The following is a 44,087-nucleotide window of genomic DNA, read 5'->3' as shown; positions in this document are numbered from 1 at the left end:
AAGTTGTTCAACTCTTGATTTCTCATGCCCTTGTTGGTTTCCTTCACCAACAAGGCGTGGGATGTTTCCGTATGAAGGAAGCCCGCGGAATGAGATTGATATCGTGGTGTTATTGAAATTATACTTCATTCCCGTCAGTCAGACATGTTAGTTAATCACCACGTCACCAAAGGTCATGGAAGGCAGGCTTGTGCTTATAATCTTTAAAGTCTTTAGAGGATTAGAGACATTCGTGTTGGCTTGCTCTGTGGTATTAACATTCGGGAACAATACCAGCGAGCCTATAATGGCAGTCAGTATACCAATAACCGCGAGTAATGAACGAACCCGCGACTTGTTTTCTGTTGTGGTGTTGTTATGCATTTCCATTGCCGTGCGATTATGATGTAAAGAACGGTACACAAATGCACCCCGGCCATTGTAAAAAGGCCGTTTCAGGACACCGGTAGGTGAATGCCGGAAACCGGGCGGCGAATATTCAAAGCATCCTATTCATCCTCACAGAGTGCCTGGATATGTCGATTGCCATCCGGTAAATTTCAAGCTCCGCATTTTCGATTAACCTGTAACGATTAACAGATAACGGTTCATCATTTCATGAATTTCTTTATTTTACCTACTATTATGATGGATGAAAGTTCATCCCGTTTTAATCGCTTCACAATTTAGCATCAGGTAACGCTGTTCCGCATGGCAGACGTAATCAGGTTTCATATACTCGCACACATCATCATTTCGTTTACCGGTGCATTGCTGCTACTGGCCATCTGGTATAACATAAGCGATCGCTTCCGGCATATTCTGCAGGAAGACAATGCTCCCAGGCGTGTGGATAAAGGGTTACTGTATCTAAGCCTTGCCATCTTTGTATGGGTAGTGGCCGGTTGCTGGGCTTACCTCGGCCATGCGTATCATTTTTATGAAACGCTATATTTCAAAACGGGCAATAACCTGTTCTCCATCACCAACGATCTCTTTCTGTTTCTCGCGTTGTGTTATGCCGATCACGCCCCGCAGTTTATTCACAAGCATAAAAAGAACAGTATCCGTATCGTGGTGCTCATTCTGTTCATGGCACTGCTCACCGGTGCTATACCGTTGTTTGCCGGTGAGCATCATGAGCAACACAGTGTCAGCCTGCGTGCACTTCCCGACCTGATCCTGTCTGGCTTTTTAACGTTTTTGCTCATCGTTACCTTCTATAGAACATTCGCCAACCGAGGACTTCGGGTTGTTGCCATAATCTCTGTCATTGCCATTGTTTTTATATTCGTCTCTATCCTGCCCGATGCTTTTCCGGATTTGTATAATGACTTTACAAAAGACCTGATCAAGATAACAGCCAAAACTTCGTTCATTGCCATCACACTGGTGCTGGCAACCAGCTGGGTTATTCAATTGGCCAATACACCCCGGCCGAATGAGATGATGATCAGTTTCATGGACTGGTCGCTGATCAAAATTACCATCCCTTCCAAAAAAGTAACTGGCGCTACCATTGAATTTGGTTCCAGGACAACGCAATATGTGAACCTGTTCAAGTTTGCCATCCGGCGGAAATACGGCAGCGAGACCGCTCAAAGTATCCTCATCGGTCTGGGTGGCGAGATCAATAATCAAACCTACCTGAGCCGGATCATCGATAACATGAATGAAATACTGAAGCTGGAAGAAGATCAGAAGCTGGAACGCAAAGATCTTTTTACCTTCATCGGCCAGGGAAAGTACCGGCTCAGGATTATTCCCGAGAATATAAAAATTGATGAAACGCTGCTGCGCGAATTTGTTAATGCTCCTGAAAATCAAGAGTATAAATCCATTTGTAATTTAGTGTAACTGCCGTTACACATTCTTTCTCCCGATTACTTTTTGCTATTCTTTACAACAACACGCGGCCTCGCATGGGGTGCCCGCTAGCTTTGACTATTCACTAAAACCCCGCGACCTATGGCAAATCTCTGGCTTAAAAAGAACATCAGTCAACTGGTAAACGAGGCTTCTGATGAGGATAGAGGATTGAAACGAACCATTGGCACCTGGGGGCTTATTGCACTCGGCATCGGCGCCATTATCGGTGCCGGATTGTTCACCAGTACCGCTGAAGCCATTGCATTCCATACCGGCCCTGCAGTCTCCATCAGCTTTCTTATAGCAGGCATTGGCTGCGCGCTCGCGGGTTTATGTTATGCCGAGTTTGCTTCTATGATCCCGATTGCGGGCAGCGCCTATACCTATGCGTATGCAACCATGGGCGAATTTATAGCCTGGATCATTGGATGGGATCTGGTGCTGGAATATGGTGTTGCTTCGGCCAAGGTGGCCACATCGTGGTCTGAATATCTGAATAAGTTATTAAGCAATGTTTTTCATGTTCAGATTCCCTATGCGTTCTCACATTCACCTTTTCAATATTCAGCCGATGGCGTGAGAGGCATTATGAACCTGCCCGCCCTCTTTATCATCCTGTTATTATCGCTTGTGCTGATCAGAGGCATCAAAGGATCATCGCTGGTAAATGGCATCATTGTTATCATTAAAGTAGGCATCGTATTACTGTTTATTGGTTTTGGCTGGTCATATATCAATCCCGCTAATTATACTCCCTATATACCGTCCGGCGCAGCCGATCCATCAGGTGAATATGGCTGGACGGGTATATTTGCCGGCGCCAGCGTAGTGTTCTTTGCCTTTATCGGATTTGATGCGGTATCTACAGCAGCGCAGGAATCAAAAAATCCGCAACGCGACATGCCGAAAGGTATATTGCTGTCACTTTTGATTTGTGTAATCCTCTATATTCTGTTTGCCCATGTGCTTGCCGGTGTCGCTAACTATAGAGAGTTCAGAACCGTTGGCCAGGAGGCTTCCGTTACGTATGTAATCGACACCTATATGAAAGACTATCGATGGCTTTCTACATTGGTAACGGTTGCTATACTGGCCGGATTTTCTTCCGTGATACTCGTTATGCTGATGGGACAATCGCGCGTATTCTTCTCCATGTCGAAAGATGGATTGGTGCCGAAGGTATTTTCACAGCTTCATCCTAAATTTAAAACACCCTGGAAATCAAACCTGCTGTTCTTCGTTTTTGTAGGACTCATTGCCGCGTTTGTTCCTGCATCTGTTATCTCAAACATGACCGTGATCGGTACACTCTTCGCTTTTGTATTGGTGTGCCTGGGCATTATCATTTTACGTAAAAGCGATCCTGCTACACCTCGTCCCTTTCGCACACCGTGGGTGCCTATAGTTCCGGTTCTCGGTATTGCTGTTTGTACCGGTTTGATCTATTCACTCGGACCTGCTAACTGGCTGCGACTCATCATCTGGCTGATCATTGGCATTTTTATATACATAGGCTACGGAATCAGGCACAGCAAACTGCAAAAGGATGCAGCGGGCAAGTCTGACAGAGTACGTCATGCCAATTGGGATTTGAATCGTAGATAAAAATAAGTAAAGTTGCCGGTAACTTTACGATAGCATCATGAATGCCAAAGAAATTCTCAGGCAACACATCGCTAAAACTATTTCTATTTCTGACGATCAGTTCGATTATTTCTTTTCTCATTTCAAATTGCAGTCATTCAAAAAAGGTCAGGCTATCATTAGTAAAGGCGATACGGTTGACCGTGAATATTTCGTAATTGAAGGATGCCTGAAAACATTTTATATCAACAGCGATCTTAAAATGTTTATTCTCCAATTTGCCATGCCTACCTGGTGGGCGTCCGACTATGAGGCGCTGTATACCGGTATAAAAAGCAATGTAGGTGTTGATTGCATTACCGATGCCGAAGTACTTTGCCTGCACGCAGAAGATCGGGAGAAGCTTTGCCAGGAGATCCATGCCATTGAACATTTCTTCCGGTGGCGTACCAACAAAGGGTATGTTGCCTCACAGAAGCGCCTGCTTTCGCTTATGAACAATGATGCCAGGCATCGGTACGAAGAACTGCTGGCGCTATACCCGCAGCTATATAACCTGGTGCCTAAAAATCTGATTGCAGCCTACCTGGGAGTATCCCGCGAAACGCTAAGCCGCCTCTATAATTCCTGATTGATGTGATACAGATCACATAAGAATACGATAGCCAACAAATGTGATGTAGGTCACGCGCCCGCGTCAACTCCACCGGCGATGTTTGTGTTGTTCATGTAAACATAAAAAAATGGAAACACAAAAATTCAAGATCAGCACAGCACAAAGTACCATCGACTGGATTGGCCGTAAAGTTACGGGCGCACACAACGGTACGATCGCCATCAAAGAAGGAACGCTGTTCTTCAACACCGAACGACTTGCCGGCGGACGTTTCGTAATCGACATGAAGTCGATTAACATCCTCGATGTTACAGACCCTGCTACGAACGCTCAGTTCGCAGGACACCTGGCTTCGGATGACTTCTTCAACATCGAACAATATCCTGAAGCTTCATTCGAGATTACCAGTACAGAACCCCGCCATGATAATTCCTATCGCATCAGCGGTTTGCTTACCGTGAAGGGAATCATACATCCCGTGAGTTTCACAGCGCAGGTAAATCTGGCAAAAGAGTCTGTAACGGCTACGGGCACAATCACGATCGACCGCACGAAATTTGGCATCCGTTTTCGCTCGGGCAATTTCTTCAAAGATCTTGGCGACACATTGATCTATGACGATTTCGACTTGCACGTAAGCATCACCGCGGAACTCGTTCATCAACCTGCCATCTTCTAATCGATCATCGCCATGCCATACATTAAAATTGAAGTAACACGCGAAGGCGTTACCAGAGAACAGAAGCAACAGCTGATCAAGGGCGTAACCGAAGTGGTTACCAAGGTGCTCAACAAAGACCCTCATCTTACACACGTAGTCATACAAGAAATCGATCTCGACAACTGGGGTTATGCCGGTGAGCAAGTATCTGTATGGAGAGAACGAGGCATTACCGCTGATAAAAAGCAGTCATAAAAGGCAAAATATTATTGTTACCAGGTTGCGAAGCGGTAGCAATACCGACTTCGCGATGGTAGCTGAAATGTATGACGACACCACAGGCGATCGCCTTGTGAAAAACATAAAAGGATGAAAACAGATACAAACAAAACGAACGAGGCTGCTATCATACAGGTGATGGAAGCTTACTACTTTAAAGGAATATATACCGGCAATGTGGAGTTGCTAGGCCGGGCTTTTCATAAAGACACACTGCTTTTCGGCGACATCAAAGGTCAGCCGTATGCTAAAACGCTTGAACAATATTTGAATGGTGTTGCCGACCGTGTGAGCCCGAAAGATTCTGCAAAACCTTTTGATTGCGGGATCATCTCGATTGATGTTATCAACACCATTGCAATGGTAAAGGCACGCGTAAAGATGTATGAGTTTAATTATTATGATCTGCTCTCGTTTCATAAATTGGATAACCGGTGGGCAATTGTCAATAAAATGCTCACACATGTGGATCTGTAAAAACCGCTATCCGTTACAGGTTAATCGTTAATAATTTCGTGTAACAGATAACAATTAACTGATAACCTGTAACGATTAACGACATGTGGTATAAAACAAAAATAACAGACATCCTGAATATACGATACCCCATCCTGCAAGGGCCGTTTGGCGGTGGACTCTCTTCCGTAGAGCTCGTAGCAGCCGTGTCAAACCTGGGAGGCCTGGGTGGCTATGGGGCCTATACTATGAGTGTGCAGGATATATATGAGCTTGACAAGAAGCTCAAAGCGGTTACAAATAAACCCTATAATTTAAATCTGTGGGTATCTGATACCGATGCTATACAGGGCACGGTTAACGATGCACATTACGATCGTGTAAGAGCGCAGTTCAAGCCATACTTTGATGCAGCCGGTATTGAATTACCAGCCAAACCTGCTCCTTTCAAATCACGTTTCGAAGACCAGGTGCAGGTAATGCTGGATATACGACCCCAGGTACTGAGCTTTGTATTCGGTATACCTTCTGCCGATATTATCGAAGCATGCCACAAACGTGGAATGAAACTTATCGGTGCGGCCACTACGCTCGATGAGGCCATTGCTTTGGAAAATGCAGACATTGATATGATCATTGCTTCGGGGTTTGAGGCGGGTGGGCATCGACCATCGTTCCTGGCATCAGCGGAGCAATCTACTACCGGTACATTTGTTTTGCTGCAACTTATCAAAGAGAAAGTTCACGTACCGGTAATCGCCGCAGGTGGCATTGCTAATGGCCGGGGTATAGCAGCAGCCCTCACGTTGGGAGCTGACGCTGTACAAATCGGCACCGCCTTCCTGGCATGTGATGAGTCGGCAGCAGTGCCGGCACACAAAGCAGCATTATTTTCTGACAGAGCGAAATATACCATGCTCTCAAGGGCTCATACAGGTCGCCTGGGACGAGGGTTAAGCACCGCACTTGCCAAAGACATGATCGGTAAAGAAAACAACATACTTCCGTTTCCATTACAAACTACCTTTATGAGCACCCTTCGCAAAGCTGCGCTGGAACAGCAAAAAGAGGAGATGGTATTTTTCTGGGGTGGACAGATTGCACCGCTTGTAAAACATAAAAAGGCCGCAGATCTGATGCAATCGTTGATTGCTGAAACCAGCGCTGTCCTTAGCAAAAAATGAAATAAGATAATCGCGATGTGGGCTAATTTTTCAGTATAATCGCGCTGAATTTGTTTCAAAGTAAAGCACGCAGTGAGCTAATGGGAAAGATTATACGACCAACCTATCCGAAAGAATTTAGCATAGGACTTTTAATTCTGATCTTCTTTTTATCATTCTTTTTATCGTCTCAGATTTTTAACGTTACCTGGCGTCAGCTTCTGGATGGCACCGATGCATACCTGGGCATGTTTCTCATCAGCAGTGCTGTGATCATAATGGTGTTGATTCTATGGGAAGAGTTCCTGTTTCCGCTGCGGATAAAAGAATCTGCAAACGGAGTGATCTTCAGAAACCACAGAACAAAATTGAAAACACAGTTGCTCATCTACTGCATTATACCGGCAATCTTCGCTTTTGTTTATCTCGAATTTGAAATCAGGACAGTTCGTTTTTTCATCTGGGCTGCAGTCTGCTGCATTTTGCCAGTGGTTATTAAACTCGTCTCTGGCATCAACAACTACAACGACTTTTTGAAACTTACCGATGATGCCATCGAGTATAAGAACAATCAGAAAACGGGGATATTCGCATTGAAAGATATACAGCATATTGCACTTACCCGTGATGAGAGAAAAGTGTTGCACAAGATTCAGGTGGTGATGACTAATGGCAACGATGTAATTATCGATCTGGATGAAATGGAGCTTGAAGCGTTCATGAGTGCTATCGATAAATTCGTTACCGGTCACTATAAAAATCTTGTGAAAGAGAACAGAGTTGTTGCTTAAGGCAGTGTAAATATCCGTCAGTGTCAGGTATTCCACCTGACACTGCATAAAATCTATACTCCGTATTTCAATCTTCTTCAGTCAGATGAAAAACACCTGGCTGTCTTTTACTTCGGCAGCACCGTAACAATAACCCGCTTATAGCTTACCAGTGCCGGTGTTCCTTTGTCTTTTACCTGCAAGATGAAATGAATGGTTTGAGGCTTCTCTACTTTCGGAGCCGTTACCGGAAGATCGTACAGGTTGGATGCATACGGACTAAAGCTCACTATACCGGGATAGGTGCCTGCTTCTCTGTATTGAAACCACAGGTAACTCATCGAATCACCATCGGGATCGTATGTGCCATCGGCATTCAAATGAAATTGCTCTCCTGACTTTACACTAAAGGAAGCAGGATGCGCCAATGCTGCTACAGGCGCATGGTTCGCTTCATGGTAAGCTTTGGTGCACCAGGCGATGCGTGCAGCAAAATCATTTTGATAGGCTTCGCGCCAGCGCCATATCGTGGCCAGATTACTTACATAACTTTTGTTATCAACAAGAGATACCAGCGAGTCATTGGCATTCGTCCAGATGGCCCGGGTTTCGGGTTCATCGCTCGGCCAGTGATCACGCTTAAACATCCCGGTGTTTGAGTCTCGAAATTCGGGAAGGTAAAATTCATAACGGCCGCCCCATCCGCCATAGTTGGGATGTTCCGGGTCGTTCAATCCATTGTTGACCAGATTCATAAATGTAGGTGTATCTCCTTCCATACCGTAGGCTACATCAGGATACGCTGCTCCCAACGGGCCATGACCTTGCTGTATATTTTTGGCAAGCCAGTCGTTCGATGTTACTTCCAGGTTGGAGCCTGGTACCGGCATCGCGATGCCGAGCCAGGTAGCATTCACGTAATTGTAGCCGGGTGTAACGATATAAAATATACCAGGGAAGTTTTTCCTGATCCACGGGCCACTGTCGTCCTGATCGGATATAGTATATATTCTTATTTTCCTGTATATCTTTTCTGCCTCCGCTGCTGACTTTGTAGCACGTATTTTCCACAACGCCTGTGCCAGCACGTTGGGGCCTCCCCAAACACAGATCCATACCGGACGATCATCAGATTTATTCAATACCTGCACAACCCAATCGGAGCCTTGTGAATCTTTTCCCTCTCCTACTCCTGCCATACCATATACCGGCAGCCCTTTCTTTACTTTATCCCGAAGCTGCTCATACGATGGATAGCCTTTTTCGTGCAGCAGTAAATTAGGCTGCACTTTACTATAGGCGCGTAATACTTTATCTATACTCTCCGGAGCTACTCTCGTTTTCTGATGGATAGACGTTGTAGCCACAAGTCCTTCTATATCCCACTGATTGGCATAGGTAAGAAACCTCACCAACGACTGTGTGTCATCCGGATCAGCCTCTATATCCGTCAATATCATCACCCGGAGTTTTTGAGCTTGCTGGGCAGGCAACATCTGCGCATACAGACTCAACGCAAAAGTGAATAGTGTGGCCAGTAATTTCATAGCGGGTATCTTTAGACTAAACATCGAACAAGCATCTAAAAATACTCCTTTTCATCAACTCACCATGCTCTAAAACAAAAGCCCGCTGATCAATGACCAGCGGGCTCTGTTATTCGTTATGCCTGCGTGCTTAGTTCCAGCCGCCACCCAGTGCGCGGTAAACGTTTACCACGGCATTCATCTGTTGCATTTTGGTTTCTACTAACTCAAATCGTGATTCGAGTGCATCGCGCTGCGTCAGCAATACTTCCATATAGTCTGCCCGCGCTGATTTAAACAAACGGGTAGATATATCAATCGACTGCACAAGTGCTTCCACCTGTTTCGTCTTCAGATCATAGCTGTTCTGCAGGTTGTTGATGTTCGAGAGCTGATTGATCACTTCGATGTGCGCATTCAGAATAGCACGCTCATAGTTGTATACATTCTGAATCTGCCTCGAAGTTGCCGAATAGTAATATGCTTTGATTGCATTCCGGTTAATCAGCGGTGCAATTAACTCACCCGCTGCCGAGTAAATCAACGACTCGGGTGTTCTTATCAGGAACTGTGAGTTAAAGGCATTATACCCTATACCGGCTGTGATCCTTAAGTTTGGATAGAAGTTAGCGCGAGCCGACTTTACATCCAGCTTGGACGCTGCCAGATCCTGTTCAGCCTGTCTGATGTCAGGACGATTGCGCAGCAACTGAGAAGGTATACCGGCATGAATCGATGCAGGCACCAGGTCAACAAAACCTTGTGAGTTGCGCTCCACACGTTGCGGGAATCTACCCACCAGGAAGTTGATACGGTTCTCAGTCTCAACGATCTGCTGCGAAATATAGAACAAGCGGCTTTGGTTTTTGAGCACTTCTGCTTCAAACCTGCGCACAGCGAGTTCGGTAACTTTTGCGGCCTGCTTCTCGAGCTTTACAATCTCCAATGCATTCTGCTGGATTTCGATGTTTCGCTTCAATATCTCCAACTGGTTATCGAGGGCCATCAACTCATAATACGATGTGGCGATCTCGGCAATCAGGTTGGTCACCATGAAGTTCCGTCCTTCTATCGAAGACAAGTATCTGTGTACAGCAGCCTTTTTAGAGTTGCGTAACTTCTTCCAGATATCGACTTCCCACGATGCATTTACACCCAACATCAGGTCGGTAAGCGGGTCGGGGAATCTTCTTCCGGGAGCGATGTCATCTGTTTCTTCAACAGCGCCCGAGCGTGTATATCGTCCAACCTTATCAACACCGGCAGCGGCCCCTACATTCACGAAAGGCAAATACTCCCCTTTCCGTGCACGTATCTCATTTTGCGAGATGTTAATCTCCTGCATGATGATATTGTACTCCTGGTTATTCGCCAGTGCCATATCGATCAGGCTTGTCAGGTTAGGATCTGTAAAAAACTCCTTCCACTTGATGGTAGCTGTATTGGTAGTATCCTTTAAACTGTCGCTGAAGTTTCCAGGTACCGTTTTATTCTCTGATCGATGAACCAAAGAAGGCGGTAAACTACAAGCTGCAGCCAATACGAGCATACAGCTTATGGCCAGGCCACTTACTATTCTTTTAGTGCGCATTGTCATCACTGTCATTAGATTGAGGAAATTTATCCATTTGATGTACCAGATTTTCGGTCAGAGAGTCTTCGTCTTCATCTCTGATCAACTTCCGTCCTTCTGCAATTCTTCCGAAGATATAGTATAGACCGGGTACTATAATTACCCCGAATACTGTACCGAACAACATACCTCCCAGTGCAGACGAACCAATGGTACGGTTTCCGATGGCACCCGCACCATGCGCCATTACCAACGGAATCAAACCGGCAATAAAAGCGAATGAAGTCATGAGGATAGGACGGAAACGAACTTTGGCACCTTCAATGGCAGCTTCCAATACAGTAGCTCCCTGGTGATGTTTCTGCATGGCAAACTCCACGATCAACACCGCGTTCTTACCCAACAGACCGACAAGCATGACTAACCCCACCTGCGCATATATATCATTGGCGAGTCCCATCGACTTGATCAACATAAATGATCCGAACACCCCGGCTGGCAATGAAAGCACAACCGCCAGTGGAATGATAAAGCTTTCATACTGTGCGGCAAGTACGAGGTATACGAATGCCAACACGATGAGGAATATAACAAGCGCTTCATTACCACGTCTCACTTCGTCATACGAAAGTGCAGCCCAGTCAATATCATAACCGCGGGGTAATGTTTTTGCAGCTACTTCTTTTACTGCAGCAATCGCTTCACCCGAGCTGTAGCCTGGTGCCGGACCTCCCCTGATGGCGGCCGTGTTATACATGTTAAAGCGGTTGATCTCGTTGGCACCCTGCTTCTTCTTGATTTTCATGAAGGCAGAGAAAGGCACCATTTCACCTTTATCGTTCTTCACCCAAAGGTTCAGTACATCTTTAGGAAGTTGTCTGAACTCAGGAGCAGCCTGCACAAACACTTTGAAGAAACGCTGGTACTTGATAAAACCAAGTTCGTATGTACTACCCACAAAAATGGAGAGTGTGTTCATGGCATTACCAATCGATACGCCTTTTTGCATCGCCAACTGGTTGTCGATCTCAATTTCATACTGAGGATAGTTGGCACTGAAGAAGGTGAACAAACCGGTGAGCTCTTTGCGCTTCTCGAGCTGCTCCATAAATTCGTTCTTCACTCTTTCAAGATCATCGTAAGTACCATCCGGATTTTTATCCAAAAGCTGCAAGGCAAAACCACCCGCTGCACCGAAACCCGGTACTGCCGGAGGATCGAAGAATTCGATCGTAGCACCCGGAAGTTCTTTGGATATTTCTTCCAGTTCCTGGGTAATCTCCTGTACGGTATGTTCACGCTCCGACCATGGTTTTAAGTTGATCAAACACGTAGCCGCATTCGATCCGCGACCTTCGGTAAGTACTTCATATCCGGCAATGGATGATACCGACTTCACACCTTCTACTTTCTGAATCAGTTTCTGAAGTTGCAGTGAAACATCGTTGGTACGTTCCAGTGTAGATCCGGGAGGTGTCTGCACAATGGCATACAGCATGCCCTGGTCTTCACTTGGAATGAAACCCGAAGGCAGGTTGCTGGCAATGGCAATAATACCGGCACTGAAAGCAAGCCAAAGTAAAATGGTTACCCATCTGCGGTGTGCTATCTTTCGCAGCACCCATACATACTTATCTGTTACCTTTTCAAATCCGCTGTTGAAGCTGTCAATGAATCGGTTGAATATATTTCTGGATCGTGGCTGACCATGTGTGTTCTTTAAGATCATGGCGCAGAGCACTGGTGTCAATGTCAACGCAACGAGACCGGAAAGAATGATCGAGCTCGCCATGGTAATGGAGAACTGACGATAGAATACACCAACAGGGCCCGACATAAAAGCGATCGGCACGAACACCGCTGTCATCAATAACGTGATGGCGATAACGGCACCACTGATTTCGCCCAATACTTTTTGTACGGCTTTATAGGGGGTAAGATGTTCTTCGTGCATTTTGGCATGCACCGCTTCCACCACCACAATCGCGTCATCCACCACAATACCAATGGCCAACACAATAGCAAACAATGTGATCATGTTCATCGTGAGCCCGAACACCTGCATGAAGATGAAGGCACCAATAAGCGAAATAGGTACCGCCAGTGTTGGAATCAATGTCGATCTCCAGTCGCCCAGGAAGACGAACACCACCAATGCTACGAGAATAAATGCATCTCTCAATGTATGGATTACGTTTTCGGTTGATGCATCAAGAAACTGCGATACATCGTAGCTCACTTCGATCTTCATCCCCGGAGGGAAATCCTTCTCCAACGCTTCCAGTTTCTTCTTCACGTTTTCAATTACCTGGCTGGCATTACTACCATAGGTTTGCTTGAGCACGATAGCCGCTGACGGATAGCCGTTGATGTTGGAATAGATATCATAATACTCGCTACCCAGATTAACAGTGGCTACGTCTTTCAGGCGAAGCAATTCTCCTTTGGAGTTTGCTTTGATGATGACGTTCTCATACTGTTTGGGATCGCTGTAACGGTCGGAATAAGCCAATACATATTCCAATGCTTCGGCACGCTTGGAGTCACCACGACCGATACGACCGGGCTTACCAATGATACTCTGATCGGCCAATGCTTCCATCACTTCATCAGGCGATATAGCATAGGCACGCATACGCTCCGGATTCAACCACACACGCATGGCATACTGACGGCTACCGAGGATACGGGCCTGACCAATACCGTTGATACGTTGCAATTCAGGAATCATCGTTACCCCTGCATAGTTGAACAAGAACTTCATGTTGGCATTCTTGTCTGTACTGTACAAGTTCACGTACATCAACATACTGGGGATAACCGGTGTGATGATTACCCCTTCACGTTGTACGAGTTCAGGCAATCGGTTTCGCACCTGCTCCACGCGGTTGGATACCTGCACCAGTGCCTGGTTGATATCCGTGCCCGGTTCGAAGATCACCTGTACGTTAGCTTCACCCGCGCTGGTAGCATCAGATGACATATAGCGCATACCCCACGCACCGTTGATAGCCTGCTCGATCGGGATAATAACAGACTCTGTAAGTGTTTTAGCGCTCGCTCCCGGATAGGATGCAGACACCATTACCACTGGCGGTGCAATAGACGGGAACTGCGAAGTAGGCAGTGTATTGATGGCCAGCACCCCCATGAAAATAATCACGAGCGAAAGTACGATCGCGAGTACCGGCCTCTTTAGAAATGCATTAAACATTGTATTTCCTTATTTAATGAAAGTGGAATTATTCGACATAAACTTTCAAGCGAGGAAGCACGGTCTTCATGTCCTCAAACTTGTACTCTCCAATCTTCTCTTCGTTTCTCACTTTGCGAATACCTTCCAGCATGATTTTATCATTTTCTGTCAAGCCTGACGAAATAATGTATAAATCAGGAATCTCGGCAGCAATAGCAATTTCCCTTTGACGGATGGTGTTGTCTTTATCCACAACGAAAACGTATTTCTTTTCCAATACTTCAAAAGTTGCCTTTTGAGGAATGATCAATGCATTTTTCAGTGGAGCAGTAGCAATCACATTACCGGTTTCGCCGTGTCTCAGCAATCCTTTAGGATTAGGGAATGTAGCCCTGAAAGCGATGTTACCAGTTTCGTTATTAAAGTCGGCTTCAATGGTTTTTACAGTACCAGGATATGGGAACATTTCACCATTTGCCATCTGAAGATTTACTCTCATCAGACTGTCTTTCTTTTGTGCTGCTTTGTAGGTGAGGTATTCAGCTTCCGGTACATTGAAGTATACCCACATCTCACTGTTATCCGACAGTGTGGAGAGTAAGTCGCCTTCATCTACCAAACTTCCAAGTCGAACCTGGAAACGGTCCATGATACCATCGAAAGGAGCTTTGATCTCTGTGAAGCCCAGGTGAACCTGAGCCAGCGCCATCTCTGCTTTTGCTTTATCATATTTTGCTTTGGCCAATGCCAGTTCGTTGGGCGATACTACGTTGCTGTCGGCCAGTTGCTTGGTATTTTTATATTCAATCTCGGCAAACTTGGCTTCCGCTTCCGCTTTCTGCAATTCTGCTTTATAAAGTAACGGCATGATCTGAAACATCAGCTGACCTTTCTTCACGCTCTTACCTTCATCTACATAAATATTCTGCAGATAACCCTTTTCCAGCGCCCGCAGCTCTATATGCTGTATGGCGCGGATTTGACATACGTACGAACGGTTAACCAGTGTATCCTTCCTCATCGGACTGGTCACCAAAAATTTGTACTCTTCTTCCTTTTCTTCTTTTTTAGACCCACAGCCTGTATAAACCAGTAAGGCACACAAGCTCATGAGCATTACAATTTTCCTCATGGTAGTTTTACGTTAAAAGCGATTTATAATCTTGATTTATTAAGAGCTATAAGTATTTATACCTGGCACCCTTCTTTGCTAGGCAATCAGGATGCTTAGCAGTTAAAAATCACAACCGGAAGGTTAGGGCAAATTCAATTGCCTGCTTGAGTTCTTTGATCATATCCTGAATACCTGGAATAACAGATATTGATATGATGACGAATAAGAGAAACTCGATTGAAAAGATAGGATTTTTTTACTGTAGTTAAAAAAATACCCTAATGTATAAGTTGAAAAAATAGCAGTAGAGTAACTACCGCTCTCGATACGTTTTCTCAGCGAAACAGATTCATCGTCTTCTTCTTCATTTTCGCGATTCTCAATGAAGGGTACGCTTAACTCAAATCTCCGTTTATCTGTACCGAGTGATATAAATCGTAAACCGGACGCGTCATTGTCTGCTGTACACAACACGACCTGTTCTGACTTCTGATCATTTACTATGGAAAGGATGGCACATTCGGACGTGCGCGCATGCAGGTGACTATATCCGTTCAGGAGAACATACAGGAATAGGATGTATTGTAAAAGAGCCTTCATCACCTGGGTCGCAAAAGTATACGAAGTATGGTATACTGGCAAGCATTGATTCTTAAATATTAATACCTGCAGGTGACATCTTACAGCCGCTACATGAACACTTGTTACTTCCGTACATTTCAAACGTTATAGTAATTTATTTATCATGAATGTAATGAAAGCTACCCACCCTCATCCTGTTTATGATAACTTTGCAGCCTTCAGGTCACATGAAGTACGCTAACTTTCAATATTTTTTTCAGCTCGCTTTAGGAGATGCACCATTCGGGTGCGTAAATGGTAAGAAGTATCCATTATGCGTACTCCTCACAATAAACAATTTACCTGACTGTTGTTCACCCGATCGATGCAGTACAGGCTTGGTTTCATTAAATTCTGCCTTGTCCCTTCTTCCGGATACGGCTTAATGTTTCAGGCGTCATGCCCAACATGGAAGCCAGGTATTGCAGTGGTACTTGGTTGAACAAAGATGGTGCTTTACTGAACAACCAGTCATAACGTTCTTCCATGTTCATGGACAGTAATGAGAACAGGCGTTCTTCCATGAATATAAAACACTTGCCCAGGAACAACTTCTCCAACCGGTGCCATGCAGGAATTACGTTGCCAAGATTGTTATAGTCGTCTGCAGAAATGGTGAATAACTCACAATCGGTGAGTGCCTGGATATTGAATCTGACCGGTGTCTGGAACATGAGTGCAGCAAGGTCGGTAATAAAGCTGTCGGGTGCTGCAATCCATTGCGTAATCTCCTCTTCCGGGCTTTCGATAAAGAAACGCGAATAGCCAGACCGTTGAAAATGAAGGGAGCAACGTGTAGCACCGGTCCGGAGGATGAAATCGTTCTTCTTGCATAGTTCGGGCTGAAAGTAAGAAGCGATCTTCCGCGTGTCTTCTTCATTTACACCAAAGAATACAGAAATATACTGTTCCAGTTCATTCATAAGTAAGCCTTTAAAGCGAACCGGATCTTGACAGACCTGAGTTCATAAGCAAATCAAATGAATCTGGAAGAAATATACCAGTGAACCGGCTTCCTTCAGATGAACTGTATACATGACGTTTACCGCGGTGATTGCCCGTATTCGTGATGTAGCTTCTCCCCTGCCGTACGTGTATTATAATCTACGGCATACGCAAGTGCCACCAGGATCCACTGCAGGTTTGCCGACCAGGCCAACACTTCTACACTGGAAGGTGGCGGCCCCACAAGGTTAGAAACCTCTATCAGTGATAGCAGCCCGATCAATAGCCAGAACAACACTTTGCCGGTTGTATTCTTTATTTGTACTGACTTTAAGTATAAAGCAATTCCACCAACAAACAGTATCAGCTCCAGCGTAACGGTTAATGCCGTGGAAGCCCAGCCTCCCAAACCAAAATATACCGTAGCACCCGGGTATAGCGGCAGATCAGGAAAGTGTACTATGAGGTCGAGAAACCAGTGGCTCACCACACCGAGTGCCAGCAGTGCCGCGCTCTTCAGATTTCTCTTTATCAACCAGTAAATTCCTCCGAAGCCAATAGCCCAACCACTGGCTCCCAGCAGGCTATGCGTAAACGGATAATGCACAAATTCCAGTTTTATAGCACCGGTATATTCCGGGTGAATCGCTACCTGCTCTGCTCCCGACAGCAACATTACCGGCCACACCAGATCCAGGAATTGAAACGCCATAAAGAGCGTACCTAAAGAGATTTGGCTGTTGACTTTCTTTGCACCCATGGCAAGTCCGAAGTGTCCGATAAACATATAGGAGGTATTTTGGTTCGTTATAATTCTAATGCACACAAAGATGCCGAGGTGCTGAAGACTACCGCTTGATAAAAATCAAGAAAACCATAATTAGCTATATATTACTATATACCCAGGAAATAACGGTCTATCCACCCTGCTGTCTTCCTGAATTTTTCGTTCATCGCGAATAAAGGAAGAGGAACGCTACTTCGCCCGGAAGTTATTCGTGAAACTATCGGTCGCTACCGAGAGGCTTTAATCGGAAAAGAAAAAACAACTACCTTCCTGCAATGGCTTGAAAGAAGATAGTTGCTCCTATACAAAGACTATATTACTTCGTGGCTGTTACTTTATGGGTAAAGCCACGCTCTTCCATCAGTTCATCAATCTTCGGATCGCGACCGCGGAACAATCTATATGCTTCTGCAGGGTCTATCGTATTGCCTACGGAAAGAATATCGGTATAGTATTTTTTGCTTACGGTGCGATCATACGGACCACCTGCTTCTATAAATGCCTTGTAAGCATCGGCAGAAATTACCTCAGACCATAAGTAACTATAGTATCCTGCGGAGTAACCATCATCGCTAAAGATGTGCAGGAACTGTGGCAGCCGGTGGCGCATCGCAATAGCAGAAGGCATACCGAGCGCTTTTAGCGTTTCCCGTTCATAAGTATCAGCATCGATAGGCTTATCTCCTTCCAGGTGCAGCTTCATATCTACAATGGCCGCAGAAAGATATTCAACCGTGGCATAGCCTGAGTTGAATGTTTTTGCCTGGTATATTTTATCGATCAGTGTATTGGGAATCGGTTTGCCCGTCTGATAGTGCAGTGCATAGACGTTTAATACTTCGGGCGTTGTAAACCAATGTTCCATCAACTGTGAAGGAAACTCGACAAAATCGCTTGCTACGTTAGGCGACTGTAACGAAGGATACGTGACATTCGAAGAGAGTCCGTGCAAGGCATGCCCAAATTCGTGGAATAATGTAGTGGCATCATCATACGAGATCAGCACCGGTTCGCCCGGTTTACCTTTCATGAAATTACTATTGTTAGAAACGATGGGAATAACCGGTCCATCCATTTTTTGTTGCCCGCGGTAATTATTCATCCAGGCACCCGAACGCTTCCCTGCGCGCGCATACGGATCGAAGTACCAAAGCCCGATCACCTGGTCGCTCGTTTTGGTTTTCACTTTCCACACCCTGACATCCGGATGATATACCGGTACATCCTGCGAGGGTTCAAAAGTGAAACCAAACAATTCGCCTGCTACCCAAAACATACCTTCGCGAAGTTTATCGAGTTGCATATAGGGCTTCAGTTCATTCTGATCCAGGTTATACCGTTGCTTGCGGACTTTCTCTGCATAGTATAAATAGTCCCACGGTTCGATTGTAATGGCAGCATCCTCCTTCTTTGCAGTGGCCTGCATGTCGGCTACTTCTTCCTTTACCCGTTGCACGGCAGGCTTCCATACTTCTTCCATCAGCTGCATAGCCCGCCCGGGTGTTCGGGCCATTTTATCATCGAGCATAAGATCTGCATGCGTTTTGAATCCCAGCAACCTGGCACGTTCGGCACGCAACCGAAGAATGTCTGCTATAACAGCATTGTTATCATTTTCATTACCATTGTCACCACGGTTCTTGAACATCTTCCACGCTTTCTCGCGAAGGGATCGGTTGCTGGCAAATGTCAGAAGCGGATCAATAGAAGAACGCGTGTTGGCAATCGCCCAACCCTCTTTTATGTTTTTGGAAACAGCATACTCTTTGGCAGCATCAATCATACTTTGCGGCAGCCCGTGCAGTTCTTCCTTCTTCGTTACTGTAATATATATAGTGTTCTCATCCGCCAGCACATGCTGACTGAATTTGGTAAACAGTTGAGCAAGCTCCTGGTTGATTGCAGTCAGCCGAGATTTGGCCGTTGCATCGAGTTGCGCACCCGAATGAACAAACCGCGTGTAATGAAACCACGCCAGGCGTTGCTGCTCTGGAGTAAGTTTCCGGAGCTCCGGTGATTCATATACTGCTTTTATACGTGCAAATAACTTTTCGTTCTGAACAATTTTATCGTTGAGTGCTGCCAGTTTAGGATTGACTTCGCTTTCAATCTTTTGAAAAGCAGTATCGCTCATGTTGTTTGACCATATATAAAATACAGTGAGCACACGATCCAGACTCCTTCCACACCGCTCAAATGCTGCCAGGGTATTTTCAAAATCGGGAGCTTCCGCGTTTGTCGCTATCAGATTTACCTCTTCGAGTTTTTCGTTGATCGACCATTCAATGGCCGGGCTGAATTGCTCCAGCGTCACTTTGTCGAACGGGGGAACACCACCATAGGCTCCCTCCCAGGGTCTTATCAATACATTGGTCTCTTTGTGTTCTACAGTTTCCATTTTCGTATTTGTACAGGCACTTATACCGGTTACCAGCGCCAAGATAAGGATACAGTTTAATAGTCGCATACACATAAGGATAAGAGGGATATTAGCTAAATATACTTTTTTTGATAGCAACTTCATGATGGAGCAACGACTTTCTTTACATGCCCATACTTGCTACAATTCCCAAAAGGCGGTAATTTTCATTTTCTCTCGTACAGAATGCGCATACAGGAATTTAATCATACCATCGACTTTTGGATTGACGAGTTGAAAAAATATACCCTGTCTCAACTTCATGCAAAGCCTGCCCCAGGCAGTTGGTCACTCGGGCAACTCTATATGCACCTGCTGGCCGACACACAGTATTACCTGGAGCAAATACATGCCTGTCTTGCATCCGGCAACAACATAGATGGAGATTCAACGCCACATGCCAAGGTTATGTTACGCAACAATGAGTTCCCGGATATATTGATTGAAGGATCACCAGATAACATCCATGTTCCTCAACCGGCCAGCATCGAGCAGGTAATGACTGACTTGCTTGCATTAAAGGCAGAAATGAATCGCACGGCAGCATGGATAACAACAACACCTGTACAAGGTAAATCACAACATCCCGGATTCAATTATCTCACCGCCGAAGAATGGCTCCAGTTTGCCGACATGCACTGGCGGCATCACTTGCGACAAAAGAAAAGGATTGATACTTTTCTGAACACCGTGAGGCTTTAAATATATATACCGGTATCAAACTACTTTCAGCATAAAATAAAAGGTGTGCTGATCGCAACACACCTTTATTCGTCAATGATTGTGGCAATACCTATTTCGCAGGACTTAAAACATCCTTGTAGCTTACCAATACAATTCCCTTCCGGAGAATGGCTTCTTTTACCTTTTCGCTGGTAAACAGGGTAGTGACGTCTTGCCTTTGCTGCGCCACATCTTCATACCCGATATGATGAATGGCCCGCAGCTCATCGTTATCGATACCCGGATGTTCTACATATACATACGTCTTGCCGGCTTCCAGTGTATTGAGCATATCAATGAAAGCCTGTATCCGCTGTTCCGTAGTTTTATTCTGACTATCAAAACCGGTATACGATACCGCTATATTTTTCTCTGGATCTACATCTACCGTTGTCAGGTTATATTCTTTGGCAACGCGCATCACCATTGCTTTTACCTCCGGGATAAACGCAGTGCTCATCATGTGACCCGATATGTGGCTAAGGCGTGGTATATATTTTCTGGCCATCACAATCTGCGCCCGCAGCTCTTTCTCGATGTCTTCAATCTTCCAGGGATTCTCAACGATAGCCTGTCCCGGATAATTTTTATTCTTGAAGATCATGGGATAAAAATAACCGTCTTCATTGCGCAGGCTTGGACAATCCGTAAGCGGACGCCACTTGATGTTATCCCACTCACTCGTAATGGCAAAATGTAACCCTACATCTACGCGTGGATTCTGACGAAGCATCCTGGCTGTCTCCGGAAACCACGGGGACGGCACGATCACCTCTATCGAAGTTTCAATACCCTGCCTATAGGATTTCAGCAACGCTTCATCCGCGGAGTGCGAAAAGCCCATATCATCGCCCCGCACGATCAATCGCGGTGCATTCGGCACTACTTTCTTCTCTATACCTTTAAAGTGGATCGTTCCATTCTTGTTAAGCCGGTTCTCAAAATCAATGGAGGCATATTCTCCGTCAAATATACATCGGATTGTTTCGGTGTGCGGGCTCTCAATATAGCGAAGCTCAAGTTCGAGCGTTTTATCATCTACCCAGTGATAATGTTCAGCCACTTTAAACGGTGATAAACCTACTCGATTGTTTTTTGCCCGTGCTCCCAGGTATATACCATACTTCGAAGTCTCCTCTTTATTCCAGGTATTCGCGGCAAATAAAAAAGGATACGATGCAGAGTCCGTATTCAATGTGAGCTTGCAATTTCCATTGATGAAGTCAAGACGAAAGCTTTCCAATCGTCTGTCGCTGGTAATAACACCATACGTCTTGCCATTGATGGCGGCTTCCCGTGCTGCATTACTTTTACTAGTCTGCAACGGCAGGGCTAATACCGCCAGGCGCGCTTTCAGCTGCCTGGCTACTTTGGTATTGGCTGGTAATTTTTCCTTGCTGAAGCCCGGCAGTATATATTTCCATACCAGGTTCAGTTCTCCCTGCATATTCGATGTTTCAGAGGTAATGGCGATTACGGCATCGTGCTCCGGCAACACCAGTATATACTGGCCAAACGCACCGTCAGCGCGATAGGAGTTGTTACGGCTTCGCCACATCTGGTAGCAATATCCCTGCAGCCAATCGCTGGAGTCTCGCGTGGCTTGTGGTGCTGCAGGGTCCTGATCGATCTTCTTGGTAGATGCTTCTTCTACCCACGATGCCGGCAGTATCTGCTTGCCTTGCCACTGCCCTTTCTGCAAGAACAGTTGACCAAATTTTGCCATGTCTTCAGTCTTCAAACGCAGACCCCAGCCACCGGTATTTATACCCTGGCCATCGGTTTCCCAATCCATACCGGTTATACCCAGCGGATCAAACAATCGTGGCTTTAAATAATCTATTACCTTCTGTCCGGTAACTTTCTGCACAATAGCCGACAACATATAGGTGGCTACAGTATTATAGAGAAACTTTGTGCCGGGCTCGTACGTGATCGGTACACTAAAAAATGCTTTCGCCCAATTATCTTTCCGGTTAACATCACCCGTTGGATCAGTAGCCTGCCCAACACTCATGGAGAGCAGATGCTTTACGCGAAGCGCTGCAAGATTAGGACTGATCTCTGCCGGCACATCTTCCGGAAAGAAGGAAATAACTTTGTCTTCCACACTCAACTTTTTCTCTGCTACAGCAAAGCCAACGGCAGTGGCGGTAAAACTTTTACTAACCGAATAAAGGGTATGCTTGAGGTCTGCGCGGTAAGGATTCCACCAGCCTTCGGCAATCACTTTGCCGTGGCGCACAATCATAATGCTGTGAAACTCATGATCAGTCTTGGCGGCCGCATCCAGGAAATTAAGGACAGCCTGTGATGAAAAGCCTTCTGCTTCCGGCATACTTCTGGGAAGAGAAGTTTGGGCAAACAACGGTGCTGTTAGTAACAACAGCAACAGTACATTTCTGAAATGGATCATAGGATTGTATCAATCTGTTCAACATTTCAAGTAACAAAATTCGGCAATAAGTTCCATCTACTATTTTATGAATGCGCTGCACTTTCATTGATGCAAAATGTCTTATGGGAATAAATAAGTGACAGTATGCGCATTGCCAACCCCGCATCCTTTGCTGGCATATGTTAATTAGAAATTGTAACAGTGCGCCCATATATCACCAGCTTTACAATAAGTATTTCCGGAAGGTGTCCGGCAACTAAGCCAGTCTGTTCGAACGCAAGGTAAGTCTGATCGCGTTCACCAAGACAGGACGCATTCTGGCGGATCACATACAACGCTATTGAAAAGTAACTGAAATAGAGAGCAACACCTATCGCGATAACTATCATTCAAAAGACGGGCTTACGTTAGACGTCAGCCACAGGAAATTTATGCGCACGAAAAAGTGCTGCCGCTCAATCGACCAACGAATGTTGAAATTACCGGACACACCCTGATTACACTCCCACTCCTCTGGCAGCCAGAAGCTCACGGCTATTTTCAAGAACATGATCTGATAGAACAAGACCGTTACGCACGTATCTGCCCTATATGCATCTGCATTACCTGGAAAGTATTCAGACCTGTTTTTACAGCAGGATCTTCCCGGCATATATTTTCGGCAGCCTCGAGTGAATCCGTCTCCAGAATACCGAGTCCCCATACACCCCCGGGGTCAAAGACAGGGCCGAACAATACTCCGGTTCTCGCATTTATAAGATTCGTCCAGTAAACAATGTGTTCCTGCATAATGGTCCGCTCCTGATCTGTCATATCCTGGGCAAAGGTGGGGCGAGGTGGAATAAGTTTGTACAAAAAGAACATAAGGGTAAATATAGTGTTAAAGTATACAATTATCATCAGGACATTTTACCATCATTCCCTCTTACTTGCCCATCATCACATGATGTTCTTATTTTTAAAGATCGCAGCATTTTGAGATGAAACCAAACCGGCACCGGCGGTTTCGGGCATACTATTTTCCGTTTCAGGAGCGAATGGTGAAGGTTTTGGAATTATATTTTAATCAAATGATTAAAATATTTGATTAAAAACAAAACCCGGCTATCTTTGTATCGTTATACTCACACCAGAAACCTATGGTTAAAAAGAAAGCCGCGGAAACCGATGCTTCTGCAGAAGAGAAGATCAAGGAGGCAGCACGTAAAGTATTTATGATGAAGGGATATGCTGCTACGCGAACACGTGATATAGCAGAAGAAGCCGGATTGAATCTTGCCCTGCTCAATTATTATTTCCGCAGCAAAGAAAAACTCTTTGAGATCGTAATGATGGAAAAAGTAGAAAAACTCTTTGGCATTATTGCTCCTGTCATTAACGATGCGAGCACAACGCTGGAACAAAAAATAGAACAAGTGGCGATAAACTATATGGATATGCTTTCCGTAAATCCCGATCTGCCCCTCTTCGTGATGAGCGAAATCCGGAACAACCCCGATCGGTTTGTGAGCAAGATACAGGCTGGTAAGCTCATCCAGGAATCATACCTGGTAAAGCAATTGAAAGAGAAAAGGCCGGATGTAAATCCTTTGCACTTCATTGTAAGTTTGTTGGGTATGATCCTCTTTCCATTCATTGCCCGCCCGGTGCTGCAGGCAGCCGCGAATATTAGTTCGAAGGGATTTCAGGCTATGATGGAAGAGCGAAAAGCATATATACCCCGGTGGGTAAAAGCAATCCTCAAAGCCCGGTAATTTTTTTTTGACCACAAGTTAATCAAATGATTAAAACAAATAATTAAAAAATGATTATGCGTACTATTCCCGTCATTCTTACCTGTTGCTGGTACCTGGTTTTGATACAACCTGTACGGGCGCAGACAGAAGGTTCGCTTACGCTGGAGACATGCTATACCCTGGCAGAGCAAAACTATCCGCTCACCAAGCAGCGCGAGCTTATCCGGCAAAGTCGTGAGTACTCTGTGGACAATGTTTTAAAAGGCTATCTGCCGCAGTTCACCATCAACGGACAAGCCTCCTATCAATCGGATGTTACACAGCTCCCCATTAAAGTACCCGGCACTGATGTTCACGTACTGAGTAAAGATCAGTATAAATTATATGCCGAGGTGAGCCAGGTGGTATATGATGGTGGTGTGATCCGCCAGCAGCAACATGCCCAGGAGGTAAACGCACAAGTAGAGGAACAGAAGCTTGAAGTGGAATTGTATAAACTCAGGGAACGCATCAACCAGTTATACTTTGGTATATTACTTACCGATGAACAGTTGCTGCAAAACGAACTGCTGAAGAAAGATATACAGATTGGTATTACCAAAACCCAGGCTGCTATTGACAACGGAACAGCCTTTAAAAGCAAAGCCGATGCGCTGAAAGCAGAACTGCTCAAAGCCAGTCAACGCACCACAGAGCTTCAGGCCATGCGCACAGCCTACCTCGATGTGCTGGGTATGTTTCTGAATGAACCTTTACCGGCGCAGACTACGTTAGCCCGGCCAGCTATACTTATACCCTCCGAAGAAATACACCGGCCGGAGTTGAAGCTATACGATTTTCAGAATACAACACTCGATGTGCAGCGTGAATTACTCAGTGCGAAGAACCGACCGCGTCTCAGTTTATTTCTGCAAGGCGGCTACGGCCGACCCGCATTGAATATGCTGAGTAATAGTTTTGAAGCTTATTATATAGGAGGTGCGCGGCTAAGCTGGACATTGTCGGGATGGTATACCATTAAAAAAGAAAAAGCAATTCTGAATAATTCGAGCCGTTCGATACAGGCACAACGCGAAACATTTCTGTTCAACACCAATGCATCAAGCCGGCAACAGCATGCGGAGATCGTAAAGCTGCAACAGCTTCTTCAATCGGATGACGCGATCATTGCGCTGCGCGAAAGCGTGAAGACTGCAGCCGCAGCACAACTCGACAATGGTGTGATTGACACGAACGATTACCTGCGTGAAGTAAATGCCGAAGATCAATCGCGTCAAACCAAGATACTGCACGAGATACAATTACTCCTGGCACAATACAATCAACAAACTATAACCGGTCATGAATCTGCTCATCCATAACACTATGAAAACAATATCAACGCTGGTTGCAACGGCACTGCTGCTGGCCGCCTGCAACGGAAACAAAAATCCTTACGATGCCTCGGGCACATTTGAAGCTGTGGAAACGATTATTGCAGCCGAGGCGACTGGTACCATTAAGACGCTATCGATAGAAGAAGGCCTAACTCTACAGGCCGGGCAGCAGGTCGGCAGTATAGACAGTGTGCAACTATATCTCAGAAAGAAACAACTGCAGGCGCAGATTCTTGCTGTGCTCAGCAAGAAACCTAATATAGCTTCGCAGGTATCATCGCTGCGCGAGCAGTTGAAACAGGCTGAACGCGAACAACAGCGTATAACACGTTTGTTAAAAGCTGATGCTGCCACTCAAAAGCAACTGGATGATGCCAACGCACAGATTGCCATTGTGCAGAAACAGATCGAGGCCTTGCAGTCATCTCTCGGCATAACATCTTCCAGTTTGAACGAGGAGACACTGCCGTTGCAAGTGCAGATCGAACAACTGAACGATCAGCTAAGCAAATGTAAAGTTATCAACCCGGTAAAAGGCACCGTACTCACCAAGTATGCAGAAGCGAACGAGATGGCTACCACGGGAAAACCACTCTATAAAATTGCAGATCTTTCTACAATAATCCTGCGGGCCTATATTACCGGCGATCAGTTCGCACAGGCAAAGATTAATCAACCTGTAAAAGTATTGGTTGATACTGATCACGAAAATTACAAAACCTACGAAGGAACCATTGAATGGATCAGCGACAAAGCTGAGTTTACACCGAAAACCATTCAGACGAAAGATGAACGTGCTAACCTTGTATATGCCATCAAGATTCGTGTAAAGAACGATGGCTTTCTGAAGATCGGTATGTATGGAGAAGTAAAGCTGTGAGATGATGCAAACACAAATACCAGCGATCGTTACGAAAGACCTTACGAAAACGTATGGTAAAGAAAAATCCGTAGCGGTTGATCAGGTTTCCTTTACGGTAAACAAAGGCGAACTCTTCGGATTGATCGGTCCTGATGGCGCAGGCAAGACGAGTATATTTCGCATGCTCACCACACTCCTGCTCCCGGATGGAGGAAACGCTTCTGTAGATGGCTACGACATTGTAAAGGAATACCAGCAGATACGCCATACGGTTGGCTATATGCCAGGCAAGTTCTCGCTATACCAGGACCTGACGATTGCCGAGAACCTGAACTTCTTTGCTACGGTATTCAACACAACCGTAGACGAGAACTACGCACTGATTAAAGATATATATATACAACTGGAACGCTTCCGCGACCGCAGGGCCGGTAAGCTTTCCGGAGGTATGAAACAAAAGCTGGCGCTGTGTTGCGCGCTGATTCACAAACCAACCGTGTTGTTTCTCGATGAACCTACTACGGGTGTAGACCCGGTATCGCGAAAAGAATTTTGGGAGATGCTAAAGCGGTTACAAGCGCAAAATATTACCATCCTGGTATCAACACCCTATATGGATGAAGCCACACTTTGCGATCGCATCGCGCTGATCCAGGAAGGCCGGATACTCTCCATCGATACACCGGGAAATATAGTGTCGGCTTATCCCAATCGGCTCTATGCGATACGTGCCGGCAATATGGCAACCCTGCTGAAAGTTTTGAAAGATGCTCCGGGTATATTGAACAGCTACGCATTTGGCGAATATGCACACGCATCGTTTCACAACGCACCCGATATGCGTTTGCTTGAAAATTATTTGTGGTCGAAAGGTCTGGAAGATACTGAGATCAAACCCGTAACACCTGCGATCGAAGATTGCTTCATCAAATTACTCCGAAAATGAACGAGCCTGTGATTAAAACTGATAAGCTCACCAAACGCTTTGGCGACTTTATTGCTACCAACGAGATTACGCTGGAAGTATATCCCGGTGAAATATTTGGTTTTCTAGGAGCCAATGGTGCCGGTAAAACAACGGCCATGCGCATGCTGTGCGGATTGTCAAGACCATCGTCTGGCCGTGCTACTATTGCAGGGTTTGATGTATACCGGCAAACGGAGCAGATTAAAAAACACATCGGCTATATGAGTCAGCGCTTTTCGCTGTACGAAGATCTCACTGTGTTGGAGAACATCCGTTTTTTCGGAGGTATATATGGATTGAGTGATACCACACTGAAACAAAAAAGCGATGAGCTTATTACACAACTCGGTTTGCAAAGCGAAGCGAAGAAACTGGTAGCCGGTTTACCACTGGGATGGAAACAAAAGTTATCGTTCTCGGTCGCGGTAATTCATCAACCTAAAATTGTATTTCTCGATGAGCCCACGGGCGGTGTTGACCCGGTAACACGCAGGCAATTCTGGGAACTGATTTACGATGCCGCCAGCAAGGGTGTTACCATCTTTGTTACTACGCACTATATGGACGAAGCTGAATATTGCAACCGCATTTCTATTATGGTGGATGGAAAAATTGAAGCACTGGATACACCGCGTAACCTGAAACAACGCTTTCATGCAGCTTCGATGGACGAAGTATTTTATCAACTGGCGCGAGGCGCCAAACGCAGTGATTAATTGCTATAGCTATGAAACAACTTCTTGTTTTTATACGAAAAGAATTTGCCCACGTACTGCGCGACCGCAAAACGTTGCTGATCCTCTTTGGCATGCCGGTAGTACAAATTCTGATCTTCGGTTTTGCCCTGACCAACGAAGTAAAGAATTCTAAGATATTAATTGTGGATCACGCGCGCGATGAGGCTTCACAACAACTCATCAGTCAGATCGATGCCAGCCGCTACTTCGAGATTGAGAATGCGCCATTGAATTACCGCCAGATCGAAAGCGGATTCAAAGAAGGTAAAATAAAAATGGCGGTTATATTTCCTGCCAATTTTCAATCAGACCTGCTGCACCAGCACCGGGCGCAGTTACAAGTCATCGCCGATGCCTCTGATCCCAATAACGCCACCACGCTTATAAACTACGTATCATCCATTATACAGGATTACCAATCACATATAACACCGCCGGCAGCTATACCGTATAGAATTATACCAGAAACGCGCATGCTTTATAATCCACAGTTAAAAGGCGTACACAATTTTGTTCCGGGTGTGATGGCACTTGTGCTCATGCTGGTGTGCGTGATGATGACCGCAGTATCGATTGTACGCGAAAAAGAAACCGGCACCATGGAGATATTATTGGTATCACCCTTCAAACCTATATTGGTTATACTTTCCAAAGCTATACCCTACCTCCTGCTCTCACTCATCAACGTAATATCCATACTGCTGCTCAGTATATTCCTGCTCGATCTGCCCATTGCCGGAAGTATACCACTGTTGTTTGCGGAGAGTACGCTGTTCATCATTACCTGCCTTACACTCGGTATATTTATTTCAGTGAAGACGAGTTCGCAACAAACGGCCATGCTTATTTCACTCATGGGTATGTTATTGCCCACCATACTTTTCAGCGGCTTCATGTTTCCTATTGAGAACATGCCGTTGCCGCTGCAGATTATCTCCAACGCAGTTCCGGCCAAGTGGTACTATATCATTGTCAAATCCATTATGATCAAAGGCCTGGGCATCAGCGCCATCTGGAAAGAAACATTGATCTTAACCGGTATCACGATAATCCTGCTGATCATCAGCCTTAAAAGTTTTAAAATCCGACTGACATGAGAACGATACGATTTTTATTGCAGAAAGAATTTCGCCAGATATTCCGTAACCGGTCTATCCTGACCATGATCATGGTAATGCCGGTGATGCAACTGATTATATTACCGCTGGCTGCCAACTATGAAGTAAAGAATATAAATCTCGCTGTGGTTGATCATGATCACTCCTCCTATTCGCAAAAGCTTGTTTCAAAAATTACTTCCTCCGGTTACTTCCGGTTAACCGGTTATCATCCTTCCTATAATGAGAGCATGCATCAGATCGAATCAGATGATGCCGATCTTATACTGGAGATACCTGCTAATTTTGAACGCAACCTGATCCGCGAAGACCAGGAAAAATTACTGGTAGCGGTCAACGCCATCAACGGTGTAAAAGCAAATTTGGGAGGCGCCTATCTGGGTAACATTATCCGCAATTTCAATGCAGACGTTCGCTTTCAATTTTTCCCTGCAGCAAAATTTGCAGCAGAGCCTGTTATTGAGATTACTTCTTCCAATTGGTTCAATTCCTATTTAAACTACCGTGTGTTTATGGTGCCGGGTATACTGGCAATACTCGTTACCATGATCGGCGGTTTTCTCAGCGCATTGAACATTGTGAAGGAAAAAGAAGTTGGCACAATCGAGCAAGTCAACGTAACACCTATACGGAAACATCATTTTATACTGGGCAAGCTCATTCCGTTCTGGTTGCTCGGCAATGTTGTATTCTCGCTCGGGCTGCTGGTATCGTGGCTGGTCTATGGTATTGTACCCGTTGGCAGCCTGGCATTGTTGTACGGATTTATATCGGTATACCTGCTGGCGGTGCTGGGCCTTGGACTGCTCGTGTCTACTTTCTGCGAAACACAACAGCAAGCCATGTTTATCATGTTCTTTTTCATGATGATCTTCGTGCTCATGGGCGGTCTCTTTACTTCCATTGACAGTATGCCGGAGTGGGCACAGACAGTAACACGATTTAACCCGGTGAGCTACCTCATTACCGTTATGCGTATGGTGATACTGAAGGGAAGCGCCTTTCGTGATATAGCTCCTCACCTGGGCATCGTAGCCATCTTTGCCGTGGTGCTGAATAGCTGGGCGGTGTTAAACTATAAAAAATCTTCCTGATGTAGTATATTATTTCTTAACCTAGTTCAAGTACTTCTGCTATGGTATAATCTATTTTTGTTACGGTATCAGCATATGTTGTACTAAAATTTAACCCCACGAATGATGATGTTCCAGGTATATAAAGCCAATGAACGCGGTGTGAAAGATCAGGGCTGGCTGCTCAGTAATTTTACTTTCAGTTTCTCCAGTTATGCGAATCCCGTGCGCAGCGGTTTCGGATTGCTACGTGTATTGAATGATGATTATGTAAAGCCCGGAAATGGTTTCGGTATACATCCGCACATGAATATGGAAATTATCTCTATCATGCTGGCCGGTTCTATGAATCACATCGATACGCTGGGCTATAAAGAAGTAGTAACGAAAGACTGGGTGCAGATCATGAGCGCAGGAAGTGGCCTTCGCCACGAAGAACACAACGTAGGCAATGATGACGTGAACTTCCTGCAGATATGGATAGAGCCGAAAGTACAGAATATATCACCACGCTATCAGCGCAGATATTTTCCGGAAGAAAAACGTCTTAATATACTTACCACTATAGTAAGCAACGAAGAAGGCCAGCACCATTGCTGGATCAATCAGAATGCAAAATTATCGCTGGGACATTTTGAAAAAGGCAAAAAACATCGCTATACGCTAAACCCGGTGAACAAAGGTATATTTGTGTTCAGCATCAATGGGGATATCGTGGTAAATGGAGAGAATATCGGCACACGCGATGCTATTGGTCTTTGGAATACAGACACAGCAGAACTCAGCTTTCAGAGCGAAAGCCGTGTATTAATTATCGAAACGCCTATCAATCCCTGAGTGTTTATTCGCTTAGCGCGAAACAATCACATCCTGCGTGCTGACCGGAAGCGCTTCGGTAATTTTCAGTTTATATGCCGGGCGATCGACAACACACGCCTGGAACAGGTGTTCCCAGTTTTTCATGTCTTCATACAGCCAGGCAAACAATTCATCCGTTTCAGTTTCGGATGCCATGTGCCGTGCATACTTCCGGCAAAGAATTAAATAATATGTTTCGTTCACGGGGAAGGTTTTTAGTATCAGTCAAAGTCGCACACGTTTTGATGATGCCGTACAGCCTGATCAGCCATGTTCCGGTATACCTTACGAAGGTCTGATACATTTGTGAAACCGTGATTACGGCCACATTAAGAATATAAAAAAACTCACGCCAACCGTACCTGTTATCGTATGATCAGCGTGAGCATTTGGTTGTAAGACCAGAGATGTCAGCCGTGCATTACAAGGTGCATGCAGCCGGTGACACGGAACGGTTATTAATCCAGTACAACTTTATCTTTCTTTCTCGCTTTAGCAGTTGCTGCGCCTGGCGTAGCAACTTTCTTTGCCTGCTTCTTCACTTCACTGCGAATGCGACTTGAAAATTTACGTGCTACTTTATCGAGCAACTTTTTCGTTTTTTTAGAAGGCGATGCAATAGCATATTTACTCAGCGCCTGGTTCATTGCTTCTTCAACCGTCAATAAAATCTCTTTCTTCAATACTTTTTCCATGATGCAGGTATGGGTTTCGTTTTTCGGCCTCAAAAGTACTCTATGTTATTTGAATGTTAAATGAGTTAACAAAAACTTAATATTTACTATTTGTAAACTAAATTGCCGCTTAGTAAACACATAGCCTCTGTATGCTCTTATTACAGGATTCTAAAACACCAGTTGATCAATCACTTGGGGAAAAATGCTTTTGAAAATCGTGTTGAAGCATGCATACAGTAAGGAGAAACTATAAAACAACGCGCTTGCCGTGTTGGATTAGTGTTTACTTGCAGACTTGTTGAGCTGGAATAATTTTATACACCCCGAACCGGTATTCTACCTGTTACAATACCGTGGCTTAATTATACTGTTATTGCATGAAAGACCGCTATACCACCGTACGGACGCTTACTGAAAAAATCTGTGCCCCGCTTCAGACGGAAGATTATGTTGTGCAGCCCATGCCCGATGCCAGCCCTCCGAAATGGCACCTGGCCCATACAACCTGGTTCTGGGAAGAATTTATACTATCAAAGTATATACCTTCCTATCAGCGCTTTCATCCGCGTTATGCCTTTTTGTTCAACAGTTATTACGAGAGTGTAGGCGAACGCGTGCTGCGGCTTCATCGTGGAAATATGTCGCGGCCTACCGTTGAGGAAATACTGGCCTATAGAGCTTACGTTGACAAACACATGCTCCTGTTTTTAGACGCTATGCCAACAGAAGCGGCAAGCCTCGTGGAACTGGGACTTCACCACGAGCAACAGCACCAGGAATTACTCTACACCGATATCAAATATATACTGGGCCACAATCCGCTGTTTCCCTCCTACCGCGATGATTTTCATGAGACGGCTTCTATGGAAAACGATCACCGTTTTACTACGCTCCCGGATGGGCAGTATGCGATTGGCTACAACGGAAGCGATTTCTCTTTTGATAATGAACATGCATATCATACCGTTCATCTTTCATCCTTCAGCATCCGTAAGAGCCTTGTAACCAATGGCGAGTACATGGAGTTTATGCGTGATGGCGGCTACAACAATCCATTGCTCTGGTATAGTGATGGCTGGAGCTGGCTGAAGGAAAAAGCAATAGACAGTCCGTTGTATTGGCATCCGTCCGGCGATCGGTGGCAACGCTACGCACTCTCCGGACTTGAGCCTGTAAACCCGGATGAACCGGTTACACACATCAGCTTTTACGAAGCCGCTGCTTTTGCCGAATGGAAGGGCATGCGTTTACCCACAGAGTTTGAATGGGAAGCAGCAGCCGGTACATTTACCTGGGGCCAGCGATGGGAGCATGTAAACAGCGCCTACTTGCCATACCCGGGGTATAAAAGGCCTGCTGGTGCTGTGGGTGAATACAACGGCAAGTTTATGATCAACCAAATGGTATTGCGTGGCGCTTCGGTGGCAACACCTCCCGGCCATGCGCGTGTAACGTATCGTAATTTCTTTTATCCGCAGCAGCGCTGGCAGTTCAACGGCATCAGGCTGTGTAAAAAATAATACATGACTATAACTGATTCAAAATATACAGAGGTTATGCACGCCGTGGAAGCGGGGTTTGCCAAACATCCCAAAAGGCTGCCAAGCTGGCTTTTTTATGATGAAGCCGGTGATAAAATTTTTCAGGCTATTATGCACATGCCTGAATACTACCTCACATCGTGCGAATACGAAATACTGCAATCGAACAAAGACAAGCTATACCAGTATTTTTCGAAGCATGATGATGCCTTTGATCTCATTGAACTGGGTGCCGGCGATGGATTAAAAACGGAAATTATACTCCGCCACTTTCAAGATCGCAAAGCAGCCTTTCGCTATATGCCAATTGATGTTTCTGCTACCGTGTTGAGTTCGCTCACACATCGGCTCGCAGATATATTACCCAAGCTTGTCGTGCACCCGGTAAACAATCGCTATGACGCAGCACTCCGCACGTTATACAATGACGATGTTAACCGGAAGGTATTTTTATTTCTCGGGGCAAACATCGGTAACTTTGATCCGCACGAAGCTGAGAATTTTGTTTCCATGATTGCATCGCGCATGCGCCAGGGTGATCAACTGCTGATCGGCTTCGACCTGAAGAAAGATCCTCGACTCATACAGGCGGCTTACGATGATCCGCACGGCATTACACGGCAGTTCAATATGAATTTGTTGATACGCCTTAATCGCGAACTGGGTGCCACATTTATACCCGATCAGTTCCGGCATTATCCCTGTTACGATCCGGAAACGGGCATGACCAAGAGTTACCTGGTGAGCCTCCGCGCACAGGATGTATACATTGCTGCGCTGCAAACTTCTGTACACTTCGATCGCTGGGAAGTGATTCACACCGAAGTATCACAGAAATACGATATACCGATGATTGAAACGATAGCGGCCGCCTCGGAACTGGAGATTGTAGATTTTCTGTATGATTGCAAGCATTACTTTTGTGATGTGTTGTTCAAAAAGAAAAACTGAACATCGCACAGGCTTCTTCTTATAATGTAGTATATTTTCTTATGGATATTGTCGCCGCGCTCAAAAGCGTTCCCGAATTTAAAGACCTGGATGAAAGCCACTTGCAATGGCTGGCCGAGAAAGGCTCAGTAACAACGTGGAAAGATGGTGATTATCTTTTCCGCAAAGGCGATACGATCGATGCCATGCGCATTCTCTTCGCGGGCGAAGTGGATATTTACCGCGAGCAGGCCGGCAATGTACGCTACCTCGGCACGGTAGAGAAAGGCGAGATCACGGGCCTTCTGCCCTACTCGCGTATGAAATCGGCAATGGCCGATGGCATTGTTTCGGGCGATGCTGTGGTTTATAGTTTGCATCGCGAGTGTTTTCCAGAGTTGCTGCGCGACCACGGTGCCCTTGCCGAGATACTGGTACATGCCATGATGGACCGTGTACGCGACTTTACTCAACAGCAACAGCAAGACGACAAAATGATGGCGTTGGGTAAACTTTCAGCCGGACTCGCGCATGAGTTGAACAATCCTTCGGCTGCCATTGTGCGGAGTGCACATGAGCTGAAGCGACACCTTGGCAATCTTCCTGAAAAATTCAAACGCGTTATCAAGATACAAGCCACCGAAGAAATGGTGGATCAGGTAAATCATTTTGTATTCTCGCGCATAGCTTCCAACAACGGGCACTCCACGTTGTCGTTGATGGAGAAGAATGAAAAGGAAGAAGAACTGATCGAATGGCTTGAAAGCAATAACCTTGACGATGTATACGAGATGGCCGAGATCTTTGTGGAGTTCGGCATCACCCTACAGGATCTCGATTCGCTCAATACCATTCTGCGCCCGCAGGATCGTGCGGCAGTCTTCAACTGGATTGTGCAGACTTTTACAACGGAAAGGCTGGTGAACGAAATTGAAGAAGCCTCCAAGCGCATCAATGTGCTGGTAACATCGGTAAAAAGCTACACGCACATGGATCGCGCCCCGGAGAAAGAACGTGCCGACATCAGCACGGGTATACGCAACACACTCACCATGCTCAATCACAAGATCAGGAAGAACCAGGTAAAGGTGATTGAAAATATACCGGCCGATCTGCCGCGCGCCTGCCTCTATATCAGCTCGATGAACCAGGTATGGACGAACCTGATCGACAACGCACTCGATGCTTTGGAAGGAAGACCTGATCCCGTATTGGAGATCACGGCCGAGAAAGATCGCGAGTTCTTACTCGTACACATTATCGATAATGGCCCGGGTATACCGGAAGAGATACAAGACAAAATATTCGATTCGTTCTTTACGACTAAACCCGTAGGCAAAGGTACAGGCCTCGGCCTGGAAGTAGTACGCCAGATTGTGCTGCAACATGCCGGCCGGGTAACCGTAAAATCAAAACCCGGGCGTACCGATTTCTCTGTATGTATACCCATTGAAGAACGTAATAGAAAAGAAGTGAAGTAAGTAAAGATGAAGAAACCGATACTTTTTACATTAGATGACGACCCCCAAGTGTTGCGGGCTGTAGTTCGCGACCTGCGCAATGCGTTTGGAAAAGATTTCAGAATCATGAGCACTACGTCAGCAAAAGAAGCACTGTCTTCGCTAACGGAGTTGAAGAATAAAAATGAGTCTATCGCGCTGTTCCTCTCCGACCAGCGTATGCCCGAAATGCTGGGCGTTGATTTTCTGCAGCAGGCTAAAGAAATTTTTCCGGAAGCAAAACGCATACTACTCACCGCCTATTCTGATACAGAAGCTGCCATCAAGGCAATCAACGAAGTGCAGCTGGATTATTACCTGATGAAACCGTGGGACCCGCCGGAAGAAAGATTATTCCCTGCACTCTCGGATCAACTGGATGAATGGCAAAGCAGTCATGTTCCGGATTTTAATGGTATACGCATTGTAGGATACCAGTTCTCGCCTCGTTCACACCAGATTAAAGATTTTCTCTCGGGAAATCTTATACCTTACCAATGGTTCGATTACGAATCGAATACAGCAGGGCAGGATCTCGTTGCTCTGAACAACATTGAAGCAAAAGATTTACCGGCTGTCTTTTTTGAAGACGGATCGTTTTTACTCAACCCTGAGATACAACAGGTCGGAGAAAAAACCGGTATGCGCTCGAAAGCATCGAAGACCATGTACGATGTTACCATTATCGGTGCCGGTCCTTCGGGACTTGCTGCTGCGGTATATGGCGGCTCCGAAGGATTGACAACGGCTGTAATCGAGAAACGTGCTCCGGGTGGACAAGCAGGCACAAGCTCACGCATTGAAAATTACCTGGGCTTCCCCAACGGGCTCAGCGGTTCCGATCTTTCAAGACGTGCTTTTTCTCAGGCTACCCGATTCGGTGTCGAATTTCTGTCACCACAGGAAGTGGTGAGTATATCCATTCAGGATCACTATAAAATTGTTCAACTTGCCGATGGCAGCACGCTGAACACAAAAAGCGTGATCATTACCACCGGTGTTGATTACCGCACGCTTGAAGCAGTCGATATAGAACGCTTTACCGGTGCTGGAGTATATTACGGCGCAGCTACTACAGAAGCACATGCCTGTCGCCATAATGATGTATACGTTGTGGGAGGTGGTAACTCTGCAGGCCAGGCTGCCATGTATCTCGCCAATTTTGCGAATCGCGTGTTCATCGTAATCCGCAAGAAAGATCTCACGGCAACAATGTCCAAATACCTGATCGACCAGATCGCAGCAACAAAAAATATACATATACTGCCTGAAACAGAAGTACGACAGGTATATGGAGACGATCGTCTTTCTGCCATCGACATTGAAAATATAGCGACTGGTAAAAAAGAAAAAGTAAATGCTGCAGCGTTGTTCATCTTTATTGGTGCACGTCCGGTTACCGACTGGATCACGCTCGATATCATTAAGGATGAAAAAGGATTTATTGAAACCGGTCGCGATCTCCTGAAATATGAGTCGTTCAAAAAAGCCTGGAAGCTTAACCGCGAACCCTACTTACTGGAGACGTGCAGCCCCGGTATATTTGTAGCTGGCGATGTTCGTGCCGGTGCCATGAACCGTGTAGCATCGGCAGTAGGTGAAGGCGCCATGGCAATCAAGTTTGTACATCAATACCTGGCCGAAAATTAACCTCCTGTATATGCTGAAAGAAGAATTATGTCCGCACCTTGAAAATCTTCACAGCCTGAAGAGAGAAAAAGAACATGTATGCGAAGAGTGTATCAAGACCGGTGATGCGTGGGTGCACCTCCGCACCTGCCAGACTTGTGGTGTAACGCTGTGCTGCGATGCCTCTCCCAACCAGCACGCCTCCCGCCACGCTCACACTGCGGGCCACCCGGTAGCGATCTCTGCCGAGCCGGGAGAACAATGGGCATACTGCTATGTGGATGAGCAGATGGCATTTTATTGAAATAGCTGCGAGCTGTTAGTTATGAGCTGCCAGAAGTGTAAAGGTTGAGAGTGTTTTACTTCGCCATTCATTAATCGGTGTTCCTTGTTCAATATTCTTGAAATAGCTGCTGGCGGCTGCAGTGTTTGACTTCGTCATTCGTTACACGTAATTGTTATCAGGGAAGCTTTCAGGAGAGTCCATTAACAGTTAACCTGTAAACAATCTGTCGGAAATAATTTGGTTTCCACGAGTTCCAGATTAACGAATGATGAAGTAGCGTACACCACCCTCATGCAAGTCCAGTAGCCAGAAGCCTGCAGCCTTTTAACATTGAACAAGGAATATCGATCAACGAATGCAAGAGCAACCTGTACTTACTCGTGCTCACCTCTTCCAGTGGCTGGAAGCTCGAAGCTGGCAGCTATTTTTTCTTCACCCGATCTTCTGCCGAAGATGCTTCGGTATTACGATTAGTTCTATAGCTTCAAATACAAGTTCAAATACAATAGCAAGCAATGCTGCGGGCATAGCACCGGTCAGGATCATGGATGTGTTGTTCAGGGCAAGGCCGGTAACTATATATTCGCCAAGACCGCCGGCACCAATGAAAGCTGCCAGCGTTGCCGTGCCTATATTGATTACGGCTGCCGTTCGTATACCAGCCAGAATCATGGGCATGGCCAGCGGTATCTCTACATATCGCAACCTGTTCCGGGTATTCATTCCCATAGCGACCGCCACTTTTTTTAACATCGGGTCTACCGTAAATAATCCAATCATTGTATTGCGAAGGATTGGCAACAGTGCATAAAGAAACAATGCAATCACCGCCGGCATCATACCAATACCGGCCAGCGGAATCATCAACGCCAACAGGGCAATGGAGGGAATCGTCTGCAATATACCGGTGATGTATAGCACTGCTTTCGCCAGCCACGCGTATCGGTACAGATATATACCCAATGGCAACGCCACCACAATGGCAGCGATCAGCGCCAGCAACGTAAGCTTAATGTGCACGCCCGCTTTTTGCAACACCTGCCAATCATTTCGAGCGTCAATGGGAGAATTATTGATCAGTTTCGCTGCAATCAAAAACTGCTGCGCGATTTCGCGATGACTTTTATGATTGAACAGCGCCTGCGCATTCATCCGTTGCATCGCAGTATCGGTTATAGTACCGGTAAGTTTTGCCAAAAGTGATTTTGCCTTTGCCGGTAAAGATGCCCGGTAAAAAGAGACTGCTTTATACTCCGGAAAGAAATGCTCATCGTCATCCAGCACTTTTAAATCATACCGCGCTATCTCACCATCGGTGGAGTAAGCATCGGTAATGTGTATGGTCTGCTCGCGAAGAGCCTGGTATGCCAGACCGTGTTCAAGACCCACCGGCTCCTGGTGAAGATGATAATGCGCTGCCAAATGCTTCCAGCCATCGTTCCGCTCCAAAAATTCGTAACTGATGCCGGCTTTCAGCTGTGGATAATTTACAAGGTCAGATATAGCATTCATCTGCAACTTGTTCGCCATGGCTTTTGTCATAACCAAAGCGTATGTATTGTTAAAACCATACGGCTCCGAGATGGCGAGCTTAAACTTCTCCTGCAGCATTTCCTGTATCTGGCCCATCGTGAGTGAGCGGTCTTGCTTCAGTATCTCCATGGCAAGTGTTCCGGTATATTCCGGGTACACATCAATAGCCTCTGTGCGAAGGGCTTCAAAACTCACGGCCGTTCCGCCAAGATTGAATTTGCGTTCTACGGTATAGCCTCCGTCTTCCAGTATCAGGGCAATCATCTCACTCAAGATATACCCTTCGTTGAAATGCTTCGCTCCTACCCGTATCGGCTTGTCTTGTGCATAAGCAGGTATAGCAATTGAATTGCAAACGAGCCACAACGGGAATATATACCGGCACATCATGCGGGATTGAAAGTAGCCGTTAATACTTTGTTCAATGCCTGTTTGTCACCGGACACTTTTATACTGCCTTCTTCCAGCCAGAGAAAATAATCGGCGAGTATACGTGCCTCCTCCCAATCGTGCGATACCAGTACAAGGGTGCGCGGTTCGCTGCGTTGTATGGCGAGCAGGTGACTGTATATACCATGCTTCGTCTCCGTATCGAGAGAAGCGAACGGTTCATCCATGAGCAAAACCGGAGGCTCCAATACCATCGCGCGACAAAGACCTGCACGCTGTTGTTCTCCACCCGAAAGTTGATATGGATATTTATCCAGATGTGCTGCAGAGAGCTGCACCATTTCCAGCAGATGCAGCACGCGCCTGCGAATACTATCGCCTGGCCGGTGTGCGATCTTGCCGGGCAACGCTATGTTTTCGTAGATCGTGAGGTGGGGAAATAAACCCGTATGCTGCACAACGTATCCCAGCTTCAGTCGCAATGCTTCGATGGTGCTATAGCTGATCGGCTCACCAAAAAGTGCAATGCTTCCGCGATCCGGTCGCACCATACCGTTAATAACTTGCAGCAAGGTAGATTTACCGCTGCCGCTTCGCCCCATAATTACCGTTACTTTATTGCGGGAAAACGACCATGATATACCGGCGAGAACAGGCTTCGCGGAAAAGCTATGGGCAATGTCGGTAAGTACAATAGGATCGGCTGTCATCCGCTCGAATTAGTTTTCCCTAAAGATATACAGCCATCATCAGAAAGCTATTGTCTGCAGGCGATTCTTCTAGGCGCTTGCAGGTGTTTTGCGCATTGCGCCACGTGTATCGAGTCGGTTAATGAACTCGTCCAGCGATTCATTTTCCGAAAGGTTTAATCGCTTCTTGAGCCTGTAGCGCGATTGCTTCACACTATCGGGAGAAACTCCAAGCATCTTGGCGGATTCTTTTAATGATAAATTCATACGTAACAATGCCGCAAGTCGCAGCTCGGCAGCTGTAATGTCCTGATATTTATATCGCAGCATGGCAAAGAAATTTGGATATACTTCTTCGAACGCGTGTTTGAAGTTCTCCCAGTCTTCCTGCGTAAGGATGTTGGATTCGAGTATACGATTGAACTTCTCGATCTGAACCTGCTCATCGGGCTGCACATTGGCAGCCTCCATCTCCTTCGTCATCTTTTCCAGAAGCTCGGATTTTTCAATCAGACTTTGTTTCAGAAAATCGAGTTGTTGTTCTTTTTTCTGCAGCTGGTACTCATTTCGCTCAAGCTGCCTTTTGCTTTTCAGCTTCTGGCGGTTGTACACCAGCAAACCGATGATCAGCAATAATATACCGGCAACCAGAAAGGTATTTCTTCTGAACAGATCAGCCTGGTGCTGCTGCTGCAATAATGTGATCTCGGCCTGCTTCCGGTCAAGCACGTGCAAATGATTCAGCCGCTGCATCTCGCTTATGTTCTCGGAATTTTCAAGGCTGTCTTTCAACGCGTGATACAGTGTCTGGTAGGTGTAGGCTTGCTGATAATCCTTCTTCATATCGCTCGCCTTCATCGCCTTCTCATAATTGTCAGCCAATGCCACTTTGTAATCGATGCTGCGCGCAATTGCAATTCCTTTTAATGCAGCCTCCAGGGCTTTATCAGGCTGTTGCCTCCCTATATATACATGGCTGATGTTTACATACGTTTCGGCCTGGGTAGCTTTATCATCCAGCTCCGATGCTATTTTGAGCGCCTGATCATGATACTGCAAAGCCTTGTCGTACTCCTTCTCGCTAAAGTAAAATTCACCGGTAAGATTGAGCACGGTACCACTAAAACGTTTATCGTCAATCTCCCGGCAGATGGCAAGAGCACGCTGGTAATTTTCCAACGCGAGCTTACGCTTCCCTTGCCGTTGGTATATCTCTCCTATATTTGTAAGCGCACGCGCTATACCTCCTGTATAGTTTCTTCGTGTCCAGATGGCCAGCGCCTTGTTGAGATGTGCGAGTGCTTCTTCGTTTTCGCCACGATCACTATACACCAGCCCCATGTTGTTGTTCATGGCCGCAATAGCTGTGGAATCATGAAGCTCCTCATATATATTAAGCCCCTGGAGTAAATAGTCGGTCGCTTTTACAGCATCCCCAATGCGGTTATACAAAGCAGCAATGCGGCTATAGGCTTTCGCTTCGCTGACCTTTCGGTGAAGTTTGCGTGCAAGCTCAACAGAAGCCTGTGCTGTTTGCATGGCTTCATCGGTGTTGGTTTTAGATTGTTCACTTATTAACGCAAACAAAGTGTTGAGACGTGTAGTGTCTTCAGGAAGTGTTTGAAGAACCGCCTTCAGGCTGTCTGCTTTCGAAGACTGCGCCGATACATCTATACTTACTCCCGGCAAGCCCGACAAACAAAGAAGCATGCATACATGTAGAGCAAGCCTGCTGTTTGTATTCAGCGATCGATGTACAGGCACAGATTTTACCGCGGATGTTAACCTAATTTTCAAAAACAACATATTGTGAATTTAACTTCCGAAAGAGCTTGTAATTAATACAGGATACTCTTTCCAAAGCATCAGAAAAATATGACAATGGTTTGGCAATGCCACCATGGACGCAGAAAAACATCTGCATCGCGACAGGGTAAGTATAGAGGGGCTAAATAACGACTGTAAATTTCTTTTTCAAAATGCGAACCGAAAAAAAGTTTAATCGTGTATATTGCCGGCATCCTTCTAGAGCTTACACCACCAAAGCTAACAGGTGTTTTACTTAATCTCATTTTTTCCAGCTCTATCTTTTCTTATGAAAGTATTATACATTATCATTTCCCTGTTGCCTGTAGTAACATTTCTGAATGCCCAGCCCAGGTCTGCCGCTGTAAAACAGGTTGAAGACTATACTACCAAACAGTATACATCGCTCGAAAAATTATACAGGCAGCTACATGAGAACCCGGAGCTCTCCTTGCACGAAGAGAAGACTTCCGGCATAATGGCAAGAGAGCTGCGCACACTTAACTTTGATGTAATCGAAAAGTTGGGAGGTCATGGTTTGGTTGGTATATTCAGGAACGGCAAAGGCCCTACTGTATTAATCCGTACCGATATGGATGCACTGCCGCTGGAAGAAAAGACAGGCCTTCCCTATGCCAGCACAGCACGCGGCGTTAATGCAGCCGGAGCCAATGTACCTGTGATGCACGCCTGCGGTCATGATATACACATGACTGTGTTCGTTGGCACAGCACGCGCACTGACTGCTATTCGCAAGCAATGGAAAGGAACGCTGGTAATGGTGGCACAATCATCCGAAGAAAATGGATTTGGCGCTGACCTCATGTTCAAGGCCGGGCTATATGACAGTATACCTACACCTGACTACGCCATTGCACTTCACGATAACGCTACACTCGAAGCTGGCAAGATCGGCTATCGTGCCGGAGCCTTTATGGCCAGTGTGGATATGATGAACATTACCGTGCATGGCAAAGGCGGCCATGGTGCAGCACCGCATACTACGATCGACCCGGTTGTGTTGAGTGCCGAGATGATTATGGCTTTTCAGACAATAGTAAGTCGCGAGATCAATCCGCTGGAGCCGGCGGTAATAACGGTGGGTTCGATTCACGGTGGTGCTGTACACAACATCATTCCCGATGAAGTAAAACTACAACTCACGCTTCGCTCCTATTCTCCCGAAGTGCGACAACAAATTATTGCTGCTATTCACAAAAAGAGTGAACACCTCGCGTTGCAGGCAGGTTTGTCACCAGATAAATTACCGGAGATCACCATCAACGAACCTCAAACCCCTGCCACCATCAACGACACCGATCTCACCAACCGACTTGTACACGTGTTCACGCAACAATTTGGAAAAGAAAATGTAGTAGAGATTCCTCCGGCGATGGTGGGCGAAGACTTCAGTCGTTTTGCTTTACAGGATAAGAAAGTACCGATATGTATGTTCTGGCTGGGCGCTGTTGATCCTGCGCTGGTAAAAAAATCGAAAGAGCAGGGAACCGCTTTGCCATCTTTACACTCTTCTACCTTTGCGCCACTGCCCGAGCCCACGATCAAAACCGGTATAGCGGCGATGAGTGGAGCTGCATTGAATCTCTTTGGGTCCGTTATCCGTTAATCGTTATCCGTTACAGGTTAATAGCTATCATTTTTGTTTGGCACTTTTACATATTGTATGCAATCAGGTGTTCC

Annotated in this window: 40 protein-coding genes; 23 read left to right on the top strand and 17 right to left on the bottom strand. The window is 45.8% G+C overall.

The window, feature by feature from the left end:
• Positions 1-147: 147 nt before the first annotated feature.
• Positions 148-369: a hypothetical protein gene (locus V7Q33_RS17245; protein WP_333820614.1), complete on the bottom strand. Its 222-nt coding sequence runs from the start codon at positions 367-369 to the stop codon at positions 148-150.
• 321 nt (positions 370-690) lie between these two features.
• On the opposite strand from V7Q33_RS17245, the gene V7Q33_RS17240 reads away from it, so the two are divergent.
• The 8 genes from V7Q33_RS17240 to V7Q33_RS17205 all read left to right on the top strand — a co-directional run bounded on the left by V7Q33_RS17240 (position 691) and on the right by V7Q33_RS17205 (position 7,398).
• Entirely contained in the window at positions 691-1,836 is a 1,146-nt protein-coding gene (locus V7Q33_RS17240; protein WP_333820613.1) for a hypothetical protein, read from the top strand.
• Positions 1,837-1,947: 111 nt separating this feature from the next.
• Complete coding sequence (locus V7Q33_RS17235) at positions 1,948-3,453, top strand: amino acid permease (protein WP_333820612.1); 1,506 nt, start codon at positions 1,948-1,950, stop codon at positions 3,451-3,453.
• Positions 3,454-3,490: 37 nt separating this feature from the next.
• On the top strand, positions 3,491-4,063 hold the full coding sequence (locus V7Q33_RS17230; RefSeq protein WP_333820611.1) for a Crp/Fnr family transcriptional regulator: 573 nt from the start codon (positions 3,491-3,493) through the stop codon (positions 4,061-4,063).
• A gap of 112 nt (positions 4,064-4,175) precedes the next feature.
• Positions 4,176-4,727: a YceI family protein gene (locus V7Q33_RS17225; protein ID WP_331981117.1), complete on the top strand. Its 552-nt coding sequence runs from the start codon at positions 4,176-4,178 to the stop codon at positions 4,725-4,727.
• 12 nt (positions 4,728-4,739) lie between these two features.
• Complete coding sequence (locus V7Q33_RS17220) at positions 4,740-4,964, top strand: tautomerase family protein (RefSeq protein WP_333820610.1); 225 nt, start codon at positions 4,740-4,742, stop codon at positions 4,962-4,964.
• A 114-nt stretch (positions 4,965-5,078) separates the two neighbouring features.
• Positions 5,079-5,465 carry a nuclear transport factor 2 family protein gene (locus tag V7Q33_RS17215; RefSeq protein ID WP_333820609.1) on the top strand — a complete coding sequence of 129 codons (387 nt, stop codon included), beginning with the start codon at positions 5,079-5,081 and terminating at the stop codon, positions 5,463-5,465.
• Between the two features lie 83 nt (positions 5,466-5,548).
• A complete protein-coding gene (locus V7Q33_RS17210) occupies positions 5,549-6,628 on the top strand; it encodes an NAD(P)H-dependent flavin oxidoreductase (protein ID WP_333820608.1) in 1,080 nt (359 codons plus the stop codon).
• Positions 6,629-6,708: 80 nt separating this feature from the next.
• The gene (locus V7Q33_RS17205; RefSeq protein WP_331981125.1) at positions 6,709-7,398 is read left to right on the top strand and encodes a heavy metal transporter; all 690 of its coding nucleotides are present in this window, start codon (positions 6,709-6,711) and stop codon (positions 7,396-7,398) included.
• Positions 7,399-7,505: 107 nt separating this feature from the next.
• Here V7Q33_RS17205 and V7Q33_RS17200 read toward each other — a convergent pair whose 3' ends face one another.
• The 8 genes from V7Q33_RS17200 to V7Q33_RS17165 all read right to left on the bottom strand — a co-directional run bounded on the left by V7Q33_RS17200 (position 7,506) and on the right by V7Q33_RS17165 (position 19,537).
• Positions 7,506-8,924 (bottom strand): DUF1593 domain-containing protein, encoded by a 1,419-nt coding sequence (locus V7Q33_RS17200; protein WP_333820606.1) that lies wholly within the window; start codon positions 8,922-8,924, stop codon positions 7,506-7,508.
• Between the two features lie 130 nt (positions 8,925-9,054).
• Positions 9,055-10,494, bottom strand: coding sequence for a TolC family protein (locus tag V7Q33_RS17195; RefSeq protein ID WP_333820605.1), 1,440 nt, complete (start codon positions 10,492-10,494; stop codon positions 9,055-9,057).
• Positions 10,484-13,690, bottom strand: coding sequence for an efflux RND transporter permease subunit (locus tag V7Q33_RS17190; protein ID WP_331981129.1), 3,207 nt, complete (start codon positions 13,688-13,690; stop codon positions 10,484-10,486). The genes V7Q33_RS17195 and V7Q33_RS17190 overlap by 11 nt, the downstream gene beginning before the upstream one ends.
• A 28-nt stretch (positions 13,691-13,718) precedes the next feature.
• Positions 13,719-14,804 (bottom strand): efflux RND transporter periplasmic adaptor subunit, encoded by a 1,086-nt coding sequence (locus V7Q33_RS17185; protein ID WP_333820604.1) that lies wholly within the window; start codon positions 14,802-14,804, stop codon positions 13,719-13,721.
• Positions 14,805-14,963: 159 nt separating this feature from the next.
• Entirely contained in the window at positions 14,964-15,386 is a 423-nt protein-coding gene (locus V7Q33_RS17180) for a hypothetical protein (RefSeq protein WP_333820603.1), read from the bottom strand.
• 368 nt (positions 15,387-15,754) lie between these two features.
• Positions 15,755-16,330 (bottom strand): Crp/Fnr family transcriptional regulator, encoded by a 576-nt coding sequence (locus V7Q33_RS17175; RefSeq protein ID WP_331981135.1) that lies wholly within the window; start codon positions 16,328-16,330, stop codon positions 15,755-15,757.
• 119 nt (positions 16,331-16,449) lie between these two features.
• Positions 16,450-17,139 carry a metal-dependent hydrolase gene (locus tag V7Q33_RS17170; RefSeq protein WP_333820602.1) on the bottom strand — a complete coding sequence of 230 codons (690 nt, stop codon included), beginning with the start codon at positions 17,137-17,139 and terminating at the stop codon, positions 16,450-16,452.
• Between the two features lie 316 nt (positions 17,140-17,455).
• Positions 17,456-19,537: a M3 family metallopeptidase gene (locus tag V7Q33_RS17165; protein WP_333820601.1), complete on the bottom strand. Its 2,082-nt coding sequence runs from the start codon at positions 19,535-19,537 to the stop codon at positions 17,456-17,458.
• A gap of 159 nt (positions 19,538-19,696) precedes the next feature.
• On the opposite strand from V7Q33_RS17165, the gene V7Q33_RS17160 reads away from it, so the two are divergent.
• Entirely contained in the window at positions 19,697-20,260 is a 564-nt protein-coding gene (locus tag V7Q33_RS17160; RefSeq protein WP_331981141.1) for a DinB family protein, read from the top strand.
• 91 nt (positions 20,261-20,351) lie between these two features.
• On the opposite strand, the gene V7Q33_RS17155 is transcribed toward V7Q33_RS17160, so the two are convergent.
• The gene (locus V7Q33_RS17155; RefSeq protein ID WP_333820600.1) at positions 20,352-22,697 is read right to left on the bottom strand and encodes a ChbG/HpnK family deacetylase; all 2,346 of its coding nucleotides are present in this window, start codon (positions 22,695-22,697) and stop codon (positions 20,352-20,354) included.
• Between the two features lie 552 nt (positions 22,698-23,249).
• Positions 23,250-23,543 (bottom strand): YciI family protein, encoded by a 294-nt coding sequence (locus tag V7Q33_RS17150; protein WP_331981147.1) that lies wholly within the window; start codon positions 23,541-23,543, stop codon positions 23,250-23,252.
• 275 nt (positions 23,544-23,818) lie between these two features.
• Here V7Q33_RS17150 and V7Q33_RS17145 point away from each other — a divergent pair, with 275 nt between their 5' ends.
• The 8 genes from V7Q33_RS17145 (at position 23,819) to V7Q33_RS17110 (ending at position 31,385) form a co-directional block, all read left to right on the top strand.
• On the top strand, positions 23,819-24,433 hold the full coding sequence (locus V7Q33_RS17145) for a TetR/AcrR family transcriptional regulator (RefSeq protein ID WP_333820599.1): 615 nt from the start codon (positions 23,819-23,821) through the stop codon (positions 24,431-24,433).
• A gap of 56 nt (positions 24,434-24,489) precedes the next feature.
• Positions 24,490-25,776 carry a TolC family protein gene (locus V7Q33_RS17140; protein ID WP_333820598.1) on the top strand — a complete coding sequence of 429 codons (1,287 nt, stop codon included), beginning with the start codon at positions 24,490-24,492 and terminating at the stop codon, positions 25,774-25,776.
• A 4-nt stretch (positions 25,777-25,780) separates the two neighbouring features.
• On the top strand, positions 25,781-26,671 hold the full coding sequence (locus tag V7Q33_RS17135) for an HlyD family secretion protein (protein WP_331981153.1): 891 nt from the start codon (positions 25,781-25,783) through the stop codon (positions 26,669-26,671).
• Position 26,672: 1 nt separating this feature from the next.
• A complete protein-coding gene (locus tag V7Q33_RS17130; RefSeq protein WP_333820597.1) occupies positions 26,673-27,599 on the top strand; it encodes an ABC transporter ATP-binding protein in 927 nt (308 codons plus the stop codon).
• A complete protein-coding gene (locus V7Q33_RS17125; RefSeq protein WP_331981157.1) occupies positions 27,596-28,336 on the top strand; it encodes an ABC transporter ATP-binding protein in 741 nt (246 codons plus the stop codon). Before V7Q33_RS17130 ends, V7Q33_RS17125 begins: the two co-directional genes overlap by 4 nt.
• An 11-nt stretch (positions 28,337-28,347) precedes the next feature.
• The gene (locus tag V7Q33_RS17120; protein WP_333820596.1) at positions 28,348-29,454 is read left to right on the top strand and encodes an ABC transporter permease; all 1,107 of its coding nucleotides are present in this window, start codon (positions 28,348-28,350) and stop codon (positions 29,452-29,454) included.
• Entirely contained in the window at positions 29,451-30,569 is a 1,119-nt protein-coding gene (locus V7Q33_RS17115) for an ABC transporter permease (protein WP_333820595.1), read from the top strand. Before V7Q33_RS17120 ends, V7Q33_RS17115 begins: the two co-directional genes overlap by 4 nt.
• Before the next feature lie 102 nt (positions 30,570-30,671).
• On the top strand, positions 30,672-31,385 hold the full coding sequence (locus tag V7Q33_RS17110) for a pirin family protein (RefSeq protein WP_331981165.1): 714 nt from the start codon (positions 30,672-30,674) through the stop codon (positions 31,383-31,385).
• A gap of 12 nt (positions 31,386-31,397) precedes the next feature.
• On the opposite strand, the gene V7Q33_RS17105 is transcribed toward V7Q33_RS17110, so the two are convergent.
• Positions 31,398-31,562, bottom strand: coding sequence for a hypothetical protein (locus tag V7Q33_RS17105; protein ID WP_333820594.1), 165 nt, complete (start codon positions 31,560-31,562; stop codon positions 31,398-31,400).
• Between the two features lie 302 nt (positions 31,563-31,864).
• The gene (locus V7Q33_RS17100) at positions 31,865-32,101 is read right to left on the bottom strand and encodes a hypothetical protein (protein ID WP_333820593.1); all 237 of its coding nucleotides are present in this window, start codon (positions 32,099-32,101) and stop codon (positions 31,865-31,867) included.
• Positions 32,102-32,460: 359 nt separating this feature from the next.
• On the opposite strand from V7Q33_RS17100, the gene egtB reads away from it, so the two are divergent.
• The 5 genes from egtB to V7Q33_RS17075 are packed head-to-tail and all read left to right on the top strand — an operon-like array spanning position 32,461 to position 37,986.
• The gene (gene egtB / locus V7Q33_RS17095) at positions 32,461-33,603 is read left to right on the top strand and encodes an ergothioneine biosynthesis protein EgtB (protein WP_333820592.1); all 1,143 of its coding nucleotides are present in this window, start codon (positions 32,461-32,463) and stop codon (positions 33,601-33,603) included.
• Positions 33,604-33,606: 3 nt separating this feature from the next.
• Complete coding sequence (locus tag V7Q33_RS17090) at positions 33,607-34,575, top strand: L-histidine N(alpha)-methyltransferase (RefSeq protein WP_333820591.1); 969 nt, start codon at positions 33,607-33,609, stop codon at positions 34,573-34,575.
• Between the two features lie 41 nt (positions 34,576-34,616).
• Positions 34,617-36,035, top strand: coding sequence for an ATP-binding protein (locus V7Q33_RS17085; RefSeq protein ID WP_333820590.1), 1,419 nt, complete (start codon positions 34,617-34,619; stop codon positions 36,033-36,035).
• Positions 36,036-36,041: 6 nt separating this feature from the next.
• Positions 36,042-37,703 (top strand): FAD-dependent oxidoreductase, encoded by a 1,662-nt coding sequence (locus V7Q33_RS17080; protein ID WP_331981182.1) that lies wholly within the window; start codon positions 36,042-36,044, stop codon positions 37,701-37,703.
• 10 nt (positions 37,704-37,713) lie between these two features.
• Positions 37,714-37,986, top strand: a complete 273-nt coding sequence (locus V7Q33_RS17075) for a UBP-type zinc finger domain-containing protein (protein ID WP_331981185.1) — start codon at positions 37,714-37,716, stop codon at positions 37,984-37,986.
• Positions 37,987-38,001: 15 nt separating this feature from the next.
• Here the strand turns inward: V7Q33_RS17075 and V7Q33_RS17070 are convergent, their stop codons facing one another.
• From V7Q33_RS17070 to V7Q33_RS17055, 4 genes are all read right to left on the bottom strand, one after another.
• On the bottom strand, positions 38,002-38,124 hold the full coding sequence (locus V7Q33_RS17070; RefSeq protein WP_333820589.1) for a hypothetical protein: 123 nt from the start codon (positions 38,122-38,124) through the stop codon (positions 38,002-38,004).
• Between the two features lie 276 nt (positions 38,125-38,400).
• Positions 38,401-39,891 (bottom strand): glycine betaine ABC transporter substrate-binding protein, encoded by a 1,491-nt coding sequence (locus tag V7Q33_RS17065; protein WP_333820588.1) that lies wholly within the window; start codon positions 39,889-39,891, stop codon positions 38,401-38,403.
• Positions 39,888-40,601: an ABC transporter ATP-binding protein gene (locus V7Q33_RS17060; protein WP_331978252.1), complete on the bottom strand. Its 714-nt coding sequence runs from the start codon at positions 40,599-40,601 to the stop codon at positions 39,888-39,890. Before V7Q33_RS17060 ends, V7Q33_RS17065 begins: the two co-directional genes overlap by 4 nt.
• 69 nt (positions 40,602-40,670) lie before the next feature.
• Positions 40,671-42,290: a tetratricopeptide repeat protein gene (locus V7Q33_RS17055; protein WP_331978250.1), complete on the bottom strand. Its 1,620-nt coding sequence runs from the start codon at positions 42,288-42,290 to the stop codon at positions 40,671-40,673.
• Between the two features lie 385 nt (positions 42,291-42,675).
• On the opposite strand from V7Q33_RS17055, the gene V7Q33_RS17050 reads away from it, so the two are divergent.
• Positions 42,676-44,013 (top strand): amidohydrolase, encoded by a 1,338-nt coding sequence (locus tag V7Q33_RS17050; RefSeq protein WP_331978248.1) that lies wholly within the window; start codon positions 42,676-42,678, stop codon positions 44,011-44,013.
• Positions 44,014-44,087: the final 74 nt, after the last annotated feature.

Source organism: Ohtaekwangia sp., assembly GCF_036786105.1.
Lineage (GTDB): Bacteria > Bacteroidota > Bacteroidia > Cytophagales > Cyclobacteriaceae > Ohtaekwangia.
Note: the sequence above shows the minus strand (reverse complement) of the source record. Positions and strands in the feature narration are given on the sequence as shown.

Bases quoted from the DNA above. Each gene is read 5' to 3' on its own strand.
- V7Q33_RS17245 (WP_333820614.1), bottom strand. From the start codon at position 369: ATGGAAATGCATAACAACACCACAACAGAAAACAAGTCGCGGGTTCGT.
- V7Q33_RS17240 (WP_333820613.1), top strand. From the start codon at position 691: ATGGCAGACGTAATCAGGTTTCATATACTCGCACACATCATCATTTCG.
- V7Q33_RS17235 (WP_333820612.1), top strand. From the start codon at position 1,948: ATGGCAAATCTCTGGCTTAAAAAGAACATCAGTCAACTGGTAAACGAG.
- V7Q33_RS17230 (WP_333820611.1), top strand. From the start codon at position 3,491: ATGAATGCCAAAGAAATTCTCAGGCAACACATCGCTAAAACTATTTCT.
- V7Q33_RS17225 (WP_331981117.1), top strand. From the start codon at position 4,176: ATGGAAACACAAAAATTCAAGATCAGCACAGCACAAAGTACCATCGAC.
- V7Q33_RS17220 (WP_333820610.1), top strand. From the start codon at position 4,740: ATGCCATACATTAAAATTGAAGTAACACGCGAAGGCGTTACCAGAGAA.
- V7Q33_RS17215 (WP_333820609.1), top strand. From the start codon at position 5,079: ATGAAAACAGATACAAACAAAACGAACGAGGCTGCTATCATACAGGTG.
- V7Q33_RS17210 (WP_333820608.1), top strand. From the start codon at position 5,549: ATGTGGTATAAAACAAAAATAACAGACATCCTGAATATACGATACCCC.
- V7Q33_RS17205 (WP_331981125.1), top strand. From the start codon at position 6,709: ATGGGAAAGATTATACGACCAACCTATCCGAAAGAATTTAGCATAGGA.
- V7Q33_RS17200 (WP_333820606.1), bottom strand. From the start codon at position 8,924: ATGAAATTACTGGCCACACTATTCACTTTTGCGTTGAGTCTGTATGCG.
- V7Q33_RS17195 (WP_333820605.1), bottom strand. From the start codon at position 10,494: ATGCGCACTAAAAGAATAGTAAGTGGCCTGGCCATAAGCTGTATGCTC.
- V7Q33_RS17190 (WP_331981129.1), bottom strand. From the start codon at position 13,690: ATGTTTAATGCATTTCTAAAGAGGCCGGTACTCGCGATCGTACTTTCG.
- V7Q33_RS17185 (WP_333820604.1), bottom strand. From the start codon at position 14,804: ATGAGGAAAATTGTAATGCTCATGAGCTTGTGTGCCTTACTGGTTTAT.
- V7Q33_RS17180 (WP_333820603.1), bottom strand. From the start codon at position 15,386: ATGAAGGCTCTTTTACAATACATCCTATTCCTGTATGTTCTCCTGAAC.
- V7Q33_RS17175 (WP_331981135.1), bottom strand. From the start codon at position 16,330: ATGAATGAACTGGAACAGTATATTTCTGTATTCTTTGGTGTAAATGAA.
- V7Q33_RS17170 (WP_333820602.1), bottom strand. From the start codon at position 17,139: ATGTTTATCGGACACTTCGGACTTGCCATGGGTGCAAAGAAAGTCAAC.
- V7Q33_RS17165 (WP_333820601.1), bottom strand. From the start codon at position 19,537: ATGGAAACTGTAGAACACAAAGAGACCAATGTATTGATAAGACCCTGG.
- V7Q33_RS17155 (WP_333820600.1), bottom strand. From the start codon at position 22,697: ATGATCCATTTCAGAAATGTACTGTTGCTGTTGTTACTAACAGCACCG.
- V7Q33_RS17150 (WP_331981147.1), bottom strand. From the start codon at position 23,543: ATGTTCTTTTTGTACAAACTTATTCCACCTCGCCCCACCTTTGCCCAG.
- V7Q33_RS17145 (WP_333820599.1), top strand. From the start codon at position 23,819: ATGGTTAAAAAGAAAGCCGCGGAAACCGATGCTTCTGCAGAAGAGAAG.
- V7Q33_RS17140 (WP_333820598.1), top strand. From the start codon at position 24,490: ATGCGTACTATTCCCGTCATTCTTACCTGTTGCTGGTACCTGGTTTTG.
- V7Q33_RS17135 (WP_331981153.1), top strand. From the start codon at position 25,781: ATGAAAACAATATCAACGCTGGTTGCAACGGCACTGCTGCTGGCCGCC.
- V7Q33_RS17130 (WP_333820597.1), top strand. From the start codon at position 26,673: ATGATGCAAACACAAATACCAGCGATCGTTACGAAAGACCTTACGAAA.
- V7Q33_RS17125 (WP_331981157.1), top strand. From the start codon at position 27,596: ATGAACGAGCCTGTGATTAAAACTGATAAGCTCACCAAACGCTTTGGC.
- V7Q33_RS17120 (WP_333820596.1), top strand. From the start codon at position 28,348: ATGAAACAACTTCTTGTTTTTATACGAAAAGAATTTGCCCACGTACTG.
- V7Q33_RS17115 (WP_333820595.1), top strand. From the start codon at position 29,451: ATGAGAACGATACGATTTTTATTGCAGAAAGAATTTCGCCAGATATTC.
- V7Q33_RS17110 (WP_331981165.1), top strand. From the start codon at position 30,672: ATGATGATGTTCCAGGTATATAAAGCCAATGAACGCGGTGTGAAAGAT.
- V7Q33_RS17105 (WP_333820594.1), bottom strand. From the start codon at position 31,562: ATGGCATCCGAAACTGAAACGGATGAATTGTTTGCCTGGCTGTATGAA.
- V7Q33_RS17100 (WP_333820593.1), bottom strand. From the start codon at position 32,101: ATGGAAAAAGTATTGAAGAAAGAGATTTTATTGACGGTTGAAGAAGCA.
- egtB (WP_333820592.1), top strand. From the start codon at position 32,461: ATGAAAGACCGCTATACCACCGTACGGACGCTTACTGAAAAAATCTGT.
- V7Q33_RS17090 (WP_333820591.1), top strand. From the start codon at position 33,607: ATGACTATAACTGATTCAAAATATACAGAGGTTATGCACGCCGTGGAA.
- V7Q33_RS17085 (WP_333820590.1), top strand. From the start codon at position 34,617: ATGGATATTGTCGCCGCGCTCAAAAGCGTTCCCGAATTTAAAGACCTG.
- V7Q33_RS17080 (WP_331981182.1), top strand. From the start codon at position 36,042: ATGAAGAAACCGATACTTTTTACATTAGATGACGACCCCCAAGTGTTG.
- V7Q33_RS17075 (WP_331981185.1), top strand. From the start codon at position 37,714: ATGCTGAAAGAAGAATTATGTCCGCACCTTGAAAATCTTCACAGCCTG.
- V7Q33_RS17070 (WP_333820589.1), bottom strand. From the start codon at position 38,124: ATGACGAAGTCAAACACTGCAGCCGCCAGCAGCTATTTCAAGAATATT.
- V7Q33_RS17065 (WP_333820588.1), bottom strand. From the start codon at position 39,891: ATGATGTGCCGGTATATATTCCCGTTGTGGCTCGTTTGCAATTCAATT.
- V7Q33_RS17060 (WP_331978252.1), bottom strand. From the start codon at position 40,601: ATGACAGCCGATCCTATTGTACTTACCGACATTGCCCATAGCTTTTCC.
- V7Q33_RS17055 (WP_331978250.1), bottom strand. From the start codon at position 42,290: ATGCTTCTTTGTTTGTCGGGCTTGCCGGGAGTAAGTATAGATGTATCG.
- V7Q33_RS17050 (WP_331978248.1), top strand. From the start codon at position 42,676: ATGAAAGTATTATACATTATCATTTCCCTGTTGCCTGTAGTAACATTT.